This is a genomic window from Paenibacillus lentus (genome assembly GCF_003931855.1).
In the GTDB taxonomy this organism is placed as follows: Bacteria; Bacillota; Bacilli; order Paenibacillales; family Paenibacillaceae; genus Fontibacillus; species Fontibacillus lentus.
In genome coordinates, this window is record NZ_CP034248.1 from 2,537,550 (window position 1) to 2,595,220 (window position 57,671).

The following is a 57,671-nucleotide window of genomic DNA, read 5'->3' on the forward strand; positions in this document are numbered from 1 at the left end:
GAGGACCTTCGGCCTCTTTTTATCAAGCCAATAAAATTCATGAATTAGCCAATGGCGGCTATGTTATCGAAGGTGATATTGAAGGTACAGTTCGTGTATGGATGCTGAACTCACAGAGGGAGATAGTTTGGACAAATACTTATAGCGGACTCACCGGGGGAGAAGTAATTGCAAATGCTGATGGTGGATATATGATTGCAGCCACAAATGAAAATGATGAGGTTGTATTCATACAAAATGATGCCAACAACCAGGAAGAACAGCGTCAAACGCTAGCGGTGAAAGGAAAAGTGATCTCGCTAGATAGAGCTGCTGACGGCTACTTATTCGGCACCACGCAAGGACTCTATAAGACGAACATTAACGGGGAGATACTCTGGTTCCAAGCATTAAGCGGTTTGCAACGGATTTACAGTGAATCGGATGGAAGTGTGCTTGTCATCGCCAAGGGAAATCTTCTAAAGTTTGGAGCAGGTGGAAATCACGAATCTCCCTCGCTCGAATATCTGAAATTCGATTCTCCAAGTTATAGTTTGGGCCTTGAACAGACGTTAGACACAGTAGTTACAGCCGTATATGGAAATACGTCAAGAAATGTCACTTCCTTAGTTCACTTCTCTTCGGATGATGAGTCCATTGCTTCCATTGATGCATCCGGAAACATTACGGGTCATCGATTTGGCCAAACGCATATACGAGCGATATGGAGCGGTCAAGAGGCGGTAGCTAGAGTGTATGTGTGGCCACTATCTACGTCCCTGTATTTTGATTCTGATGAGTACAGTGTCAATATCGGCGAGCCGCTGGACATTGAGGTTACTTATCGGTTTGGTAGCAACTTTACTCAGGTTACGCAGTTCAGTAGTTATAGCAGCAGCGATCCTTCCATTGCCTATGTAGATTCCGAGGGTAACATTATCGGATTGCAGCGAGGAAGGGTTACATTAACGGCCACTTATAGTGGATTTGAAGCGACAGCCATTGTCGATGTTTATTAAGGAAAATGGACAGAACGATGAACCGACGGAGTTTATTTTGGAATCGGGTTAATCCATCGTTCTGCTCTTATACACATTTCGATATATCGTTGGCGTCAAGTTCTCGAACTTCTTGAACGTTTTGATGAAATAACTCGTATCGCTAAATCCGAAAGCATCGCTGATCTCATTGATGGATAAATCCGTTGTCTCCAGAAGCTGTTTGGCCCATTCGATTTTGAGCCGGGCGACGAAGACGGTGAAATTCTCCCCAGTTTCCTTTGCAAATATGCGGCTAAAATAGCTTGGGCTAATATGGCAAAGCTCAGCCATCGCCTGTAATTTGAAATTTTCGCTCTTGTGAGCGTAGATGTAGTCAAAGGCGGGCTGCAGTACTGGATTGGAAGACAAGAAGGCATCGCCTGCGGATTTCTTTACTTTCGTTTCAATAAGCACACTGGATAGCTCATTTTGAATTGCTTGAATATGTCGGTAAGTACGTTCCGAAGTACTTAGCTTGTCTAGCGAAGCAGGAGCAGTCCCGAGTGCCATGGCCTTCTTGTACATTTCAATCGCTGCATCTTTTCGGATGGCCTCTTCTATAATATAGGTGCATAAGTGAAACAGCATATCCGCGATTGTGGTCACTTCTTCATAGGATAAGACGGGCAGTGAATCGTAGTCGTTTTTATAGGCAGCGAATTTACTGTCCGTTTCCGCATTGGATGGGCGGGTGACTATTTGTTCAAGTGGCGGTACGTCGGTATCGCGCAGCTTCACTTGTCCTGCCATGATCGCCCCGATGTATTGGTCATCAATAATAATGGGAATCGCAATATCGATAATATTGAAATGGCATAAGTAAATGTAAGGCTTATTCAACCGGACAGCTTCCAATCCGGCACGCGCATCGCATTTTTGACAATATTGAGACAGGTAAGAATCCTGCCGAACCTTTTGGCAAAAGGACTGACAGTAACTATGCTTGGTGACGGGAACCCCTTTGTAATCGACCGTGATGATCGCCATTTTGGTCACGAGTGCAAGAGAGTCTTGCAGCTTATGCCATTTTTCCAAATCAATAATACGCCCAATATCAAACCGTGATTTTACCATACTTGTACAGCTCCATTAAATGATGTAATCGTTTGTGTGTGCATTTGCGCAACTATATTAAGATGAATTAGATTAAGATGAACTAGTAGTTCGGCTAATGTAAGTGGATTTATAGAATGCCATGCGAGCCCCCATGAGCTGCGGCCTGATATAAGGATAAATTTAAATTAGTATTTTAAATGGATTTATAGTAGTTAGTTTCTACGGTAACGCAGGAAGAAAGATTTAAATGGATTTCATGTCGTTAGAAAAGAGGAAATGAACGATCGAGGGTAGGATTCCTGATTTTGGTGCATGAAATCCATCTAGTTCCCTGAAACATTCGTTTTAAGCGTAATTAGATACATGAATTCCATCTAGCACACGACAGCTTCGTATACGGCACCGGCATTCAAGCACACGACAGCTTCGTATACGGCACCGGCATTCAAGCACACGACAGCTTCGTATACGGCACCGGCATTCAAGCACGCGACAACTTCGTATATGCAGCTAGGTAAAACAACTTGGCATGCCCCGCATCCATTTTAATAGTTCATCATCTTCTATATTATACTAAATTCACGAGTACTAGGACAAAATAATACAACTTCACATTCTTATGACAAAAAAATACGATAAGAAAGTGCTTTAAATGGCGTTTATTCTTCCGTGATTATACATGAGCGGCTGCCTATAATAAGAGTATGATTCATTGAAGGAGGAGATTGATCATGAGAAGAGCCTTTATTAGCCCGGCAAAATATGTCCAAGGTGAGGACGAACTACTTAACTTGGGTTACTATGTAAGAACTTTTGGGGAGTCCGCGCTACTGATTGCCCATCCCGAGGATGTGGCACGAGTGAAAGCGAAGCTGGATGCAACTGCAGGCAAGTTTAATATCACTTTTATTGAAAGCGGTTTCCAAGGTGAATGCTCCAGACAAGAAGTCGCACGGCTGCAAGCTATTGCCAAGGAGCAACGCTGTGCTTGTACGATTGGACTCGGCGGAGGGAAAGCGATTGATACCGCGAAATGTGTGGCTGAAGGGGAGGCCCTGATCATCGTCCCGACGATAGCTGCAACAGATGCGCCGACAAGCCATTCGGCTGTGCTGTATACGCCGGAGGGAGCCTTTGATGATTATGCTTATTTTAAACAAAGCCCTAGCGTGGTTATGATTGATACGACGGTGATCGCGAATGCGCCAACCCGTTTCCTTGTAGCTGGTATGGGGGACGCGATTTCTACTTATTTTGAGGCGAGAGCTACGGCGAGATCCTACTCTAACGTAAACGCCGGATTACCAAACGGTGTACGGGAGGGGATATGCGGGGATGCCAAAGGAACCAAGACAGCACTAGCCTTGGCGAAATTATGTTACGAAACGTTATTGGAAGACGGTCTCAAGGCCAAACTATCCTGTGATCGGAATGTCGTCACGCCTGCATTGGAGAACATTGTTGAAGCCAATATTCTGCTATCCGGCCTAGGATTCGAGAGCGGGGGCTTAGCGGCAGCGCATGCGATCCATAACGGATTAACCTCGCTTGAGGGGACACATAGCTATTATCATGGAGAAAAAGTAGCCTTCAGTACGATCGCACAGTTGGTTCTTGAAAATGCAGATCAGGACGAACTCGATGAAGTACTCTCGTTCTGCGCATCGGTCGGCCTGCCGATTTGCCTGGCTGACTTGGGGGTAGACAGCATTTCGAACGAAGAATTGCAGGAAGTAGCCCAGAAGGCCTGTATCCCGGAAGAATCGATTCATTCGATGCCATTCCCGATTACGGTGGAAGCGGTAGCAGCAGCGATTATGGTCGCAGATCAAATTGGGCGTGAATTCAAAAAGCGCAAGGAGGCATAAGGTGAAGAAGATCATCAATCAACCAGACACTCTCGTTCGAGAAATGTGCAGTGGCATAGTTTTGGCTCATCCGAATTTAACGTTTAATAGTAAGTACAAAATTATTTCCAAGAAAATCATCAATGAGGATAAAGTAACGCTAATCAGCGGTGGAGGAAGCGGCCACGAGCCTGCGCATGCGGGATTCGTAGGGAAGGGCATGCTGGATGTGGCGGTATGCGGCGATGTATTTGCCTCCCCTTCCCAAATTCAAGTTTATCAAGGAATCCGGAACTCTGTAAGTAACAAAGGAACACTGCTAATTATTAAAAATTACAGCGGCGACATTATGAATTTCAAGAACGCGGCTCATTTGGCGAGTGAGGATGGCATTGAGGTTGACTATGTTATCGTCGATGACGACATCGCCGTGGAGGATAGTCTTTATACGGTAGGTAAAAGAGGCGTGGCAGGAACGGTGCTCGTCCATAAAATTGCCGGAGCTGCGGCAGAAGCTGGTTTATCGCTTGGCGAAGTTAAAGAGCTGGCTGAGCATGCCATCGGCAATATTCGCAGTATCGGCTTTGCTCTTACTTCCTGCACCGTTCCAGCAAAGGGTTCACCTACATTCCATCTTGAAGAGCATGAAATGGAGTATGGTGTCGGCATTCATGGCGAGCCGGGCATTCGTAGAGAGGCAGTACGATCAGCGGATGAACTAGCCCAGCGGATGGTGGAGGCCTTACTCAACAACCTGCATATGGACGATGGCGATGAACAAGAAGTGGCCGTACTGATCAATGGATTTGGCGGCACACCACTACAGGAGCTATATTTGCTGAATCATTCCGTGACGCGTGAATTAGCGGCGAAGAACAAACGAATCTACAAAGCTTTCGTTGGCAACTACATGACCAGTATTGATATGGCTGGAGCATCGGTAACAATCATGAAGCTTGACCCTACGTTGAAAAAATGGTTGGCAGAGCCTTGCCATACACCTGCGTTGGTTGTTCAGGAGCCATTCGAGCCTGTAGTCTTCACGGAGGTTGTCCACAATTCACAGAATGAGAAGGCGGATCAAGCTGTATCCTACAAGAATGAGACAGATCCAGAGAGCGCCATTGTAGAGCATAACCAGCTCTCCTTACAAAATATCGTCTATCTGATCGATCAAATGAGCGAGGTTATCATTGACCACGAAGTGCCCTTCTGCGAATTGGATGCTCATGCAGGGGACGGAGATTTTGGCATGAGCATTGCCAAGGGATTTAAGCAATTGAAGGCAGAGTGGCAGGATATTCTATCGCAGCATACAGCGGATATTGGCAGCTTCCTGGACGCGTGTTCGTTAATTATTATGGAGCATTGCGGCGGGGCGTCGGGGCCGATTTGGGGCTCTGCCTTCCGGGCGGCCAGTAAATATGCAGGAACTAGACAAGCGCTCTCTGTGGATGAGATTGCGGACATGATGGCCGCCGTGGTTCAAGGGATTCAGGAAACCGGGGAAAGAACATTCGGCAGAGGGGCGGTCGTCGGCGACAAAACCTTAATCGATGCACTTGTGCCTTATGCAGAGTCCTGGAAACAAAGCGCAGGGAGCGGGGAAGATATCAAAGCAGCATCGAATAAGGCTGCACAGGCTGCTGTCGATGGGGCGAAACAAACCGAGACCATCGTTGCCCGTATGGGTCGAGCAGGAACGGTGGGCGAGCGTAGTATTGGCTATCCGGATGCCGGAGCCCATGCCTTGGGCGTCATATTTACCGAGCTGGCCAAAGCATTAAACTAGAAAGATTCAGAAATAAATGAGGTAACTAAGAAGGCGACGTATTGTCGCGGGTGTTGGCGCCGATTTGAGGCTCTGCCTTTCGGTTCCGGGCAGCCAGTAAAGATGCAGCAGCTTTAGATACACGCTTAAGCGCAGCTCCGGGGAACCGGAGCTGTTTGTTTATAGAGGCAGCTAAAGTTATTTCGGCAATATCTGCTTAGCGGCATCCAGCAATAGTTTCTCTACCCTATCCTAAATGCTATCTATCAGTAATTTCTGTCTAGGTGTAGGATTTCTTCTGCATCATCCATTTGAATGATAAGTAATTCAAACTCCATTCCGTGGCGGGCATAAATTTGCGGGAGCAAGATGCCAAGGCTGTTCTTCTCTTCTCCCTGGCTCACCAAATCCTCCAACAATACCGATACTCCCCGGTCATCACCGTAATCCTCTGCTTCGAGAGGCTCCAGGGGAGCAGGCAGAGATATGTATAATGTCTTTGACCAATCAAGCTCGCCGGGCTCCGTCTTAATTACAAGCTGCAGGGGTCTAAAGGCCTCGTCATAGAAATCGCAATACGCTCTAATTCGCAATTTGCTTCACTCCTTTTTCGATAGCTGCTCCTCCAACTGGGATAGTATTCGCTGGGTTTCCGTAGACCATCTTACTTCAGGCTCCGGCTGTTTTCTTTCGGCCTCCTGAGCAGCTGCGATCAGGCTGCCCTGCAGGACGCGGCGCTGAATTTGATCGAGCCGTTGTTCAGCGAGGTCGAGCGGAATATGGAATGCATCGGCAAGATAAGGGATCGCTTCGCTTCGATGATCTGGAATCGGCAATTTTTCAAACATATAGAAAGGGACGGCTGCATACAGCACAAAATGATCCGCCTCGGTCTCCTGGGCGTGTTTGAATAGGCTAGGCATATAGCGTTGATCTCCCGAGTGCCTGAGAACATGGCATAATTCATGAAAAAAAATAACCCTGGCCTTCGCGTCGTCCATATGCTTGTTTAGAAATATAACGCGTTCTTCGTTATCGGAAAAGGAAGGACAGGCGGCATATACGAGTTCTATGTCAAAAGCCTCAGCAATCCGCTCAATGTCATGCTGTTTGGCATCTAGCAGGCCGCTGCTTCGATATTTAGAGTTGATCCACTGCTCTAGATGGGTCTCTTGATAATAGGAAAACAACATGGATATCACCTCTTGCGGGAATGTATGTTCGGTTTCAGGGTGTAAATAAAGGTCCTAAAGGAAGGACCTGAATTTGATCATAAAAAATGGAATATGCTGCCTACATTATATTCATTTATCGGATTGATTGTCTAGTAGCTTCTTCTTTTGTTCCCGATAAGCCTTCAAAGCGGCTTCCATCATCGCGATTTCATCAGGGGTGTACGATTCTGGCCCGCCGTAAAATGACATGCTTGCTTGCATTTCCTCTGTTGGTGAAGGGTCGGAAGTACGTCCCAGCAAATAATCGCCGTTCGTATCCAGCGCGTCAACGATCCTACGTAGGGATTCGGGATCCGGCTTTCGGTCGTTCGTCTCATATCTCGACAACTGAACCGTCGTTAAGTCGGCTCTTGATGCGAGGTCTTTTTGGGTTAAGTTTTTCAGTTCTCGAAGATGCTTGATCCGATCGCCCAGTGTATGCATAGACACTCCCTCTTCTTGAATGTGATATTAAAAACTATTGTATGAAAAAATGCAACATTACCATACCGGTATAGATGTGAATAAGAAAATAAAGTGTAAGATGTTGACATTGCCGTTTTGGTAATATATAATGCAAGTACATTACCGTATTGGCAATGACAGCAGGAGTTACTTAGTTTACAAATTCTATTTTACACGGTTCAGGCTGGTAAATCAACAAATATCATCAGAAAACATTGCCGTACTGGTAATTTGAACGACATTAAATGATCTTCATGGAGGGATTGGCAATGGGAAAAAGACATATCAATTCATTTGCCGTTTTTCATAGTTTACCGGTGGATGAAGCGGCAACCCGAGCGGCGGTTATTCAGCTTCTCGAAGAAGTGAGGCAATATCGGCAAATCGGCTATATCCGCCAACTGGCGAATATAACGCATAACTATGCTCCAAGATACCATGGGGCAACCCATGGTGTTCATAAGCCGACCGAGCAGGCTGCGATTCGCAATATTGACAAAGAAGCAGAACTGCAGAGGAAATCGGAGTTGCTGGATCAGGCCATGAACGGACTGTCCAGTACGCAGCGGGAAGTCATTGAACGCAGTTATTTAGATGATGAACGCGAGTATGATTTCATCAGCTGTGGAGAAATGGGGATTAGCGACCGAACGTATCGGCGGATCAAGGCGAGCGCTCTCAAGCTGCTGGCGATCGCGATGAAACTTGAAGCGTTTGTGGAACCCGAGGATTGTAGAACAACCGGAGCTATGCATGGGGTCGGCTAAAAGCCGGCTTTTTTTGTGAAATTAAATAGAAAATTACCCCAAATTAAAGATTTTTATGTAAAAGAAAAGAAGCTAAATCCGATAAATATATAAAATGGTAATTAACATTTGCATATAAGAGAGGTGTAGCATGGCTAATTTTATGGATGAACAATTCCTGCGAGTTATACAAGAGCAGGAACGGAAAGAAAGGGAAGAGGCCAAGGAAGAGCAATTATCCATTCCCAAGGTAACAGCCGCTGTATTGTCGGGCTTGCTTAAGCTGGGTTCGGAAGAAATAACATTCTCCGAGACGGAGGTAATCCCTGGGCAAGTGAGCTTGCGCATGCCGGAGTCATTTGTCGAAATGCCGGAACAGTTTGCCGCGATGAAATATCCTTCAGATCGGCGCCCCAAGCTTATTTATACCGATGAGAGCCTGTCCATCAATATTAACGTAAACCCGACGGACAATCGGATGTATGACGATGAGATGGAGAAATTTCAATCGGAAATGCTGGCGATGCTCAAGCGCATGCAGCCGAATGCCCGCTGGTTATCGGACGGGGTATTTACGCTTGGACAGGCAGGGCGGGTTGAAGTTGAGCAAGCAGCATCGGAGCAGGAAGGACAATTACACCAGAAGGAGGCGGTTCAAGCCAGTGCTACCGACGGGAAGCGGGTTGGATACTATGAGTTTCTATCTCCCGCGATGGACGGCAACATTTACAACCTGACTTTTTTCATGGAATGGGAAGAGAAGGGGCTGTTCTTCAGTGTCAATTGTATGGAGAAGCAAATGAAGCTTTGGCGTCCGATTGCCCACGGCATTATGGCTTCACTGCGCATAATCGGATCAAGCCCAAATGAAGGGGAGGGATAATGGATGGAAACAACAGGGAGTTCATATGTGCGCATTGCGCCTTTTGAATTGGAGCGATTGCAGGAGTTGACGGTAACTAAGCAAATGAACGAGCATGTCCGGCTAAGGTTTACGGGCATTGTTCCCGAGAGCCGCAAAGATAGTTATGTGCAAATGGCCGACGCCCAGACTTCTATTGTAGTGACAGAGACAAATGAGCAGGGAGAGCAGGGTACCTTGTTTCACGGCATGGTGCTGGATGTGGAAGTACATATGACTCAAGGGGTGTATGCTATTGCGGTTGAGGCCGTATCGCATACGTATCGCTGGGATTTACAGCCGAAGGAGCGGTCTTTTCAGGATGTCGGAATGTCCTACAAAGCGTTAATGAATCAAATTGTATCGTCTTATTCGGGCGCGAATTTGCTTGATTACGCATCGAACGGCTCAACGCTGCCGAGTATGATCCTCCAGTATCAGGAGACCGACTGGCAATTGCTCAAGCGGCTTGCTTCGCATTTCTATACAGGTATCGTTCCAGCGGCATTGGATGAGCGGATGCTGTGCTATGTCGGCCTCCCTGAGCCCGGGAATAAAGGAAAGCTGGAGGTCCATAATTTCCGTGTTCATAAGCGCATGGATTTATATCAGCAGGCAGTCCGTAACCGGGTTCCGAATGTGTCCCAGCATGATTTCGTTTTCTATGAGGTGGAAGCGCCACAGGTGCTCGACATCGGTCATGAGGTGGAGTTTAACGGCCAGAATCTGGTCGTCAGCAAGGTGCGTCTGGAGCTGGATAAGGGGCTGCTCAAGCGTCGCTACACCCTGGCTCGTAAGGGCGGGCTGGTCAGGCCTAAGCAATACAACAAGGATATTGTGGGCGCTTCTGTTCAGGGGAAGGTCATTGCTGTAAAGAAGGACTTGATTAAGGCCCATTTGAACATGGATTCGGCCCAGGATGAAGGCAAAGCCTGCTGGTTCCCCTACTCTACGATTTATGCATCTGCCGATAATGCGGGCTGGTATTTCATGCCTGAGCAAGGAGATGATATTCGCATTTATTTTCCTACCCATGAGGAGAAGGACGCCTTTGCAACCAGCTCGGTAGCGAAGCCGGGGGATTCCACGGGAAATGGAGGAGGCGGAGGTGCTGGGAGCGCAAGCGGCGGGAGGGGCGCCGGAGGAGTAGCAGCAGGAGCAGGTGGGGGTGCAGGTCCTGGTGGAGACAGTGATCCGATGCAGGATCCCGAGATCAAAACACTCAAGACCAAGAACGGGAAGATGATCGTGCTGGCTCCGGATTACATCATGATTACGGGAGACGGGGTCTCCATCGTTCTGGAGGATGAGAACGGCATTACGCTGACGAGTAGTAAAGACATTAAGGTCAATGCGACCGAGAACATTATTCTGCAGTCCAAAAATATTACGATTGCGGCCAGCGAGAAGGTGGAAATGAGCTGTAAGGACAGCTCTCTGCTCATTGAGGACGATGTAGTGCTCAAAGGAAATCAGGTTCGCAACAACTAGAAAGGAGAATGCGTGTGACGATCGATTCATTGGAACAGCAAATCGCTCCGCTGCGCGAAGCGATGCTTCAAGCTGTCGATGCCTATTGGCCAAACAGGATGGACATGCACCGGGGGGAGCTGATTGAAGCGTTCCGTAAGCTTTGCATCCGTATCGGTCAGCAGCAGTCCAGCGGGCAAAAAGCGCCTATTGCCTATATTCATTTTTCCTTTTTGCGAACATGGCTGCTGCAGGATAGGGTGATATACAGCATTGAAGCCTATGATGACCGATGGTACGTCGACCGCAATGAATGCCTGGAGCTGCTGGAGCTGCCTTGGCTGTACCCGCTGCTGCAGAGCTTCAAGCAGGATTTGGGGCATGCATTGTTCAGGCAGGTTCCGGATACGGAAATCGATGCTATTGTGCTGCGGGAATTCACTGTGCTTCATCAATATATCAGGGAATGGATACGATCCCTCGTTCCGGAGCTCATTGCGCTGCCTGAGTTTCTCGCTATTGAGCGAGCGGATGTGCTGCGGATTCGAGCCGGGGAGTTCAAGGATTTCAGCGAACAGCTATGGATGGAGGATTGTACGGATCGACAGGCAGCGGAGCTCAAGAGCTGGTTGGAAGAGAAGCGTTCTTCCGACTGCATGAACAGCGATCTTCGGGGCTTGGATTTAAGCGGCGGCCAGTATGAAGGGATCGATTTGCGCTACAGTCACTGCTCGGGCGGGGACTTCAGCGGTTCGAACTTTCAGGGAAGTATTTGCGTTGGTACCGATTTTAGCGGCAGCAAGCTCACTGGAGCGGACTTTAGTCAAAGCCTGCTGTATGACGCGAATTTCAGCGGCTGTGATCTTAGCAGCGCGAAGCTGGCGGAGGCTGTGGGGGGAGCGCGATTTTTTCATGAGGGAATGGTGCTCGGTTTTTATGGAATAGATTTTTCCAATGCGAACTTGCAGGGTGCGAACCTGTTATTCGCCGATTTGGCGGGGGCTGAATTTCAAGGGGCGAATCTCAGCGGAGCACTGATTTTAAAGCAGGATGCCCTCCAGTGGAACCTGAGTGAGGAGCAGCGCCGCAGCATTACTTGGATGGAGGAGGACGAGAGTGGAGTCCCGGTGCCAGTGCAGGTGCAGTTGCGGGAATAGAAAAAGGGGGGGATGGCTCGTGCATTATTTTATTTTGCAGCAGGATGAGCGGACGAAGACTTCGCTGTTGCTCCAGGAGCCGCGTCATGACGGCAGCCGGGATCATTACATGATGTATGTGCGGGAGGAGCAGAAGGCGGAATATATCGATTTCATCGAGCATCCGAGAAGGCTGGTCTCCAACCGGATGAAGCAGCTCCTTGAGCTGTATGATGCTGATTTGCGCTGGACTTCGGTCGTTCTGACTGCGAAGGAAGCGAAGCGGCAGGAGCTGTATTGGTTATTCGAGCCGCCGGAGCTTGAAGTGCTCTCGGAACGAACCGAACGGGACCGGCTGGGCACAGTGAAGCGGGTTGTGCTGGATGGGAATAAGCTTAAGCATGAACGGTTGTTTTGCGCGGGTGATCGCTGCATCGTTCATTTGGACGTTGCGGAAAGCCTGCTGCGCAGGGCTTATACGGGACTGCGGCTTACCCCGGTGGAAGTGGATGACAGATTTCAGGAGTGAAGGTATGATCGTTGTTTTTTAATAGAAGGCATGGGATTAAAGGAGGTTAGATGATGTCAGAATTTCAAGGCGAGTCTCCAGAATTCAGTTATGTGGTGCGGGGGGCGATGCTGCGCTGCGCGTGCGGCAGCCATCCGAACATGCTAAATTTGCCGACGTCGCACGGGATGTATATCAAGGGTCAGCCGTTGATGAATATCGGAGACAGCAAAGTGGGCGACAATATTTCAACATTTGGCGTATGTGAGGCGCGAGATAAGCCGTGCGAGCCGGAGGTGCATATGGAGTGGATGCAGGGGAAGCCGGACTTGCTGGTGGAAGGAAAGCCCGCGTTAATTAACTGCTCCTATGTCAATTGCGTGCATCATGAGAGCGGCATTATTTATATCGAGGACGATGGACAGAAATAAGAAAGGGGGAAGGAAATGCAGAACTTTCGGGAACGAAAAGTGAGCGGCCTCACGCTGCAGGATGTCTATCTAAAATGGCCGTACGGAAAGCTTCGCCTTGAGCAGATCAAGATCGTCCGGCATCCAGGCGACCACGCTTGGATGCAGGTTCGTGGGCTGTTAACCGAGCAGCAGAGCCGAAGCATGATTCAGTCCGCAAGCTATGAGGATCGCATCGGACTATGGTGTCGAGGCCAGGGCGGGCAGGATTATCCCTTATTCCTTGGCCAGTTGCATCAGCTTGAGCTTCACGAAGTACAGAACAATCATAGGGTGGAATTAACGGTCATTTCTCATACATATCAAATGGATATCGAGCCGAAAAGTCGTTCCTTCCAGCACGCTGGTTTGCGGTACCGCGAAGTGATCGATGAGGTACTATCCGCTTATCCGCACAATATTCAGGAAAATGCGTTTCGTTCTTCCGATACGATCGGGCGGCTGGTGCTGCAATACGACGAGACGGATTGGGAATTTCTCAAGCGTATGGCTTCGCATGCGGGTGCGGTGCTTACGCCGGATGTTGCCGGGCATGAAGCCCGAATCTGGATTGGGGCTCCCGTTGGGTCGCGTCGAATCAAGCTCCCGGAAGGAACGTCGTACCGGATAGGGCGGAAGCTGGAAGCTTTTTTGAAGGCGATTGAGACACCTAGTGAAAGCTTGCAGGAACAATCCTTTACCCGCTGCGTCATTCAGGTTGATGAACTGCTTGAATTAGGCGATCAGGTTGAGATTAACGGCATTTGGTTTACGGTGATGGGGATGCAAGCCGAGCTGGTGAAGGGTATGCTGGAGTTTGAGTATCTTTGCGTCATTCCCGGGGGAATTCGGCAGAACAAGCTCTACAATCGGAGCATTGTCGGACTCGCCGTTGAAGGCAAGGTCATTGGCGTGGCAGCGACGAAGGCCAAGGTGCATCTGGACATTGACAAGGAGCAGAGTGCAGAGGAAGCGGTTTGGTTCCCTTACTCCTCCCCGGTCAGTCATTTATTTCATACGATGCCACAGGTAGGCTCGCGGATTAAGCTCTATTTTCCAGGCCAGGATGAAGACGATGCTATGTTGATCAACTCGGTGCGAACCCCGCTGTCTCCGGGGGGAGAAGCCGCCGCAAAGGCCGATCAGAAAATGGGGGATTCCACGGTAAAATCTTTTACGACGAGCTATGGCAAGGACTTTACGCTGGGGCTGCAGGACATTTCTTTTACCGCTAAGGAAAACTCGCTCTTTCTGTCGATTTCCGAGGAGAACGGCATAGAGCTGCATAGCGAGACCGATATTATCTGGATGGGCACGGAGCAGATTGATTTTGAAGGCTTCAAGCAGTTCCAGGCTCAGGCCGAGGAAGAGATCATTATTGTGGGCAAAGGCGGCAGCGTCATTCTGAACGAGAATGCGGATGCGGCTGCCGAGACGATTGTGGCTGACGGTCAGGACAGACAGGCGTTCGAGCAGTTGACGAATCCCGAGGCGGAGCAAGCGAAGATTGACAAAGAGAAGGAAGGATTTTGGGATAAAATCCAGACCGGTCTCGATGTGCTCGGGATGCTGCCGGGCATTGGCGCCGTATTCGACGTTATTAATGCGGGGATTAGTCTGGCGCGAGGCGATTTCGTCGGCGCGGGAATGTCGCTGATTTGCATGGTTCCCGGTTTCGGCGATGCCTTTGGCGCTGCCAAGCTGGCCGGGAAGGCCGCGAAGAAGATCGGCAAATCGATGATGAAATTCGGCGGCGAGAAGGCACTGCAGCTAGGGAAAAGCCAAATGGATAAGGTGCTTACCGCAGCCCGAAAAGTAAAGGGCCAGGCCGACAATATCCAGAAGCAGGTATCGGAAAAGCTGACGAAAATGCAGGATCAGCTCGCCGAGAAAACCGGGAAGCTGATGGATGCCGCTTTGAAGAAATCCGGGCTGCACAAGAAAATTACGGACTTTAACCATAAAAAATTGGCCAATCCGCAAAATAAATTTACGGAAGGGCTGAAGGACAAGCTCTGCCAGTGGGGCTTCGAACCGGTAGACCTGATCACCGGACGAATGATGAGCGAGCAGACCGACTTCCAGTTTCCTGGTCCGCTGCCGCTTGTGTGGAAGCGCAGATGGATTAGCGATAGCGGGTACCGGGGCTGGCTCGGACACGGCGTACACCATGCATTCGATATGCGGCTGATGGTGATGGATCAGGGGATCGGCGTACTGCTCGGCGATGGACGCGGAGCGGCGTTTGAGCTGCTGCACCGGGGCAAGGTCGAGACCTTCAACCGCGCGGAGCGGTTAACGCTGCGCCGGTTGGGGCGCAACTATGCGCTTTATGATCACGAGAGCCGGAGGATCTATCATTTTGAGCCTTCCCCGGAGACTTTGCGAGTCTTAGCTCGGAAAGCGCGGATCGGCGAGCTGGCTGCGATCGATGCTGAAGAGACGGCTCAAAGGGCTCAGTCGAATCGGGCATCAGCTTCATTAAGCGGTGGATTGCCGATAAGCGAGCGTCTGCCAATACCCCAAGGCGATAGAGCGCAGGGGAATGGGGCAAACGGAAGTGGGCCACAAGGCAATGGTTTGAACAGGCCAGCCGCCAGTGTGATGCAAACATCGAATGGGGAACCGGGGGAATCAGTCTCAGAAGAGATCCAGGCGTATCAGCTCGTTCGCATCGAAAATGAATTCGGTCAATCCATTGAGCTCGGTTACGATGAGAACGGTCATTTGGAGCGAGTGATCGACAGCGTTGGCCGGGTATTGGATATCGAGACGGATGATGCGGGAAGGGTCACCAAGGTGACGCATGTGTACCTTACGCACCCGGGTAATCCGTACAGCGAGGAGCGCGAGGTGCTGGTTCAATATCGCTACAATGAAGCCGGGGATCTCAGCGCCGTGACGGATGCGCTCGGTCAAACGACTTCTTTCGAATATGATCAGAACTTGATGGTGAAGATGACCGACCGCAACGGCTACAGCTTCCACTGGCGTTACGACGGGCCGACCACGGGCGCGCGGTGCGTTCATACCTGGGGCGATGACGGGTTATTGGAAGGGCGAATCGCTTATCTGGACGGTTACAATGAGGTGACGAACAGCCAGGGGCATATGACAAGGTATGAGTTTACGCCGGATTATCTTTGCACCCGGATCGTGGACCCGCTCAGCGGAGAATGGCAGTACAGCTATAGCGACGCGGCGGATTTGCTGAGTGAAACCGACGAGGAAGGCCGGATGACCCGCTACGAATATGACGGAGTTGGGCAGCTTGTGCAGGAAATCCAGCCGGACGGTGGGATATGGCAGTACACGTATGACGAGCATGAGCGATTGCTGCAGGCTACCAATCCAGAAGGCGCAAGTCAAACCTGGCAGTATGATGAACAGGGGCGGGTGAGCCGGATTGTCGGGGCGGATCAATCGATGACGATGCTGGTCTACGATGAATCGCATCGGATACGCGAAGTGCGCAATCCGCAGGGTGCGGTGACGACGCTTGCCTACGATGATCAGGACAATCTGGTGGAAATGACGCTGCCGGACGGCAGTTGTGGGAAATGGAGCTACAACCACCGCGGTGAATGTCTGGAAGCGGTCAACCCGCTCGGGGCGAAGCAGTATTTCGTCTATGATGCGCTGGGCCGCGTCATCCGGGTCGAACAGCCCGATGGCAATGTGATTAAACTGAAGTATAATGCGTATGAAGATGTTATTTTTGCGGAAGACAAGCAGCATCGCGTAGCCTTCGGATACACTCCGCTGGGAGAAATGACCTGGCGGGAGCAGAAGGGCAAGCGCGTTGAGCTGGTGTACAATCAGGAGACGGAACTGACGGCAGTCATCAATGAACATGGCGAACGCTATGTGCTGGAACGGGATGCAAACGGCAGCATCATCCGGGAGACCGGGTTCGATGGCATGGTCAAGCAGTATGAACGCAGCCCAAGCGGCTTGCTGCGCAAGGTCGAGCGCCCTGGCGGCAGATGGACCACCTTCGAATATGATGAGATGGGCCGCGTCATTCATTCCGCCTACAGCGATGGCTTGGTAGAATCGTATCACTATAACCGGGTCGGCGATTTACTGGAGAGCTCCAATCCGTTTACAAGGGTCAAGCTGGAGTACGACTCCGCTGGGCGCGTCACCAAAGAATGGCAGGATGGCTACTGGGTTGCCAGCCAGTACGATGAGAACAGCAATCGAATTCAGGTGAGCAGCAGCTTGGGTGCGCACTTGACCTTTGAGCGGGATCTGCTGGGGCAAGTTACCCAAATGCAGGCGGAGCAGAAGGGCAAGAGGCAAGGGCAGCAAACCCAGCAAACCCAGCAAACCCAGGGTGATTTTGGTGGATCATCTCCGAGCATGGAGAACGGCGCGGGCACATCCTGGTCTGCGCAAATGAAGTACAACGCATTGGGGCAAGAAATTGAGCGCTTACTGCCGGGAGGCGTCGTTAGCCAGTGGCAATATGACGTAGCAGGCCGCCCTGAACAGCACAGCGTGAAGACCGGCGGACGAGAACATCGCAAAATCAGATACGAGTGGGATGTCAACAACCGCTTGAAGTTGATCACGAATGGGTTGACAGGGAAGCGGACGTTGTTCAACCATGACGACTTTGGCACCCTGATCGGAGCAACTGATCAATACGGAAAAATCTTCCGCATGTCCGACGACGTCGGCAACCTGTACAGCACCGGTCACCGAACCGATCGGAAATACGGCCCCGGCGGGCGTCTGCTGGAGTTTGAGGGCACGAAATACAGCTATGACGAGGAAGGCAACCTAATCGAGAAGCTCGATCCCGACGGCACCCGCTGGCGTTACGCCTACTACGGCAACGGCATGATGAGCAAGGTCGTCCGTCCCGACGGCAAGGAAGTTATTTTCACGTACGACAGTCTCGGAAGGCGGATTGAGAAGCACTTTGACGGTATAGTACACTGTTATGTGTGGGATGGAAATACAATCCTGCATGAGTGGGAAGCCGAGAGCGGGTTTGCTGGGGAGAGTAAGGATCTGGGGGACGGCGACTCTGAGATTGGACAGTCTCGGGTCAATTCTGAAAAATCAGGGCAAGAACCCGATCCATCCAGTCTCATCACTTGGGTGTTTGAAGACGGCACCTTCCATCCGGCTGCAAAGATCACGTCCGAGGGTCATTACAGTATCGTGACTGACCACCTGGGTACCCCTGTGGAAATGTATGATGAGCATGGGGAACAAGTATGGTCTTGTGAGCTCGACATCTACGGGAACGTGAGAACGTTTATTCTTAAGGGTGATCACAACGCCTGTCCGTTCCGCTACCCGGGCCAATATGAGGACGTGGAGACCGGGTTATACTATAACCGTTTCCGTTATTACTCGCCACATGAAGGCATGTACACGCAACAGGATCCGATTGGTTTGGCTGGAGGCATACGCCTGTATGGGTATGTGGATGACCCGATTATTTGGGTGGATGTGTTCGGGCTTAGTAGTGGTTGCGGGGATAAGATAACTAAGGGGATGGATAAAGGACTAGCTACTAGAGGATATAAACCTGAACCTGGCGAAAGAACTTTTGAAGGATTTGTAAAAAATAATGTTCCCGTAGATAAAGAATTAACACTGCATACCAAATCACCTGGCTTTAATACAAGCCCTAAAAATGCTGATGGTCAGTTTAAGAGGTTTGGAACCGATTCACATGGTGGAGTGTCACCACATGTACACCAGCCAACTCGAAACGTTAATCCAAAAACAGGTGAAGTTTTTGGCGGACAAGGTAGAAAAACTGGTGACGGAGGTGTAACCTCGCCAGGAAAAAGAGATGTTTCACAATTGTATGAATATTTATATAATGGTAAATATCGTAATTGATAAAGGGAGGCTTATATGAGAAAGTTGAGTTCTAGCCAAGAATTATTTTTCAGTACACTACATGAAATTCAAGAAGAGATAGTTCAGACCGCTCTGAGTAAGTGTAGTTGTGAAAATGCTGAGAGGCTATTGTACGACGTAACTTATGACACTATTTATAGCATAATGGAGCTTATTGACGGTTATACAAAGGATGATCTACAGTTAGATATCATTGAAAAGGAAAGCAAAAAATCTTTGAAGGAAAATATTCAATTGCATGATGTTTGCGTAGATTTCATCAAATCATGAATTTGAAATAAAAGAACTAGGGGAAAAACCTCTAGTTCTTTTTAACTGATTAGCCCTAGGAGAACTCTCTTAAGTTGTTTTTTTGAAGGGGCTACCTAGTACCGAAAATGTCTTTTCTGATATAGGGAATTGTGTAATCCTCGAAATCCCTATAAGGTGTGTTATCAAATTATTTAATACGATTACGTCCGAGGGTCATTACAGTATCGTCACTGACCATCTAGGTACCCCTGTGGAAATGTATGATGAGCACGGGGAACGGGTTTGGTCTTGTGAGCTGGATATCTACGGGAACGTAAGAAAGTTTATTCTTAAGGGTGATCACAACGCCTGTCCGTTCCGCTACCCGGGCCAATATGAGGACGTGGAGACCGGGTTATACTATAACCGTTTCCGTTATTACTCGCCACATGAAGGCATGTACACGCAACAGGATCCGATTGGTTTGGCTGGAGGCATACGCCTGTATGGGTATGTGGACGACCCGATTTTTTGGGTGGATGTGTTCGGGCTTAGTAGTGGTTGCGGGGGTAAGATACCTAATGGTACGGGTAAAAAGATACATGGAAATTCATTAGATTCTCCAAAACCAACTGATTTATATGTTGTCAGGGAAAGAAGAACAGGTGAGATAATCAGATTTGGTGAAACTACACAAGGTTTTAAAAAGCGAGGACAACAACATGCAAGAAGATTTTCTAAACTAGGTATTGAAGTAGAAACAACATTGTTAAAGGGTGGATTAAGTAAGCGTCAAGCAAAGGCTTTAGAAACACGGTATATTAGAAGTTATGAAAAAGTATTTGGAAATAAACCACCTTATAATAAAAGTTACCATTAAAAGGAGTTATAAAATATGAAAATTTCATCAAGACCTCAAACATCAATTAGGATGGTTTCTAAGAAGTTTAGGTTATTATATCCTCTAGAAGATAAACTTAATAGCTTCATTGAAAGAAGTGAATGTGATACAGGAGGGATTGACACATTACAATTATTTTTTGATACTGACTTAACTGACGCTGATGAAGTGAATATTTTAGACCTTAAAGGTGGTATTCTTCAAGTAGAGACTTCTTTAAATTGGGATGAATTTTCTCAACTTAAATTTTCAGAACAACAAGTAGAGTTTATAAATAAAATATACGTTGCTGTAAAAAAGGTTGTTGAGGTTTATAGTTTAAGCCAAAACATGTATGATGAGGCATTTAAAGAGTTATTAAATGAAATAAAGTAAATCTATAAAGACAAAGCCCTAAGAGTTATTCTTAGGGTTTTTCTTAATAAATAATTAGATATGACAAAGCTCTAGTGATTAAGAAGGAAATTAACTAATACATTAGGCAAATGAACAAAAGAAGAAATACAGAATTTTTGAAAGGGACAACATTAACGATATTTTCTCTGAAATTCATAACTCATGATGGTTGTACCATCATGGAGTAGCGTTTTAATTATAGCAAGGAGCGCGAGGTACTGGTTCAATATCGCTACAACGAAGCAGGGGATCTCAGCGCCGTGACGGATGCACTCGGTCAAACGACTTTTTTCCATTATGATAAGCACTTGATGGTAAAGATGACCGACCGCAACGGCTACAGCTTCCACTGGCGTTACGCCTACTATGGCAACGGCATGATGAGCAAGGTCGTCCGTCCCGACGGCAAGGAAGTTATTTTCACGTATGACAGTCTGGGAAGGCGGATTGAGAAGCATTTTGACGGTATAGTACACTGTTATGTGTGGGATGGAAATACAATCCTGCATGAGTGGGAAGCTGAGAGCGGGTTTGCTGGGGAGAGTAAGGATCTGGGGGACGGCGACTCTGAGATTGGACAGTCTCGGGTCAATTCTGAAAAATCAGGGCAAGAACCCGATCCATCCAGTCTCATCACTTGGGTGTTTGAAGACGGCACCTTCCATCCGGCAGCGAAAATTACGTCCGAAGGTCATTACAGTATCGTGACTGACCACCTGGGTACTCCTGTGAAAATGTATGATGAGCACGGGGAGCAGGTATGGTCTTGTGAGCTGGACATCTACGGGAACGTAAGAAGGTTTATTCTTAAGGGTGATCACAACGCCTGTCCGTTCCGCTACCCGGGCCAATATGAGGACGTAGAGACCGGGCTGTATACAACCGTTTCCGCTATTACTCGCCACATGAAGGCATGTACACACAGCAGGATCCGATTGGATTGGCTGGAGGCATCCGTCTGTATGGGTATGTGGATGATCCGATTATTTGGGTGGACGTGTTTGGGCTTAAGAAGAATAAACGACAGAAGGAAGCGAAACAAACTCGTTGTAGTGATGGTGGCGGGTTAACCCCCTAATATTGGACACAGCACCTCTTATTCGAATGATTGCATAGAATCGCTCGATGTTTCATAGTTTTTCATCTGATGACGATCATGCCTTACACGTTGATTTCCTTGGGTCTTACATTGCCTTGCCGGACTGCTTCCATGTATTCGTACGGCGACATATCATATATGCTTCCATGGATGCGATTGCGATTGTAATTGTAGATAAAACCGCTAACGATCTTATATGCCTGTTGGTAGCTCTCAAAATCGTGGCGCTGGTAACATTCCGATTCAAGGATCGAGTGAAAAGACTCGATGTGGGCGTTCTTATTCGGCGTCTTAGGCGGTATTCGTTCGTGGATAATTCCAAACTGTTCACAAGCTTCCGCAAACCGATGGCTAATGAACTGTGGACCGTTATCCGATCGAATAATTGGTCGATTCGCCTTGTCAAAGAGCTGGCGCTTCATTAGTGCCTCCTGCGTGATTTGAACCAGATCCTTAGCCTCGCAGGACAAGCCATGATGATAAGCAACAATTGCTCGGTCGAACACATCGATGATGCTCATCAGGAAGAAAAAGCGCTGTTCACCTTCGAGCCAACCATACTTAATATCCGTTTCCCACAGTTGATTGGAAGCGGTAATGACTTTGTTATTTGCGAGTCGTTTCGGATGCTTGGCCTTGAGCTTCCGCTGAGGGCGAAGCACATTCATTTTCTTGCACAGCCGATAGACTTTCTTCTTGTTAATCACAAGGTGGTGCTGGCGCCTCAGCATCTTTGTCAGCTTGCGGTATCCGTAGACAGACGTGTACTCATCGGCCAACAGCTCCATGATCCACTCACAGATTTGCTCATCGCTAATTCGCTTGTTGTCTTGCGTATATGAGTAACCAGGCGCGGAGCGACCGTTCCTGAGGATTCGCTCAGTTTGCTGATTCGGGCGATTCACATGTGCATAATATGTGGAACGCTCCACTTCCAGAATGCGCAGCACAAGGCTGATTGAATAGCCCTGCATGATGTATTTCTGCGAAATTTCTATTTTATCCGCAAGTGTGGGTTCGTTTTTTTTAACAGGTCACGGAGGATTTCCCTCTCTAGCGCCTGCTCTGCATAGAGCTTCTTGAGCTTCTCGTGCTCCTTCTCCAAGGCTGCATAATCTGAGGCTGTAGGAACGAATGAAGCATGCTTCAAAGCATCGCCATCCAATTCGTCAAGATCCTTGCGTTTCAATTCTCTTGCCCAGCGCAGCACCATCTTCGGATCAAGATCATGCTGCCTGGCTACTGCCGTCATATTGCCGATTTCATGCCCCTTGGATACAACCTTTTTCTTGAAGTTCAGATCATACCGTTTTCTTTCCATTGCGTTCCCCTCCGACTGATTTCATTCTATCGGAATAAGGGGTGTACTGTCCAAGTTCATTTGGGGGCTAAATAGGTGGGGATACGGGTAAACAATCCTTATATCATTATACAAATGAGAAGGGAGCAAATGGGATATTTGATTCAAATCAATTAAATCCATCTTTAAAAGCAAATAACCCTAAAGATGTCAGGTATGGTGATGGTCAGTATTTATCTGACATAGCACCGGAAACAAAAACTCCCGCACAACTAGCAAAACAATTTATTAATGTACCCAATAAGTATAAATATACCCACTACGTAGAAATAGATGTGAGTGGTTTGGAAGTGATAAAAGGTCGAGATGGTGTTTTTGTAATACCGAATGAAACAGCATTGGATTTAATAGGAAGAATAGTTAGATCAGGGAAAGTTGGCGGGAAGTAGAAAGGTGATATAAGCATATGAAATATTTATTGATTGAATATGAAGAAGAAGAGTACTGGATAGAAGTAGGAATCGATGGTTATGCATTGAGACAAATCATTTTTGATAGCGATAAAACTGTACATGTTTCTTGTTTGGAAGATTGTTTGGCTGAAGGACCTATAGATGAAAATGAAATGGATGGAACAATAAAATTAATTACAAAACATGAATTTGAGGAGAATTGGAATAAAGCCACACTGAAAAAAAGGAAATTGTGGGGAAATCAAAAAATGAAATACCCTATTGGAAAAGTAGTATGCTTTGAAGTAGCCTATTATTATCCTCATGGATGGGTTTTAAAAGTAGAAGATTTGATTGGTATTTATAGTGGTGAATGTGATTTAAATTATGGCCAATGGGTAAAGGGAAGAGTCCTAGGTTACGATGAAATAAATATGTGGCTAAGGATATCTGATATAAATATTAATTAAAGCCACTACGACTTCAAAAATTAACATTGATGAGACCTTGATTGGCTTTTAGCCTTTCAAGGTTTTTTTTACTTCTATAGGTTTTATGGTTAAACAATTAATTAGTAAGACCGGCGGACGAGAACATCGCAAAATCAGATACGAGTGGGATGTCAACAACCGCTTGAAGTTGATCACGAATGGGTTGACAGGGAAGCGGACGTTGTTCAACCATGACGATTTTGGCACCCTGATCGGAGCAACTGATCAATACGGAAAAATCTTCCACATGTCCGACGACGTCGGCAACCTGTACAGCACCGGGCACCGAACCGACCGGAAGTATGGCCCCGGCGGGCGTCTGCTGGAGTTTGAGGGCACGAAATACAGCTATGACGAGGAAGGCAACCTGATCGAGAAGCTCGATCCCGACGGCACCCGCTGGCGTTACGCCTATTACGGCAACGGCATGATGAGTAAGGTCGTCCGCCCCGACGGTAAGGAAGTTATTTTCACGTATGACAGCTTGGGAAGACGAATTGAGAAGCACTTTGACGGTGTAGTACATTGTTATGTGTGGGATGGAAATACAATCCTGCATGAGTGGGAAGCCGTGAGTGGGTTGGCTGGGGAGAGTAAGGATCTGGGGGACGGCGACTCTGAGATTGGACAGTCTCAGGCCATTTTTGGAAAATCAGGGCAAGAACCCGATCCAGCAAGTCTTATCACTTGGGTCTTTGAAGACGGCACCTTCCATCCAGCAGCGAAAATTACGTCCGAAGGTCATTACAGTATCGTCACTGACCACCTGGGTACCCCTGTGGAAATGTATGATGAGCACGGGGAACGGGTTTGGTCTTGCGAGCTCGACATCTACGGAAACGTAAGAAAGTTTATTCTTAAGGGCGATCACAACGCCTGTCCGTTCCGCTACCCGGGCCAATATGAGGACGTGGAGACTGGGCTCTACTACAACCGTTTCCGCTACTACTCGCCACATGAAGGTATGTACACGCAACAGGATCCGATTGGTTTGGCTGGAGGCATACGCCTGTATGGGTATGTAGATGACCCGATTATTTGGGTGGACGTGTTCGGGCTTAAGAAGAATGGCGGCGGTAAGGGCAGCGATTCAACGGAGCAATGTCGTGGTGGGGGAACGGGGAATCTTGATCCGAAACTTTCTGAACTTCATGGGAAATTAGACGAACTTGCTGAAAAACATTTATTACCACAATATAAAGAGATCGACCCTAACCTCAAGGCAGGCTACACAGGTTCCTTCAAGACTGGCACTGTTGGAAATCCAAAGAAACCGACATTTGGTCAACCGATTAATTTACAAAAGTATGATATTGATTTTTATATTGAAAGTGATATTTTATTCGAGAAATTTGGTAATAGTCTAAAAGCAAATCCTGAATTTAGAAAAATACTTTCTAAGACACCTGGATTTGAAGGGCTCAAGCCGAATAAACAAGGGTTCTCAATTAAATTCAAGCCATTTAGAAAATAGGAGCTATTCCTGTAATGAATTAATATGAGATTTGAACAAAAAAAGCGCCTCCTGTATGCTGGGTCTTGGAATGCGAACCATTCACTGCCCTAATTAGAAGGAGGACGCTCAAATGAAGTATAAGCTAAAAGAGAAACAGAATCAACGCATTTTGGACATTACAGATCAAACCTTGGTTGTCGGTGCAGATATTGCAAAGGACACCCATGTTGCCAGAGCGATCGATTTTCGCGGAATCGAGCTTGGCAAAGACTGTGTATTTGAAAACAGCCGTAAGGGACTCTCGAAACTCGTATCGTGGATGAAGGCATTGCAGAGGCAGTACGCCAAAACAGATATTGTGTTTGGCATTGAGCCCACCGGACACTACTGGTTTCCCCTGGCTGAGTTCTTGCAAGACAAGGGCATTCGTATCGTGGTCGTGAATCCTCATCATGTGCATAAGAGCAAGGAACTGGAGGATAACTCCCAGACTAAAAATGACTACAAGGATGCCAAAGTGATTGCGGATCTTGTCCGTAACGGTCACTATACCGAACCCCAACTACCGACTAGCGTTTACGCAGATTTGAGAATTCTCATGAATATGCGTGAGAAAACGATGGTCAGTTTGGGGCAAGTCCAAAGACGGATTCAAAACTGGCTCGATCGGTTTTTCCCGGAGTTTAACAACGTTTTTAAGAGCTGGGAGGGCAAAGCCGCGCTCGTCACGTTGACTGAGTTTCCATTGCCGCAAGAGATCGTAGCCCTTGGCGCCACTGCGATCCTCGGGCGATGGAAGCAAGACGTACAGCGAGCCGTAGGGATAAAGCGAGCTGAAAAGCTTGTGGAAGCTGCCTCTGAATCCATTGGACTCACAGAAGGTACCACTGCTGCTAAGTTAGAGTTACACACTTGGATGCAACAGTACGCCTTATTTACACAACAACTGGAAGAGATCATGAATCAAGTGGAGTTATTACTCAAACAGATTCCTGGCACACAGGAAATGCTCACTATTCCGGGTGTAGGAATCACGACACTTGCTGGCTTCCTAGCAGAAACCGGTGACCTATCTCGGTATAGCCACGGTCAACAGATTATCCGTCTCGCGGGACTTAACCTGCGAGAAAACAGTTCTGGAAAGAAAAAGGGTCGAACGACGATCAGCAAACGAGGTCGATCACGTCTTCGAGCACTACTTTTCCGAGCCGTGTTGCCCATGGTGGCAAAGAACCCGGAGTTTAAAGCGATGCATCAGTATTATACGCAGCGCCAGGTCAATCCGTTGAAAAAGAAACAGTCTATTGTGGCGCTTTGTGGAAAACTGATTCGCATTTTACACACGTTAGGCACAAGGAAAATCGTATACAATGCCGCTGATGTCTTAGGACCGGTTCGCCGGGCTCAGCTTCAGTTGGCTGCTTAAATCAATCACGTTCAGGTCGATAGACTCACTATATGCTTAGGATCAATACAGAGACAATGGAAGCACGGATTAGCCGCAGGAACTATTCCATAAGGGCAACGACCCAGTAAAGGAGCGAGAAACGGCGTCCACCCCTTGAGAGGTAGAACGAAGGAATGTAAGGGCATAGACCCCGTGTGACATGGGAGGGTAAACCATCAAGGAAGTGTTGTGGATATCCAAGGTGCGATCATACGGAAACCACTTTTTTTTGGAAAATCCATTCCAATCTCTGTTCCCGCACACTGCCGAAAGGAAATAAATTCAATAAACTTCCCGTTATATCCACCTCTCGAGGTAGTCAATGTTAAAATTCTAAGGAAATGTGAGAAAGAGCGAGAAAATATTAATTTATAGTGGGAGGTCAAGATGGAGAATATAGATGAGGTATTTGGTGCTTACGCACAGGTGTTTATTCAATACGAAGGCATTCTACAGGATTTAGGCTTAAAAATAGAAGAAGGTTTAGATATACCTTCATTGAGGTATGAAAATTTGGAAGATGAACCTTATGAATTGGTGGGTTACACCGAGGTTTTTGGTTTTGAGATTGAACTATGCGCCATGCTGGATAATGAAAAGTGGCCCAATTATCAATTTTCTCTTAAAGCAACAACTACTGATTCATTTCAAGAAATCATGAATAACCGTATGTTCGATATTTCGCTATGGCTGGCAAGATATATTTCACTAATGTGTGAAGTAACAACCATGGCGGAAAATGTAGATAAACAGACAGGTCAATCGTTCTATTACAATAATACCACATTAAAAAGAGAATGTAGTTTTATTAAAGGGGAGAAATAGTTCTAAGCCATAAAGAGGTAAACAACCTCTTTATGGCTTTTTATGTAGTGCGGTCAGCCTAGAAAGCATCTTCTAGCTGATGGAAATTCGATTTAATGAGGTCAAGTGCAGGCGTGTAAGCGAAATTTATGTGCAATAGCGTATGTACGATATTATCTGTCGGAGACGAGGCGAGCGACATACCCAGGCATTTGACAAAACCAGATGAAAAATTGTACGCAGTATTTACAGTAAAGCATGTCTGACGACATCGGCAACCTGATCGAGAAGCTCGATCCCGACGGCACCCGCTGGCGTTACGCCTATTACGGCAACGGCATGATGAGCAAGGTCGTCCGTCCCGACGGCAAGGAAGTTATTTTCACGTATGACAGCCTGGGAAGGCGGATTGAGAAGCACTTTGACGGTGTAGTACACTGTTATGTGTGGGATGGAAATACAATCCTGCATGAGTGGGAAGCCGAGAGTCGGTTGGCTGGGGAGAGTAAGTATTTAGAGGATGGAGATTTTGAGTTTGGGCGGTCTCAGGCCATTTCTGATAAATCAGGGCAAGAACCCGATCCAGCAAGTCTCATCACTTGGGTTTTTGAAGACGGCACCTTCCATCCGGCAGCGAAAATTACGTCCGAGGGTCATTACAGTATCGTCACTGACCACCTGGGTACCCCTGTGGAAATGTATGATGAGCACGGGGAACGGGTATGGTCTTGTGAACTCGACATCTACGGGAATGTGAGAAAGTTTATTCTTAAGGGTGATCACAACGCCTGTCCGTTTCGCTACCCGGGCCAATATGAGGACGTGGAGACCGGGCTGTATTACAACCGTTTACGCTATTACTCGCCACATGAAGGCATGTACACGCAGCAGGATCCGATTGGTTTGGCTGGAGGCATACGCCTGTATGGGTATGTAGATGATCCGATTATTTGGGTGGATGTGTTCGGGCTTAAGAAGAATGGTGGCAGTAAGGGCAGCGATTCAACGGAGCAATGTCGTGGTGGGGGAACGGGTAAACTAGAAAGAAGCGAACATGCTGTACTAAGGAGCAAAGAGGGGAGACCAGTCGGTTCGGCAATTAATGATGTTCAGAAAGCTAGACAATCTGATGTTCTTGTCCAAGGAGATGGCAGGTGGGTTATCAAAGGAGACAATAGTAGAATTCATATTGTTGAAGCTGATGGAAGCCAAGTAATAACGTCATTTAAAAATCCAAGTAAGAACACCAATATGAGAATTCAAGATGGAAGATGGATAAGACCTTCAGAAGCTGAACTTCAACAATTTAAAGAGATATTCTCCGATTATGTGAGGTGGTAAAATGGAAATTTTAAAATATGAAGAAATTGCTAGTGTCACTTTGTTTGAACTGCGATTATCAGAAGGCGAATTGATGGTTTATGAAAATTGCATCGAGTTTGTGCTGGAAAATTGTTCTGAAGAACAACTATATGAATTAACAGGATGTGAAAATAGGGAGGAACTAGCATCTTATCAGGATGATTTAAAGAATTTGCTAAAAAACATTAATAAAGACTATTTGCCGAAAAAATATCAAGATTGAATCATTAAAACCTTGATTGGCTTCAGGGGGACTGACCCCCGTTTGTGAGACAGGGATCAAAACACCTAGCAAGTTTAAGCAGCCAGTCACCGGCGATTGGTTCATTTGAATTCAAATTGAGTAATAGTAAGCAGTGTAGTCTCGAACGGTCTGTACCACGTTAACCTCTTTGAGATAGAATGTTTCTAGACTTTAGCGTGGAATGAAACGGTTCAATGGGGGCATTATCAGCGGGCGTTCCGTTACGGGACATACTCATGGTAATGCCTTTTCTTTTATCGCAATTATCAGGGAATTTCTGGAAAATCAGGGCAAGAACCCGACCCAGCAAGTCTCATCACTTGGGTCTTTGAAGACGGCACCTTCCATCCGGCAGCGAAAATTACGTCCGAGGGTCATTACAGTATCGTCACTGACCACCTGGGTACCCCTGTGGAAATGTATGATGAGCACGGGGAACGGGTTTGGTCTTGCGAGCTCGACATCTACGGAAACGTAAGAAAGTTTATTCTTAAGGGCGATCACAACGCCTGTCCGTTCCGCTACCCGGGCCAATATGAGGACGTGGAGACCGGGCTGTATTACAACCGTTTCCGCTACTACTCGCCAAATGAAGGTATGTACACACAGCAGGATCCGATTGGGTTGAATGGAGGCATACGCCTGTATGGGTATGTAGACGATCCGATTATTTGGGTGGACGTATTTGGGCTTAAGAAGAATGGTGGCAGTAATGGCGGTAATTCAACGCATTGTGGTACGACTGGAAACGATTCTGATACAAATAGCAAGCTTTCAAAGAATGCGGAGCTATTGCGTACAGGTGGAAACGATACTACTGTGTTTGTAAAAAGTAAGGCTGATGCAGACGCTTTATTAAAGAAAGCTTTTCCAGATTATCAAAAAGTAAGAGGGGTTGGCCCACAGGATGCTTCTGGCATTAGAAAAAAGACAAAAATGGATCGCTTTAAACAAGGTGGGGCTTATCATAAGGATTACGCAATAGATCCAAAAACAGGGCGGGTTCGTGGACATGCTGATAATAATGATCACGGAACCTTCCCACATATAAATATTAAAAGGAAAGATGGAAAAAAAGTATTAATAAACATTATTAGAAAGTAGGCAATTTTAACAATGGCTAGTACTGAAAAATTTGTTCAATGGATTGAGAATGGAAAGCAATTGGGTAAGGTTTTTTCATTTGAATTAAATGGGAAAACATGCTGGTCGTCAGTCGGTATACAAAAATGGCAAGGGATATACAAAGTATACGTAGATGAAATCGAGGAAGAAAATATGGTTGCGGAAATATATTTAAGGGAGGAAATTAATCAATTTAATAATTTGAATGAAGCTCTAAATTTTATAGAGAAAAAAACTCGGACTAGTATAACGGATATGCAAATTTGTAAAGGACAGAAAGTATTTAATCCTAATTTTGAATAGTAAACAAACAAGCTTCCTGAAACTAGAAGACTAGTTTTACTCGTCAAGTAGACAATAAAAAAGTTCTTTTTAGGCGGTGATCGATTCCCGGAATTCTACTGGGGAAAGGTCGCCGCATTTTTCTGAAAGTGTTTATTGCTGTAGTTGATTTAATTAGCAATGGATCGGAACTTGTAAACTGAATATCTACTTCAGTAGGTGATCACACCGCTTGCCCATTTCGCTATTAGCCCCGTGAATGCATGTACACGTAGCAGAATCCGATTGGATTGGCTGGGAATAACCCTACATTTTATGGGTATGTACGAGATCCTAATGCGTGGGTGGATGAGTTTGGGCTAATGCCCTTCTGGAAATTGCTTAAATCTACAGGTATGGGTCATCATCCGATGCCACGGGTTTATGCAAAAAAATATGGCTTTCCTTTATTGGGTACAAACTTCAATTCGCCATCTTGGTATCCATACGAATTAGAGGGTTCTGATTTATTGCATAAGGAATTCCATGATGCGATTCGAAAAGAAGGAATCTCATTTAATGGTTCATTTAAAGGAACATCCGAAGAAGTTGTTGAAAAATTAAATAAGGCGTATAAGCCGTTTAAACAAAGGGGTTATATGAAAATTCCAAAAACAGGTGAAATTTTAGCTAAGAATGTAACAATTCAGGGAGCATTAAATAAGTCTTTAGAATGGGATAAGAAACAAAAAATTAAGATAGGAGCTATTCCTGTAATGAATTAATATGAGATTTGAACAAAAAAAGCGCCTCCTGTATGCTGGGTCTTGGAATGCGAACCATTCACTGCCCTAATTAGAAGGAGGACGCTCAAATGAAGTATAAGCTAAAAGAGAAACAGAATCAACGCATTTTGGACATTACAGATCAAACTTTGGTTGTCGGTGCAGATATTGCAAAGGACACCCATGTTGCCAGAGCGATCGATTTTCGCGGAATCGAGCTTGGCAAAGACTGTGTATTTGAAAACAGCCGTAAGGGACTCTCGAAACTCGTATCGTGGATGAAGGCATTGCAGAGGCAGTACGCCAAAACAGATATTGTGTTTGGCATTGAGCCCACCGGACACTACTGGTTTCCCCTGGCTGAGTTCTTGCAAGACAAGGGCATTCGTATCGTGGTCGTGAATCCTCATCATGTGCATAAGAGCAAGGAACTGGAGGATAACTCCCAGACTAAAAATGACTACAAGGATGCCAAAGTGATTGCGGATCTTGTCCGTAACGGTCACTATACCGAACCCCAACTACCGACTAGCGTTTACGCAGATTTGAGAATTCTCATGAATATGCGTGAGAAAACGATGGTCAGTTTGGGGCAAGTCCAAAGACGGATTCAAAACTGGCTCGATCGGTTTTTCCCGGAGTTTAACAACGTCTTTAAGAGCTGGGAGGGCAAAGCCGCGCTCGTCACGTTGACTGAGTTTCCATTGCCGCAAGAGATCGTAGCCCTTGGCGCCACTGCGATCCTCGGGCGATGGAAGCAAGACGTACAGCGAGCCGTAGGGATAAAGCGAGCTGAAAAGCTTGTGGAAGCTGCCTCTGAATCCATTGGACTCACAGAAGGTACCACTGCTGCTAAGTTAGAGTTACACACTTGGATGCAACAGTACGCCTTATTTACACAACAACTGGAAGAGATCATGAATCAAGTGGAGTTATTACTCAAACAGATTCCTGGCACACAGGAAATGCTCACTATTCCGGGTGTAGGAATCACGACACTTGCTGGCTTCCTAGCAGAAACCGGTGACCTATCTCGGTATAGCCACGGTCAACAGATTATCCGTCTCGCGGGACTTAACCTGCGAGAAAACAGTTCTGGAAAGAAAAAGGGTCGAACGACGATCAGCAAACGAGGTCGATCACGTCTTCGAGCACTACTTTTCCGAGCCGTGTTGCCCATGGTGGCAAAGAACCCGGAGTTTAAAGCGATGCATCAGTATTATACGCAGCGCCAGGTCAATCCGTTGAAAAAGAAACAGTCTATTGTGGCGCTTTGTGGAAAACTGATTCGCATTTTACACACGTTAGGCACAAGGAAAATCGTATACAATGCCGCTGATGTCTTAGGACCGGTTCGCCGGACTCAGCTTCAGTTGGCTGCTTAAATCAATCACGTTCAGGTCGATAGACTCACTATATGCTTAGGATCAATACAGAGACAATGGAAGCACGGATCAGCCGCAGGAACTATTCCATAAGGGCAACGACCCAGTAAAGGAGCGAGAAACAGCGTCCACCCCTTGAGAGGTAGAACGAAGGAATGTAAGGGCATAGACCCCGTGTGACATGGGAGGGTAAACCATCAAGGAAGTGTTGTGGATATCCAAGGTGCGATCATACGGAAACCACTTTTTTTTGGAAAATCCATTCCAATCTCTGTTCCCGCACACTGCCGAAAGGAAATAAATTCAATAAACTTCCCGTTATATCCACCTCTCGAGGTAGTCAATGTTAAAATTCTAAGGAAATGTGAGAAAGAGCGAGAAAATATTAATTTATAGTGGGAGGAAATTAATCAATTTGAGCATTTTGCATTAACCTGAGCCCTTGCTAGACAAAGGTTTTCAAACATAAAAAAAGGACTTCACCCCAACTTGGAGAAGTTTTCAAGTGACAAAACAAGAAAACCCAAGGGGGAGAAGTCACTATGTATATTCTACAAGAAAGTCTATTTTCCTTTGAAGAACTTCAAAAACTTGAATTTAAAGAACGTTTGCCTATCTTCTTCAGCGCCCTGGACTTACGGCCATATGCTAAAGAATTGAGAAGTCATTCACCCCGAGGTGCCGATGGGCACTGCCGACAAGGGATTCTTCGCGCATTGCTTGCAGCGCCACTGGAGAACATGGATACATTTAGCGGCTTGCATCGTCGTCTGGATATGGATCTTCGTTTCCGTTACCAATGCGGACTCAGGCTTGATCGAAAAGCTCCATCAATCGCCACATTAAGCCGCGTTTTCACTGAGCTAACGAATAAGGGATTGGCAAAACGTCTGTTTGAGGATCTCGTCACACGCTGTAAGCAGGAAGGAATCATCGATGGAAGTCACGTGGCGATGGACAGCGCAGCGATCCATGCCTACGAGAAGAAACAGCCGAAGCGCAAAAGTGAGCTGACGGGGAATGCCAACTGGGGCGCGAAGTTTGACTCCTTTGGTAACAAGGTCAAGTGGTTCGGCTATAAGCTTCATCTTGCTGTCGACACCGCTAGCGAACTGCCCCTGGCCCTCTCGGTTACACCGGCTCATGTCAATGACGGTGATCTGGCACCCGCTCTCATGGAACAAGTGGCTGCCGATGCGAAAGTGAAGTTCTTTGTGTTTGATGCTGGGTATGACCAACTTAAAAACTATGAAGCGGCACGGAAGCTCAAAGCGCAAGCGATTATCCCGATGAATCTTCGCAATGAGAAGGAACCGCCTGCAGGTATAACATCTAACGGTACACCTTGCTGCTCCATGGGTTTTGCCATGACATACTGGGGAGTAGATGGCGATCACCTGAAATTCCGGTGTCCCCATGCGACCGGCAAGGTGGATTGTCCGCTGGGGATGGCAGCCTGTTCATCTTCCAACTATGGAATGGTGCTCAAGGTTGATACAAAAAGCGATTTGCGCCGTTATTCAAGTCCGCACCGGAACACGAAACGTTGGCAAGAACTTTACAAAGAAAGAACGAGTGTAGAACGCTGCAACTCCCGAATGAAAACCTATTTGACCGCAGACGCCATGCATGTTTGGGGCATAGAGAAAGTCATAACTCACCAATATTTAAATGCAATTGTATTGCTGGCTTCTGCCCTGGCAATGGCTCAGAAATACAGAAAAGTCGCTGCTTAAAATTTTGAATGCGCAGAAAATTCTGCAGGTCTGCCCATTTTTGAAAACCGAGTGGATTTAGCTGAAAATGCACCACCAACTAGGTCTAGGTTCTGCTATTCAATTCTCAAATAGGGAATTATGCAAAATGCTCAATTTAATAATTTGAATGAAGCTCTAAATTTTATAGAGAAAAAAACTCGGACTAGTATAACGGATATGCAAATTTGTAAAGGACAGAAAGTATTTAATCCTAATTTTGAATAGTAAACAAACAAGCTTCCTAAAACTAGAAGTCTAGTTTTACTTGTTAAGTAGACAATAAAAAAGTTCTTTTTAGGCGGTGATCGATTCCCGGAATTCTACTGGGGAAAGGAAAGGTCGCCGCATTTTTCTGAAAGGTGTTTATTGCTGTAGTCGATTTAATTAGCAATGGATCGGAACTTGTAAACTGGATATCTACTTCAGTAGGCGATCACACCGCTTGCCCATTTCGCTATTAGCCCCGTGAATGCATGTACACACAGCAGGATCCGATTGGGTTGGCTGGAGGCATACGCTTGTATGGGTATGTGGACGATCCGATTATTTGGGTGGACGTGTTTGGGCTTAAGAAGAATGGTGGCGGTAAGGGCGGTAAACAAACGCGTTGTAGTGCTGGTGATACAGATGATTACGGTGAGTGGTTGTTCAACAAACGGGCCAGATTATTGAAATTTTCAGGGGGTTGGAATAATGAATGACTTTTATACGGCATTAAATTATGTAGATAAAATGATCTACGAGCCAAATGACTTAACTGTAAAGTCGGTTCAAGAAGAAAAGCAAAATTCTAAGTATGGTGCTGGTACATTTCAATTATCCTCGAGAACAGTTCGTTTCAGAGTTGCAAATATAACCCCCACCAAAGTAGGGCAGTTTGTTGCATTTTGGGAAAAGGACATGAATAATAAAAAGTCAACCTTACTTATACGAGGAAGCCCCTGATTTATTAGTTATAACTCAGACTGTTGAAAAAGCCCCTATCTAGATCACATTACCGCGTTAATTTGGTATAATATAGGTAATATATTGAAAGTGTGGTGTGCGAATTGCCTAACATTCAACAAGATAGAAATCAAATTGAATTGGTTAGTATAGATATGCTTGTACCAAAAGATCATTTACTACGAATCATTGATGAAAACGTAGATTTTTCATTTATTACGGAGATGACTCGCCCCTACTATCACGGCACATTAGGGAGGCCTCCAATTCACCCGATTCGCCTTTTCAAAATGATGCTGATTGGTTATTTGTATGGCATTCACTCCGAAAGGCAATTAGAGCAAGAAATTAAAACGGACGTAGCCTACCGCTGGTTCCTCGGTCTAGGCTTAACGGATCCTGTGCCGGATCACTCGACGATTAGTTACAACCGTAATGTGCGATTCAAAGGATCTACCATTTTTCAAGACATTTTTGACGAAGTAGTCCGTTTGGCCATCCGTCATAACATGGTAGGGGGACGTGTTCTCATTACTGATTCAACGCACATCCAAGCTAACGCGAATAAAAATCGTTCATCGATGCAAGTTGTGACGGAAACGCCCCTTGAATATTTAAAAGAATTGGAGACAGCTGTTAATCAAGAACGAGAGCGTCATGGAAAAAAGCCGCTGCCGCCCGTGAAAAACGAAACGATTGAAAAAAAACTGCGAGTGAGTAACACCGATCCAGAAAGTGGCTTTATGAAGCGTAAAGGCAAACCCGAAGGGTTTTATTATTTGGATCATCGTACAGTCGATCACAAATTCAATCTCATTACGGATGTCCATGTTACCCCTGGAAATGTGAATGACTCAACCGTTTATATAGAAAGACTTCAAAGACAGATCGATACATTTGACTTTCACAATACGTTAGAAGCTGTTGCTTTGGATTCAGGATATATGACGCCCTACATATGCAAAAAAACAAGCGAGATGGGTATTTTCAGTGTCATCGCTACTCGTAATGCCCCTACAGCAGAGGGGACTATACCCAAAGAAGAGTTTTCCTATGACCCGCAACAAGACGCTTATATATGTCCCAATGGATCTAAGCTGACTTACCACACAACTAATCGCAATGGATACAAAGAATATATGTCCAACCCTGACTTATGTGGCCAATGCCCATTATTGGATAGCTGTACATCAAGCAAAAATCGTAAACGTAAAATTCAGCGGCATGTTTGGGAAGGGTTTAAAGAGCGAGTAGAAGCGAATTACCGTAGCTCTTCAGGACAGATCTTGTATAAGCTCCGTTGTAAAACAGTTGAGCGAAGCTTCGCGGATGCCAAAGTGCTCCATGGGCTTCGCATTTCCCGTTTGCGTGGCCGGGAAAAAGTGCAGGAACAAGCACTGATGACTGCCATAGTGCAGAACATTAAGAAAATAGCAAGGCACCTAGCCAAGCTTTTTTCTCGTACAAACGGGAACTCACCTTATATTTTAATCCTTTCGATTCTGGATTTCCGTGGAAAGTATGTTTTCTTGCATAGAAAATCAATTACTTCAACAGTCTGATTTCCTACATTTAGTTCAGGGCTATAAAGGTAATTTTTAAGGACTAAATGTATTTCCTCCATCTAGATCACAGCATTTTACCTAATCTGCCTGCATAGCTCATTTCTAACTGTACGAAATACAGCTAGTTTGTGCTTTCACCGGTAAACAACGGATTCTAAATGTAACAAATACAGTTAGTATGAGCTAACTGGCTAACAATGGATAGTCCGGTGGATACCCAATAAAGAAAACGAATGGCGGACAACGCAACAACAGCAGCAGTAGTGAAACAGTAGGCAGTGTAAAAGTGAGCCGACCGCGTCATGCAGCGAGACACCGCGTGCTGGAAGCTGCGCTTAGCGAATAGAAATTAACAGAAAGTAACAATATCGAACAATAAAGTAATGCACCAACGAGGCAATGCGGGTAGCGAGGCAACATGGGTAACGGGGTAACGTGGGTAATGAAACGCGAAGTACAAGTAACAAATCTCAAGCCCATTGAAGCTGCTGCGATGCCTCCCCCATCGTCGATCAGTACACCTACGCCAGCGGCAGCTCCAAACCATTGAACAGAACAAATCGCAAACAGTACAACTATAAAGCACGCTACGTAGACGAGCAACATTCGGCAAGCAGCAACTACGCAGACAAGCATCAATCTTGCGGGCAAGCAGCTACTACGCAGACAAGCATCAATCTTGCGGGCAAGCAGCTACTACGCAGACAAGCATCAATCTTGCGGGCAAGCAGCAACTACGCAGACAAGCATCAGTCTTGCGGGCAAGCAGCAACTACCCAGACCAGCAATAATCATACAGACAAGCAGCAATGCAGCAATTACGCAGAGTAAACATCCTGGTGCCCAAGGAGTTTACTTCTGCATTCTACTGAGAATGGTGCCAAGTGTTCCGATATCGATCGGATCGGTTGCCTTCCATTCTGGACTGATTCCGGCGTTTGCAATGAGCCATTCGCGGCCGTTTTCTTTCCAGTTCTTTGTTTTTCCTGGATCGGCCGGGTCTGGCTGTATGTCTCCCTTAGGCTTCAAGCTCAAAAATTGAGCAATACCGTTCACATGTCCTTTGACGATGGCTTCAATGACCTCCTGCTGCTTTAGCTTGCTTGCATCGTTAGCTACATCAATGAACAAATTCTCTGTCAGTACCGCAGGCATTTTGCTTTCTCTAAGCATATGAAGATTTTTGGTCTTCTGGCCCCTGTCCGTAACATTATAAGGCTTGAGTTCCGTCATAATTGCGTTATGCAGTACATCTTGTAAAGATTTCGATGCCGCAGATGCCGAAGTATAGCGGAAAGACTCGAATCCTCCAGCACCGCCCCCGGCGTTACAGTGAACGGAAATGAGGATATTTGCACCCGCCTGGTTGGCTTTGTTGGTACGTTCTTTTAAGGTGACGTCTGCATCTGTCGTGCGTGTGAGCAGCACCTTTACATCCGCGTACTGAGCTTCAAGTTGTTGCTTCATAGCGAGAGATATGCGGAGCGTGATATCCTTTTCCTTCAATCCATTACCAACCGCCCCCGGATCTTTGCCTCCATGCCCCGCGTCAATCCATACCGTTGTCATTGATCATTCGCTCCTTTCAACGCTTGCTTCACAAATTGATTTCCATATACCGCAAAAGCACCGGTAAGAATGCCTTGAATGAGCGATTCCGGCCCCCATCCAAGCAGCCAAACCGACAGCAGTACAGCGATCAGGGTAACAATATAGATGATGCTCCAGTCAGGCACTTTTGGCGTTTTTTTGAGAATATAGCCGATTACCCAACATGCCGCCACGACACCAAATAATATCGGATGAATAAGCTCAAAGATAACATTCCAATCCATCGTAATCTTCCTTTCCTGGTTTTAATACAGTTTATTCTTCCAAGCGGTCTATCCGTTTGTGTGCTTGCTTAGTAGATTCCTCTACTCGTGTTACTCGCTCTGATATTCCATCCACGCGCTGGCTTTGAATCCGCATGTCCACCCTGATATCATCGACACCGCGTTTGATGTATTCCACGTCCGTCTGCAGGGTCGCTCCAGCTTCTGCATCCTTGGCTGCATCCTGGCGTATAGACCGCGTGCGTCCCAACCAACCGAGTAAAATTCCACTAACGGCCGTCGCAATGGAGATAAGTATCGTAATTTCCATCCTGCTCCCTCCGTTTCAAAAAGAATAGCCCCCGAATTGGGGGCACAATTCACCGGAAATGACAAAAGCCGCTGATGCACTCAGCGGCTTCCGAACCTCTGTCGATTCATTTCCACAATACAAATTTAACACGTCTAAAGTCCAGTGCACGGACATGCCCTGGTCATTAGCCGGACACAAGGCGGACAACGTTCTGCAAAGGATCGACTCCTCCCCTAATTCTCAGCTGTACTTCTGGGCTGCCATGCGTGCGGTAGCCGACGTTACATGGCGGTGGTCATCTTAAAAAGGCTAACCTATCTTCACTCCTATAAAAAGAACACATATGACAAGTACAGAAATTAATAAAATAACAATAATAGACTTGGTTTTTAATTGATAATCTTTTCTCAAGGCTGCTGAAACCTCCCTTTACTCTAATTTAATTTTATGTGTGAATATCGCTCCTTCTAAATGCAATCATTGCAACAACAAGACAAACAGCAATAACAATCACAGCAATTAGCGTTGTTCGAATATACTCATTTATGCCCGATAGAGTAACAAGCTGAGAATTGATAACGTACTGTCCGCAAAATTTAAAAATTTGCGTCGTTAATGTGTGTTCGGAGACCGTACGCAATAGCGCAGACGTAGAGTCTTTGAAATAGCCGCTGAGCAGAAAATCACCGAATATGATGACAAAAGTGACGACGATGGCTGAAGCTGTTTTTTTAATAAGGATCCCGACCATCATCACGATGGCCGCATAAGCTGATAAATAGAGAAGGTTAAAAAAGAGAGCGGCTACCACAAAGGTTATATGTTCCTGAAAATTAACACTACCAATGGGTGAGCCCGTTACTAACACAAGTGCCATATATAAAGCATAGTACAATCCGAAAAACTGGATCATCCACCAGCCAATCACCTTGAGCTCCGATATATACTTCCCCATAAAGTATGATAATCGGCTTCGCCCAGAGGCGATAATATTTTTAACTGACCCGTATTCAAACCCCTCGGTTGCAAAATAACAGGCATGCAGTGGAATAATAAAATACAGCAAAAATGATAAGGAAATCGCCAGACGCAGTGGCTCGATCGGGTTACTTAATGCAAATCCTGACTTTGTACCAATCCAGATCGGCAATAGAATGCTAGCAAGCAAAAAAATAATACTGACCGCTCGATAGCTGGTATCTTTTTCCAAATAATAGGCTTCACCTTTCAGAAAATTTCTCATGAAACACGGCCTCCTATAAGATCCATATAGTAGCTTTCGAGATTCGGAGCGGATAAATGAAGACCCTCAATCGGAATTCCCTGCTGCAGGAAAAACGTCATCAATTTCTCCAGCTCCATGCTATCCTTAGGGATTTGAATCTCGCCGTTATTCATGAGTGCTACCGTGGCGATATTAAGCTTTTCTTTCAAGATGTGCATAACCTCAACCGGCTTTGGCGTTCGAACACATATTTGGCTTGCCGCGGATTTTAACAATTCCTCGGATGAGATTTCTTTAACTAATCTACCTTTATGAATAAAGCCAAATTTTGTAGCCAGTAGCTGCAATTCGCTTAAAATATGGCTTGATATTAAAATCGTTACTCCTTTCTCCTTCGCTAAGTATTCGAGAATTTTACGCATCTCAACAATGCCTGAAGGATCAAGGCCATTAATTGGCTCATCCAACACTAGAAATTTAGGGTTATTGAGCAGGGCGATCGCAATGCCAAGACGCTGCCGCATGCCGAAAGAATACTCAGAAACCCTTTTATCTCCTACTTCCCTCAAAGATACTATTTCCAAAACCTCAACAATCCTACTGGCATCGTCAACCCCAAATACGCGGCTATAAAAAGTCAGGTTTTGCTGCGCTGTCATATGTGGATAAAGAGCAGGAACTTCGATGAGAAACCCGACACTCCGCCTGGCTGATCGAAGTTCCTTGCCACTTTTTCCAAACAGCGAGATTTCGCCTCTTGTCGGAAAAACTAACCCTGCAATGATTCGCATAAGTGTCGTTTTACCAGCGCCATTTTCCCCTATGAAACCGTAAATATCTCCTGCCTGTATCGACATCTGAATATCTTGGAGTACCAAAGATGAACCGTATCGTTGGGTTAACCCTTTTGCTTCAAAAATAGTTTGCACAAAAAACACTCCTCTGACTTCTCCGTTAGAGGTACTATAGCAGCTGTCTATCAACAAATTAGAGCTATGGTTAAAATTAAGGTTGTTCATGTCATTTTTAAGAATTTATCTCAGATGCACTTGGAGTTATTTCCAAAACTGATTATATTAGTTGTTGAATTGATCATATGTAAAGGAATGGTATTATGATTCGTATCGCAGTTTGCGACGATGACTTTCAAACCACAGAGCAAATCGAACTGCTTTTGCTGATGCTGCAAAAAAATATTCTCGAAAAAATAGAAGTGGCCATCTATTACTCCGGTGAAAGCTTTGCCAAGGCTATTCAGGATGGTTGCCCCTTTGATATTGTGCTTATGGACATTGAAATGAAGGGAATGGATGGGATTCAAGCAGGGCATCTGCTTAGATCAAACGTGGATAATGACTCCGTACAAATGATTTATATATCCAGTCATGAACAGTACCATGTGCAGCTATTTGATGTTCAGCCCTCGGGGTTTATCAGAAAACCCTTCGATCAAGAAAGCTTTCAATGCAAGTTAATACCGGCTCTGCAAAGGGTACTGGCTAAACGCCAGCAAGCAAAATTAAATTTTTTACCTATTCAAAAACAAGGGCGTGAGCTGCTGATCCCTGTACGTGATATTGTCTATTTGGAAAGCAGGGCGAGGAAGGTTCTGCTGGTTACTAGAAGTGAGCAGATCGAGTACTACAGTACTTTAAATGAGGAGGAACAGAAGCTTCATACTGGCCGTTTTGTGAGAATTCATCAGTCGTATATCGTCAATTTTTATTTTGTAAAAGAGATCAGCTATAAAAAAGTCGTGCTCGTTACCAATAAAGAATTGCCAATCAGCGAGAAAAAAAGCGCCTCCGTGAAAAAAAGCTATATAAAGTTCAGGGGGGATTTACTTGCATAGTGTGTTTTGGGAAGAATTTTTTTATCTGACAACTCTCCCGGCGTTAGCTTGGATTATTCACTTTTTTTTCAGCAACTGCTTTACGTGTCGCATAGAAAGAACTGTCTACCTCAGTTTATTGTACGTGTTGCATTTGCTGTGCACTTCGGCGCTGCATTTTACTTCCCTCCCTGGGGTCGTATTGCTTACGTTAAACACACTGTTAATTGTAGGGCTATCTTTGCTTTACCGGGGCAATCTCAGGTGGCGAATATACGCAGCACTCTTTGTCACCGCCCTGATCTTTCTAAGCGATACCGCATTGGCACCTATGTCTCTGACGAACGGTTATATCCTGAATCTCTTTCTATCCAAAATCCTCATGTTTTTACTGGTGCTCATATCCGTTCGCCTATTTCGATCCTTTGGCGATGGATTTTTATCTAGCTGGCACTGGCTATTTTTATTTCTGTGCCCGTTATTCAGTATGCTGGTTACCGCCAAGTTGGCCAATCATCTCACCTTTCGGTCAAATACGTTCCTTTTTCCGATGTTGTCCAGCGGGCTGTTACTTATTAATTTTTTGATTTTCCTGCTATACGATCGCATTTTGTACATACAGATAACGCTATCTAAAAACAGTTTGCTAGAGCAGAATAACGCATACTATGTGAATCAATATTTGTTGACAAAAGAGAGGCAGCAGGAAATCTATAAATTCCAACACGACTTCAAAAACATTTTGCTAGGCTTACGCGGCAAATTGCAGTCTGGAGAGGGACAGACCCATTTTCCAGCGGAACTGGACAAGCTTCTCGGCACCATTGAAAAAGCGCACGGCAGCTGCAGCAGCGGAAATGTAATTATCGATTCCATCATTAATTACAAGGAGCAGGCAGCAAAAAAGGAGCATATTCCTTTCTACCTGGATTTAAACATTCCAGCCCAGCTTGAGCTTGACACGATTGAGATCAGTGTCATTCTAGGAAACGCCTTGGACAATGCCATTGAGGCCTGTAAAGTAGAAGGGAACACAGAGCGGCATGTTAGAATTCAGATGCATTATCTTAACCAAAGCCTGTTTATAAAAATTCAAAACCCCTATGTGCATGAAATTCGCACGAATTTTAGGGGAGATATCCGCTCCACCAAATCCGGGAAACATATTCGTGGCCTCGGTTTAAAAAACATTCAACAAAGGATAAACGACTGTAACGGCCTGCTTGAAATCTCTTACGATGACAATCTTTTTACTATTGAAATCGTGCTGTTTCATATTCGGCGCAAGGATCAAGAGGAACTAAAGCCTGAAGCCTCAGGAATGATCTAGCCGATTCCAAGCTCGCTTAGCCGCTCCGTAATTCTGACCGGAATCAACTCGAAAAGCCGGTTCCAAGGCATCATCAGCTCAGACTTCAATCGGTAATCCTTGAATTCCAGCGATGGCGTGAAGGCGTAGGATTGCAAATGCTGCTTCACCCTGGTGTCGATCACCTCATTGCTGCTGAAGTGATCTTTGAACATCTCGTTAACGATGAGTCCATCGATTCCGGCCTGCTCATTGGCCGCTCGGTATAAATCGGGAAGAAGCTCGAACACTATCGGAATCGGAGAAAATGCATGCTTCCCAGGCTGAGAGTACAGTACGACATGAGTCCCGTCCGCCAAGTTCGACCGATCCTTCAGCAGTCCTTTTAAAATTTTTCCATGGAAGCTCGCTTCGCTGTCCAGTACCACGCCATCATGCCCCATATATACCCAAACATGCTTGAGTTCCATACAAATGCCCGATTTCGTAATCCCACCAAATGGCATATTCGATGACAAAGCTAACGCGCTCCTGACCAAACTCCAACTGGCGGCGAAAGGAAGGGAACCCTCCCGGTTTCTGAAAAATCGTAACGCCCACCGCATCTGGATAAAATGGATCGCGAAGGTCAAACATCAGATAGGGAGCATATTTCATCCATAGCTCTACGGCAGATTGGCAATTATCCATTTTCACCTCAAGTCAACTCCTCTTGCAGAAATTTTCCTAACAGTAGAATCCTGCAGCTTCTGGATTAACAAGCCATGACCTCGCCTGCATTTGGTTAACTTGCCCCAGCTGATCCCACTCAAAGGTCAAATGTGCTCCCAAGCTGCTGCTGACCTGAGTTCGGTTGCTGTTCTCGTCGTACTGGCTGGCAACCTAGTAGCCATCCTGCCATTCTTTGGTGACGCGTTTAGCTGAGTCGTACACTTACTATTTCCCCATTATCGATTAATTGTTTTATGGCCCTGGATTAGTAAAAATATCAAGATCACTCTCAAGTGTTATCGGATGTTCAAAATCGAACATTTAGAATAAATATTGTTTTCCAGATAATCTTCAAAATCAATCGGGATAAAGGTGGCACTCGAAAACCATTTGGAAATCATCAAGGTATGGGTATTACTTTTCAAAACGCTGCGCTGAAAAATCTCCACCCTTTCCCCCTTTACGATTCCCATTTTTTCCGTTGCCGAATATTGGCCGATTAGCCACTCAGCAAGACACAAAAACTTATCGCTATCGCCTTAAATTTTTAACGGAAAAAACACTCAATGAAAACAGACACGAGAATAATCTCTCGTATCTTTTGTATCTTATTTCTTATTTTCCTTATTCCACAATCGCGCCCGGTTGGTGAAGATTAAAAAGAATACAGTTCTATTATTTTTTCTAAAGATAATTTATTCGGATTACACATATCAACAAAATAGGGTAACTGCCATTTTTGAGTTTTCATCGCTTGTTTGCTGTTCGGACTATCCCAGATTGGATATACTCTTATTGCCATTTTTCCCTTTGTTGAAGTAGACCTAAGAATATCCTTTTTTAGAAGAACTTCTTTTGGAAAAATAAATTGACCAAACTCATTTTCATTTTTAAAGGTAGTTATACAGACTGTTGAAGTAATTGATTTTCTATGCAAGAAAACATACTTTCCACGGAAATCCAGAATCGAAAGGATTAAAATATAAGGTGAGTTCCCGTTTGTACGAGAAAAAAGCTTGGCTAGGTGCCTTGCTATTTTCTTAATGTTCTGCACTATGGCAGTCATCAGTGCTTGTTCCTGCACTTTTTCCCGGCCACGCAAACGGGAAATGCGAAGCCCATGGAGCACTTTGGCATCCGCGAAGCTTCGCTCAACTGTTTTACAACGGAGCTTATACAAGATCTGTCCTGAAGAGCTACGGTAATTCGCTTCTACTCGCTCTTTAAACCCTTCCCAAACATGCCGCTGAATTTTACGTTTACGATTTTTGCTTGATGTACAGCTATCCAATAATGGGCATTGGCCACATAAGTCAGGGTTGGACATATATTCTTTGTATCCATTGCGATTAGTTGTGTGGTAAGTCAGCTTAGATCCATTGGGACATATATAAGCGTCTTGTTGCGGGTCATAGGAAAACTCTTCTTTGGGTATAGTCCCCTCTGCTGTAGGGGCATTACGAGTAGCGATGACACTGAAAACACCCATCTCGCTTGTTTTTTTGCATATGTAGGGCGTCATATATCCTGAATCCAAAGCAACAGCTTCTAACGTATTGTGAAAGTCAAATGTATCGATCTGTCTTTGAAGTCTTTCTATATAAACGGTTGAGTCATTCACATTTCCAGGGGTAACATGGACATCCGTAATGAGATTGAATTTGTGATCGACTGTACGATGATCCAAATAATAAAACCCTTCGGGTTTGCCTTTACGCTTCATAAAGCCACTTTCTGGATCGGTGTTACTCACTCGCAGTTTTTTTTCAATCGTTTCGTTTTTCACGGGCGGCAGCGGCTTTTTTCCATGACGCTCTCGTTCTTGATTAACAGCTGTCTCCAATTCTTTTAAATATTCAAGGGGCGTTTCCGTCACAACTTGCATCGATGAACGATTTTTATTCGCGTTAGCTTGGATGTGCGTTGAATCAGTAATGAGAACACGTCCCCCTACCATGTTATGACGGATGGCCAAACGGACTACTTCGTCAAAAATGTCTTGAAAAATGGTAGATCCTTTGAATCGCACATTACGGTTGTAACTAATCGTCGAGTGATCCGGCACAGGATCCGTTAAGCCTAGACCGAGGAACCAGCGGTAGGCTACGTCCGTTTTAATTTCTTGCTCTAATTGCCTTTCGGAGTGAATGCCATACAAATAACCAATCAGCATCATTTTGAAAAGGCGAATCGGGTGAATTGGAGGCCTCCCTAATGTGCCGTGATAGTAGGGGCGAGTCATCTCCGTAATAAATGAAAAATCTACGTTTTCATCAATGATTCGTAGTAAATGATCTTTTGGTACAAGCATATCTATACTAACCAATTCAATTTGATTTCTATCTTGTTGAATGTTAGGCAATTCGCACACCACACTTTCAATATATTACCTATATTATACCAAATTAACGCGGTAATGTGATCTAGATAGGGGCTTTTTCAACAGTCTGAGAAAATACATCTAGCGGATATTCTCCCGTAACGAAGTGGATATCCTCCAGTAACGAAGTGGATATCCTCCCGTAACGAAGCGGACATCCTCACGTAAACGAAACCGACACTCGCCCGTAAACGAACTACCCATTTTCAGACGAGCCGTAACGAACAGTCCCATCCCAGTGATCTCCAGCCTGGATCCAAAGAAGTAAGGGGAAGGCAGGCAAATTTGCCCTTGACGAAGCCTCCTGCTCCCTTTTTTATGACCAATATACGCTAAAAAGAATATACAGCACATATATGCATGCGAACATAATGCAGAACGCTATAATCCACAGTATTCCTTTTCCCTTGCCTCTATACCTTTCACCTAGCTTCCACACGATGTTATTCCTCCTCCATTCATTACTGTTTAACTTTTAACGCTTAATTATGAGACTTTACTAGATGCCACATGGCACTTTTCATTACCTTTTACAACTCCATACAATTTTCGCTATCACTATCATTACCCCATTATCATCGCAGTGACAGTCAAACTACAGTCACAACAACCATCACGAAGAGATCATTACCATTACCATTATCGTAAGCGTCACCATTACCGTAACCAAGAACGTAACTGCGAACGTAACGGACCACCACCACAACCGCAACCAAGAACATAACCAAGAACGTAACCACAATCGTAGCGACAACCGTAGCCACTAACGTAATTACGCCAACATTTAACATTACTCGCTATTACTAATACTTAACATTCCCGCGAGCGGTCGAAACCAAACCGATCCGGATGAAAAGAGAGTTTCCGGTGCCTTTTTCCACTTGTTAAAGGAACGTAAGTTCGTATATAATACAAACAAACGTTCCTGTTAAAGGGTGATTCTGGTGAAAAAATACATGAACCAAGTGGTCGAGATCATTTACATGGATCGCAGAGGGAAAATTACGCAACGTTCGATTTATATTCATGCCATACGCCATGGGCTAGTGCGGGCAACATGCCAGCTGACGGGATCTCCCAGAGCTTTTAAAATGGAGCAAATTCTAGCTCTTCGGCCTGTAAGGCAAATATCAAACCAGATTTCAAAGAAATTTCCCAAGCAGCCTACAAAGCAGTCTCCAAAGCAACCTACAAACCAGTCTTTAAACGAACCTCTAAACCAGCCATTGAAGCAGTCCTTACCTTTGAGAGGAGGAAAATACCATGTTTCCTGATCTGGAACGCAAACTGCTGCGGATTATTCATAACTATTGGTCACAGCGGCACCGAATGCCGACGATGACAGAGCTTGAACGCACGACTGGTAGATACGAACCAGACATTGTAGCAGGACTACAACAATTGGAGATAGAAGAATATCTTCACTGGCCGGATAAATCCACGTTGTTCAGCTTGAAGCTGCTTCATGCTCCCCAGTTTGAAGAGAGAGCAGTAAGCAAGGCGCGGCGAGGGATGCGCAGTGATATTGAGTATTGGACGAATTATTGAAGCCGCTACATATATTTCTAATTTTATAATCTTTAGAACAAGGGTTGTCTGGCATGATGCTAAGGCAATCCTTGTTTTGTTGTATTGAGCCTTATATTAGGTGAATTAGAGAATTCACGGTAAAAAGGAAGTAGAGCTGATTTTTTGAAATTTTATATTTTATATTTTATATTTTCCGTGCGAATGCGACAAAGGATATATTGACCAATGGAAAAATAAGGGTTAAAGTTAAGTTACACAATATACCAATACTCTCGTTTTGTGGTTTGTTGTTTCTTCTTAGTATCTTAGTTTTGAAAATGGTATAGGGGGTGATTGCTGCTTTGAATCTTACAACGACGATATGCGAAGAACTGGAAGATTTCATGAAGAGGGAGGCGATGACGCTTCATCTTTTTGCAGAGAAATCCGGAGTTAACGCAGGTACGTTAAGTGGTATATTAAATGGCAATCGGCCAATCGCAATTATGCAGTTAGACCGCATTACGCATGTGATGGGCCTCCCTGAAGGAAGTTTATATGAACTGTTTATCAATGAGTGCTTTATCTCGGCTGCTCCTCATTGGCGACGATTGCGTCCGTTTTTGCTTCGTTGTGCTGAACTGAAGAAGCTTGACTGCATACGTGCGGTTGTATCTCGTTTGCTTGAAGATCTGAAGCAGATTACTGGAATTTTTGAAACGGCTGAATTAATGTTCGAGCAGGGATGGTATGAAGCGGCTACTATAATGTATGAATGTGTAATCGAAAGTGAAAGATCGAACCATTCTGAGAGACTCGCGATAAGTTATTATAGAATTTTTCAAATTGATAGCATAGGTGGATATAATAGTATAGAATCTGCTATAAAATTTATTCCCTATAGGCATAGACTCCCAGTGAATTATTCACTTGATGGCCTTATTATGTTAACGGAGTTGTACTATGTCTATAAGAAATGGGAAGAAGTTGAGAACTATGCAGATGAGATGATTGATTTAACTAACGCTTTATATAAGAATCAACAATGGCATGACTCTGACTTTACACTTGCACGGCCTTTGGTTTATTACTACGGTAGAGGCTACTTGTACAAAGCAGCTTCTTATGATTATCGCAGAATGTTTGAAGAATCCAGAAGATGGATTGCAGAATATGCGGATCTCAGCTGGTTTGAAGGATTGGATAAAGCAGGATGGCTGGAAGTTGAAAGATATAAAATGTTTGCAGAAGCAAATCTACTCTCTGTAGATATTAAAGATGGGAAACGATCAAGAATAGCTGAATATGTACAATTCTTGGAAGAGAATCCAAGTGAAATTTTAGAGGGATTAATCACTTTACTCGAATCAGCAAATCGTTATAAATTTTTTGTAGATGAGCACCTGGAGAAATTTGCGGGTGAAATTCAATTCTATAGCCGTATTAATCGAGAAAACCGTGGGAAATTAGGCGAGCTAAAGGTTCAGTACAAAGAACCATTTCACACCTTTCGTTGCTCATTGTTTTTTCAAAAGTACGCTATTTATTGTTTTAGAAAAAGGCTAATAAAAGACGGGGTGAGAAATACCCTACGCAGCTTTAAACATTCCATCAAAATCAATAGTAAACACAACATAGTTAACAGCATGGCACTATTTGAGTTTTATCGCAATTATACGACGAAGCAGCAACGTAATGCATACGTTAAATATTGTAGAGAGGTATGGGACTATGAAGAAGAATTTAATGAGGGTGACTACAATAATTCTTTGCTTTAGTATACCAGTCCAACATTTTATTGCGATGTTTTCACATGGTGCAGGTAACTAGGAAAAGCTAACTTGCTTTTCTGAGTAACATTCACCCGACCAGCTTCCAAAGCTGGTCTTTATTTTATTTATTTTTACCTAAAATTACAAAAAACGATTTTGCAAAATCGGTTTATAGGTCATATTATGCAACTTATCCTAAAATATCCATAAGGTGGTGTTTTAGGTGAGTGGAACAAAATCCAAATATATTAAACATAGAATAGAGGAAGAGCGGCAGCGGCTGGGGCTGCTGGCTAAGCAATATGGTTTGCAGGATATACGCGTGCTGAAGCAGTCTATGGAGCTGGATCAGCTGATTAATCAATATAACGAAGTAAAGTATGATTATATGCGCAGGAAAGAGCCGATTGCTTAGAGCAACCGACTCTGTGCAAATTGATTATAGACATCCCTCATTCCCTAACGAAAAGAGGTTGCCAAGCTTTGGAGCAAGGTTCGCACGTCGTATTGATACTGGTTGATCGGTACAATCGGCTTATCGATTCCCAGCAGTTGATAGACGGCGATTCGGGCGGTTCTGACGGAATACTCCTCTGTAAAAACAACGTCATCGGGAATTTCGCAGAATTGGCCGATAAAGGCCAGGTTCGTTGACCCTTCGGGGACGACCTCCGGCCGATCGCCGAGCGTTCTTGGCATGAATTGCGCCGTAATATACGGCATCATGCAGGGAATACAGTTCGCGGAGCGGATAATTTCATCCTTATCGTCCTCGAATTTCAAATGATGCAATAGCTCTGTCAAAATTTCCTCTCCGGTACAATCACACATTCGCTTTTTCACATAGTCTCCGACTTGATCCGGGTATAAGCCATAGCCCCAGAACACTTTTATATCCTCGGGCTGGTTGCGGAAATGGGGCTGATGCGCCAGTACAATCGACATGAACCAACTGGAGTCCTTGAAGGTAACTAGAGCGCCAGTTCCGGCCTTGTTGCGTGTGAAGCTCTCCATAAGGTCAAAGAAGCGGGATTCCTTGCAGGTGACGGTGAAGGATTCCCATTTGGATTCGTCGATATGGTCATCGAAGGACGAAGGATTGCCGAGTCTCCCCGGTTTCTTCGCGGCAATTCGATCCCATAGCTGCCAGGAGCTGCCTTTGCCGTTTAGTCGTGGAGGTGTTGTCATCGAACCCAAATCGGAGCTCTCCGTCATCGAGCCGTTCGTTATAATCACGAGATCCTCTTCAGCCAGATCCAATATTTTCTGCTTACCGTCCTTTACATAATGCATACGAGTTACGGTAATGTCATCGCCTTCTTTAAAATCCAAATCCGTTACTGTACATTTCAGTTCAAAGTCCACGCTATGCTTCTGCAAATATTGCTGCAGCGGAACGATAAGCGAATCGTATTGGTTGTAGGGCGTACGGGTGACGCCTTCCAGCGTATGAATTCTCGGAAACTCATGCATGAAGCGAAGCATGTACCTCTTAAGCTCGACAGCGCTGTGCCAGGGCTGAAAGGCGAAGGTCGTTGCCCACATATACCAGAAATTTGTCTGGAAAAAATGAGGCCCGAACCACTCGTTAATCCGCATTCGGCCGATTTGTGTTTCCGGTGCAAGGATCAGCTTGGCCATGGCCATACGATCACCCATGTCAAATCCCATGGAGCTCACATCTTCAATTTCGCCATTTTTATTCACAAGCCTCGCCCTGGAATGCGTGGGATGCGCCGTGTCAAAGGCGACGATCTCCTCCCTTACCGACTGGCTCGGGTCATCCACAGAGGGGATGGAGCTTAGCAAGTCCCATAAATTTTCATACGTTTCATCGTTCAGCATCCTGCCGCCGCGGATCACATAGCCATGCTTGCGATCGCCCGCGCCGTCGTTGCTCCCTCCCAGTACTTTCAATTCTTCGATAATATGAATTTGTTGTCCTGGGAAGCCGCAATCCCTGATCAGAAAAGCTGCTCCTGCCAATGAGGCAATGCCTCCTCCAATAAAGTACACCTGATTGCTGTATGTGCCCATATCCATCATCCTCGCCTTCGTAGATTTTGATGAAACCTTGGAACATGAGAGACATCTTAAATGTACGAAATTCCCTTTTTGTAGAAAACCGACAGAAGGCGGGCGGTGTATTATTTTTGGACATATTCGTGCCATTGTCTAGATTTTGGACACTTCTCATAGCGCTGCAATGCGCGTTCAAAATTACCTTCCATAAGCTCGCTTAATCGCTTCACGATCCGTGACGGAGGTTCCTTCATGCCGTCTTGCATCCACTGGATCACGAGTCCCGTAAAGGCAAGTGTATAAAAATTAGCGAGGAAGCTTTTATCTTCGTCGGCAACGCGCATGCTGCTGCTTACTTCATGGACGACCCCGAGCATAAGATCATAGGTGGCAGCATAGAGATACGAGTCCAAATGACTCCGCGCGAGGGAATGGAGCGTGTTCAGACAAAAGGCTTTATTGTTCTCGATATAAGTAAAAATCGTATAAAGCCCCTGCGTCCAGGTCTGGTAGCTGCGGAATGGGGATAGGCTATCGATGGCTTCCGTTTGATAAATCCAACCTAGCAAGTCATAAATATCTTGAAAATGGTAGTAAAACGTCTGCCGATTTACTCCGCAGTGATTCACGATTTGTTTGACGGTGATTTTGCTTAAGGGAAGCTCTTGCATGGTTTGCTTCAAAGAGCGGGCCAAAGCCTTTTTAGTGATAGAGGAAGTGGACAAAAGGATCACCTGCTTCATTGTTTTGTTAACCATATATATCCAATGGTAACACAAAAAACAAGCTTCACTTCTTAACAAAGAGTGAAGCTTGCTGTATTTTGCATGCATATATCCTCTAAATGAAATTAATTCGTTTTGGATTTGTTGTAAATATCGAAGGCCACGGCGAGAAGGAGGACAAGTCCTTTGATACCTTGCTGCCAATCAACCCCGAGGCCAATGAGGGACATCCCGTTGTTCATGACGCCCATGACCAGGCCGCCGATGATCGCCCCGATGACGGTGCCGATGCCGCCGGAAGCGGAAGCTCCGCCAATGAAGCAAGCTGCGATTGCATCTAGCTCGAAGTTTGTCCCTGCTTTAGGTGTTGCCGCGTTCAGGCGCGCCGCAAAGATAAGGCCGGATAGCGCCGCCATGGCTCCCATGTTGACGAACACCCAGAAGGTGACCTTTTTCGTCTTGACCCCGGATAACTTCGCGGCTTTCTCATTGCCGCCCAACGCGTAAATATGTCGCCCGGCAATCATTCGGTTCATCACGAAGGAATAGATGACGATGAGCACAAATAGGATGACGAGAATATTCGGAATCCCATTATACGTAGCCAGCACATAGGTGAAAACGTTGACGACGGCGACTAGGGAGGCCACCTTGGTGATGAAAATCCATATCGGCGCTGTCTCGAAATTGTATTTGATCTGCGTCTTGCGATCCTTCCATTCCTGCCAAACGACGAGTAGGGAAAGAATGACGCCGAGCACGATCGTCATGATGTGAATATTCGCGCCCCCGAACCAGTCGGGAAGGAAGCCGGAGCTGATTTTCTGAAAGGACTTTGGAAACGGCGAGATTGATTGACCGTTCAAAATGATCATAGTCAGACCACGGAACAGCAGCATGCCGGCTAGGGTAACGATAAAGGCGGGAATTCGTACGTAAGCGATCCAGAAGCCTTGCCATGCACCGATCAACGCTCCGACTCCCAGCGAAATGATGACCGCGAGGAAAGGGGGGAGCTGCAGGTCGACCATCATGATCGCTGCTAGCGCCCCGATAAAGGCCGCGATGGAGCCGACCGACAGATCGATGTGTCCTGTAATGATAACGAGTACCATCCCGATTGCTAACACAAGGATATAGCTATTTTGCAAGATTAAGTTTGTGACATTAAGCGGCTTTAACAGAATGCCGTCGGTGAGGATTTGAAATAAGACCGTAATGAAGACTAATGCGATAATCATGCCGTACTGGCGAATATTTTTTTTGAAAAGCTCGCTAATCATTTGCATGTCCTTACCCCCTGCCTCGAGTCATAGATTTCATCAGTACTTCCTGGGTGGCGTCCTCGCGGTTGACCTCGCCGGTAATGCGCCCTTCGCTCATAACATAGATGCGGTCGCACATGCCGAGCAGCTCCGGGAGCTCCGAGGAAATGAACAGGATGCCTTTCCCTTCGTCTGCCAGTTGATTGACGATCGAGTAAATTTCGTATTTGGCGCCGACATCAATGCCGCGGGTAGGTTCGTCCAGGATAAGAATTTCAGGCTGAGCGTAAATCCACTTGCTGAGTACCACCTTCTGCTGATTTCCCCCGCTTAAATTGACTGTTTTTTGCAAAATGCTCGGCGTCTTGATCTTTAGTTTCTCGCGGTAATCCTCAGCTACGAGCACTTCTTCGTTCTCATTGATTACGCCGTGGCGGGACAGCTTGCTCAGGTTGGCAAGTGAAATATTCCGCTTGATATCGTCGATTAACACGAGTCCGTAGTCTTTGCGGTCCTCGGTCACATACGCGATGCCATGCTGGATGGCGGTGCTGATATCGTTCAACTGGATCTCCTTGCCGTGCAGCAGCAGCTTACCCTGGATGTTCCTGCCGTAGGATTTGCCGAAGATACTCATCGCGAGCTCTGTTCTTCCCGCGCCCATGAGACCGGCTACACCGACAATTTCACCGCGTTGGATATGGATATTGATGTTGTCCAGCATTTTGCGGCCTTCATGCTCTGGATGATCGACCTGCCAGTTCTGTACCTCAAAAATTTTCTCCCCGATATTTGGGACACGCTCCGGGTAACGGTGGGTCAGATCCCGGCCGACCATGCCTTTGATGATGACATCCTCCGTCACCTGATCCTCATGCATATCCAGCGTCTGAATTGTCTTCCCATCCCGCAAAATCGTGATCGAATCCGCGACCTTCTCGATTTCATTCAGCTTATGGGAAATAATAATTGAAGAGATGCCTTGCTGCTTCAGCTCCAGGATCAAATTAAGCAGATTCTCGCTATCATCCTCGTTAAGCGCGGCCGTCGGCTCATCGAGGATGAGCAGCTTCACCTTTTTGGACAGCGCTTTGGCGATTTCCACCAGCTGCTGTTTGCCGACCCCGATGTTAATGACATGGGTGTTAGGGGATTCTTTTAGCCCGACAGTTGCAAGCAGTTCTCTCGTTTTGATCGTTGTCTCGTTCCAGTTGATGATACCGCGCTTTGTTTGCTCATTGCCGAGAAAAATATTCTCCGCAATCGATAGATAGGGGATCAAAGCTAGCTCCTGGTGAATGATGACGATGCCCAGGCTTTCGCTCTGCTTAATATCCTTGAATTCGCAAACCTCTCCTTTGAATAAAATATCTCCTTCATACGAGCCATGCGGATAGACACCACTCAGCACCTTCATCAGCGTGGATTTACCGGCGCCGTTCTCTCCGCAGAGGGCGTGTATTTCACCTTCTTTGACTTTCAAATTCACATTCTCCAGCGCCTTGACGCCTGGAAAAGTCTTCGTAATTCCTCTCATCTCCAAAATGAAGTCACTCACTGTCTTCACCAAGCCTTTCGTCTCCATTCGACGTCTCCATTCGAGTACAAAGGATAGCGGAGGCCGGTAGGCCACCGCTGTATTTATGGGCATGAGCTGTTTGCGGGAACATCTCAAGCTTGAAGCGCTCATGCTGAATGCATGACAGCCGCGGCGGCATCCCAGCACATGGTATCTCCGCTGCATGACCTCGGTTGGTCATGACAGCCGCCGTGGCACTCCTAGCGCATGTATCTCCGCTGCATGACCTCGGTTGGTCAAGATAGCCGTGCGGCACTCCTAGCACATGATATCTCCGCTGCATGACCTCGGTTGGTCAAGATAGCCGCCGTGGCACTCCTAGCGCATGGTATCTCCACTGCATGACCGCGGATGACCGCATGCATTCGTTCAAGTCACGCCATTTACAGTCCCAGCTCTTCCTTCGTGTAGTAGCCGGTCTCTACCAATTGTTGTTCCACGTTGTCCTTGTCTACGGATTTTGGTTCCAGTAGATAGGAAGGTACGACTTTGACTCCGTTATCATAGGTTTCTGTGTCGTTGACCTCCGCTTCTGTGCCTTCGAGGATGCTGAGAGCCATACCGACCGCTTTTTTCGCCAGCTCGCGCGTATCCTTAAACACCGTTTGCGTCTGCTCGCCAGCTAGAATCGACTTGATGGAAGCGAGCTCCGCATCCTGCCCGGTAACGATCGGCATAGGCTTGTTGCCGGATCCGTAGCCGACGCCTTTCAGGGAGGAGAGAATACCGATACTGATTCCGTCGTAAGGAGATAGAATTGCGTCCACGTTCTCGGTTGCATAGTGAGCACTTAACAGGTTATCCATACGCGCTTGCGCTGTAGCACCGTCCCAGCGAAGGGTGGCGATTTGCTCCATTTTCGTCTGGTTGCTGCGGACGACCAGCTTGCCGGAATCGATATAAGGCTGAAGAATGGACATCGCGCCATTGTAGAAGAAATAAGCATTGTTGTCATCTGGCGATCCGCCGAACAGCTCGATGTTGAATGGGCCTTGACCATCTTTTAGCCCAAGCTTTTCTTCAATATAAGAGGCCTGTTGTACACCAACCTGGAAGTTGTCGAACGTTGCATAATAGTCCACATGTTCACTGTTCATGATGAGGCGGTCATAAGCGACGACCTTGATGCCTTGATCATGGGCTTTTTGCAGCACTTCGGTAATCGCGGAGCCGTCGATGGAAGCGATGACGAGAACGTCCACGCCTTTGGTAATCATGTTCTCGATTTGGGACACCTGGTTCTCTACAACGTCTTCGCCGTACTGCAGGTCGGTGCCGTATCCATGACTCTGGAATTCCTTCACCATATTGTTGCCGTCATTGACCCAGCGTTCCGACGATTTCGTCGGCATCGCGATCCCGACCGTGCCTTTTTCGCCTTTTGTCGTGCCGCCGCTGCTGTTATCCTTGCTCCCGCAAGCGGATAAAGATAATGCCAAGACGAATGTCAGCAGCAATAATGTCGCTTTTTTCATAATCGCTTACCCCCCGTGTATAAGTTATTTTTACATTTTGGATACGCTTTCACGAGACAGTATATCAAGGGGGAGCTGTGTTCGTATTTACAATAAAGCTACTCTTTTTATAAAAATCAAACTTATTTGTGGGGAAGCAACTTTATGGTGGGGGAGTAAGTAAGGTAAGTAAGTGAGTTAGTAGGCCTGCCAGCCTGCAAGTAAGCAAGGAAGCAAGCATGTTAGTAGGTTAGTAGGCCTGCTGCCTGTAAGAAAGCAAGTAAGCAAGTAAGCAAGGAAGTAAGCATGTTAGTAGGTTAGTAGGCCTGCCAGCCTTTAAGTAAGCCTGTAAGTAAGTCTGCAAGTAAGCGAGCTAGCTGGCTCGTGGGTCTGTCAGCCCCTCAGCCCGTCAGACCCTTCAATTCTAACGATTGCCATTGCCGTTAATCCGCTTGTTTTTCACATTCTGAGATTCTAACGGTTGTATATGTTGCTATTTTAGAGTTTTTAATATGTTGCAACGAATTCGGTACAAATAACGTGGATTACAATCGTTAGGATACCGAAGTGCTCATTTTCAACGGATTAACGGTCGTGGCAATCGTTAGAAATTTGAAAAGGATAGTAGGCTTTTTTGAACCGTCTTAGATTTATATAATATACTCAGTGAGGAGATATTTGCGTTGTCGACTTTCGAACCGGAGTAAGTCTGTTACCGTAGCAGAGGGTGTTGATCGGAAATCAGAATATTAAGAGGTGGGAAATATGAATAAATACAGTATTGCAAATACGACAAAAGAGCAGCGAGAAAAGTTTGTTGCTGAAGCCGAAGCTATTAATTTATTGGGAGCTGAACCTTTAACAAAAGAAAATCGGGATTTACTGCAGACTTACATTGATGGCGAAAATGAACTCAATGATTTAAGAAAAATGATAATTGATAAATATAAAAAATGAGATTTACGAGACCCAAGAATTCATAACTAATACGAGGACTTCTAACTAAAGCGCCTAACCCCACCGTCAAATGTGGAGTTAGGCTTTATTTGGTAGCTCAGTAAGAAACCATATTTAGAATAAGAGCTTCATTTTTGATATATCTCTACCCCACGTACCCTACGAGAAATTGTGGTTCATCACAACGCAACCCCCAGCAACCTGCTGATTAGCCCAAGATCCATGTTGGATTCGAGCAGCTCGGCCATAAGATCGAAGCCCTGCTCGTCCGGCACCACAATGTCCTGCTGATAGGGCAAAACTCCGGCACACGGGACGCCGTGCTTTT

Annotated in this window: 57 protein-coding genes and 4 pseudogenes (2 of these 61 cut by a window edge); 36 read left to right on the forward strand and 25 right to left on the reverse strand. The window is 45.8% G+C overall.

The genetic code is table 11. The features are described from left to right. On the forward strand, positions 1–998 hold the 3' portion of the coding sequence (locus EIM92_RS11320) for an Ig-like domain-containing protein (RefSeq protein WP_164515078.1). Its footprint begins 604 nt before the window's first position; only the last 998 of its 1,602 coding nucleotides appear in the window; the start codon falls outside the window, past its left edge; it ends in the stop codon at positions 996–998. Between the two features lie 48 nt (positions 999–1,046). Here EIM92_RS11320 and EIM92_RS11325 read toward each other — a convergent pair whose 3' ends face one another. Beyond that, positions 1,047–2,093 carry a PocR ligand-binding domain-containing protein gene (locus EIM92_RS11325; RefSeq protein ID WP_125082724.1) on the reverse strand — a complete coding sequence of 349 codons (1,047 nt, stop codon included), beginning with the start codon at positions 2,091–2,093 and terminating at the stop codon, positions 1,047–1,049. A gap of 713 nt (positions 2,094–2,806) precedes the next feature. Here EIM92_RS11325 and EIM92_RS11330 point away from each other — a divergent pair. After that, positions 2,807–3,943, forward strand: coding sequence for a glycerol dehydrogenase (locus EIM92_RS11330; RefSeq protein WP_125082725.1), 1,137 nt, complete (start codon positions 2,807–2,809; stop codon positions 3,941–3,943). Between the two features lies 1 nt (position 3,944). Further along, positions 3,945–5,714: a dihydroxyacetone kinase subunit DhaK gene (gene dhaK / locus EIM92_RS11335; protein WP_125082726.1), complete on the forward strand. Its 1,770-nt coding sequence runs from the start codon at positions 3,945–3,947 to the stop codon at positions 5,712–5,714. Positions 5,715–5,959: 245 nt separating this feature from the next. Here dhaK and EIM92_RS11340 read toward each other — a convergent pair whose 3' ends face one another. From EIM92_RS11340 to EIM92_RS11350, 3 genes are all read right to left on the reverse strand, one after another. After that, entirely contained in the window at positions 5,960–6,286 is a 327-nt protein-coding gene (locus tag EIM92_RS11340; RefSeq protein ID WP_125082727.1) for a hypothetical protein, read from the reverse strand. Between the two features lie 6 nt (positions 6,287–6,292). Further along, complete coding sequence (locus EIM92_RS11345) at positions 6,293–6,886, reverse strand: ImmA/IrrE family metallo-endopeptidase (protein ID WP_125082728.1); 594 nt, start codon at positions 6,884–6,886, stop codon at positions 6,293–6,295. A 111-nt stretch (positions 6,887–6,997) separates the two neighbouring features. Then, a complete protein-coding gene (locus tag EIM92_RS11350) occupies positions 6,998–7,351 on the reverse strand; it encodes a helix-turn-helix domain-containing protein (RefSeq protein ID WP_125082729.1) in 354 nt (117 codons plus the stop codon). 290 nt (positions 7,352–7,641) lie between these two features. On the opposite strand from EIM92_RS11350, the gene EIM92_RS11355 reads away from it, so the two are divergent. The 11 genes from EIM92_RS11355 to EIM92_RS24180 all read left to right on the forward strand — a co-directional run bounded on the left by EIM92_RS11355 (position 7,642) and on the right by EIM92_RS24180 (position 21,077). After that, on the forward strand, positions 7,642–8,139 hold the full coding sequence (locus tag EIM92_RS11355) for an ArpU family phage packaging/lysis transcriptional regulator (protein WP_125082730.1): 498 nt from the start codon (positions 7,642–7,644) through the stop codon (positions 8,137–8,139). Positions 8,140–8,269: 130 nt separating this feature from the next. Then, positions 8,270–9,001: a hypothetical protein gene (locus EIM92_RS11360; protein WP_246021323.1), complete on the forward strand. Its 732-nt coding sequence runs from the start codon at positions 8,270–8,272 to the stop codon at positions 8,999–9,001. 3 nt (positions 9,002–9,004) lie between these two features. After that, a complete protein-coding gene (locus EIM92_RS11365) occupies positions 9,005–10,510 on the forward strand; it encodes a hypothetical protein (RefSeq protein ID WP_125082731.1) in 1,506 nt (501 codons plus the stop codon). 14 nt (positions 10,511–10,524) lie between these two features. After that, positions 10,525–11,646, forward strand: a complete 1,122-nt coding sequence (locus EIM92_RS11370; RefSeq protein ID WP_164515079.1) for a pentapeptide repeat-containing protein — start codon at positions 10,525–10,527, stop codon at positions 11,644–11,646. A gap of 19 nt (positions 11,647–11,665) precedes the next feature. Then, on the forward strand, positions 11,666–12,154 hold the full coding sequence (locus EIM92_RS11375; RefSeq protein ID WP_125082733.1) for a hypothetical protein: 489 nt from the start codon (positions 11,666–11,668) through the stop codon (positions 12,152–12,154). 50 nt (positions 12,155–12,204) lie between these two features. Then, positions 12,205–12,564 (forward strand): DUF4280 domain-containing protein, encoded by a 360-nt coding sequence (locus tag EIM92_RS11380; RefSeq protein ID WP_246021325.1) that lies wholly within the window; start codon positions 12,205–12,207, stop codon positions 12,562–12,564. A 15-nt stretch (positions 12,565–12,579) separates the two neighbouring features. Continuing rightward, complete coding sequence (locus EIM92_RS11385) at positions 12,580–18,450, forward strand: DUF6531 domain-containing protein (protein WP_125082734.1); 5,871 nt, start codon at positions 12,580–12,582, stop codon at positions 18,448–18,450. Between the two features lie 15 nt (positions 18,451–18,465). Then, positions 18,466–18,741 carry a hypothetical protein gene (locus EIM92_RS11390; protein WP_125082735.1) on the forward strand — a complete coding sequence of 92 codons (276 nt, stop codon included), beginning with the start codon at positions 18,466–18,468 and terminating at the stop codon, positions 18,739–18,741. Between the two features lie 82 nt (positions 18,742–18,823). After that, positions 18,824–19,582, forward strand: coding sequence for an RHS repeat domain-containing protein (locus EIM92_RS23680; RefSeq protein WP_425464182.1), 759 nt, complete (start codon positions 18,824–18,826; stop codon positions 19,580–19,582). 15 nt (positions 19,583–19,597) lie between these two features. Next, positions 19,598–19,978 (forward strand): hypothetical protein, encoded by a 381-nt coding sequence (locus EIM92_RS11400; protein WP_125082736.1) that lies wholly within the window; start codon positions 19,598–19,600, stop codon positions 19,976–19,978. Positions 19,979–20,912: 934 nt separating this feature from the next. Further along, positions 20,913–21,077, forward strand: a complete 165-nt coding sequence (locus EIM92_RS24180; RefSeq protein WP_246021327.1) for an RHS repeat-associated core domain-containing protein — start codon at positions 20,913–20,915, stop codon at positions 21,075–21,077. An 83-nt stretch (positions 21,078–21,160) separates the two neighbouring features. On the opposite strand, the gene EIM92_RS11410 is transcribed toward EIM92_RS24180, so the two are convergent. Both EIM92_RS11410 and EIM92_RS11415 read right to left on the reverse strand, forming a co-directional pair. Continuing rightward, on the reverse strand, positions 21,161–22,072 hold the full coding sequence (locus EIM92_RS11410; protein WP_125080998.1) for an IS3 family transposase: 912 nt from the start codon (positions 22,070–22,072) through the stop codon (positions 21,161–21,163). A gap of 20 nt (positions 22,073–22,092) precedes the next feature. Then, positions 22,093–22,419 (reverse strand): transposase, encoded by a 327-nt coding sequence (locus EIM92_RS11415; protein ID WP_125080997.1) that lies wholly within the window; start codon positions 22,417–22,419, stop codon positions 22,093–22,095. Between the two features lie 71 nt (positions 22,420–22,490). Here EIM92_RS11415 and EIM92_RS24730 point away from each other — a divergent pair, with 71 nt between their 5' ends. The 7 genes from EIM92_RS24730 (at position 22,491) to EIM92_RS11455 (ending at position 28,633) form a co-directional block, all read left to right on the forward strand. After that, positions 22,491–22,847 carry an HYD1 signature containing ADP-ribosyltransferase family protein gene (locus EIM92_RS24730; protein ID WP_125085136.1) on the forward strand — a complete coding sequence of 119 codons (357 nt, stop codon included), beginning with the start codon at positions 22,491–22,493 and terminating at the stop codon, positions 22,845–22,847. 17 nt (positions 22,848–22,864) lie between these two features. After that, a complete protein-coding gene (locus EIM92_RS11425) occupies positions 22,865–23,320 on the forward strand; it encodes a hypothetical protein (RefSeq protein WP_125082738.1) in 456 nt (151 codons plus the stop codon). 85 nt (positions 23,321–23,405) lie between these two features. Next, the gene (locus EIM92_RS11430) at positions 23,406–24,815 is read left to right on the forward strand and encodes an RHS repeat domain-containing protein (RefSeq protein ID WP_281279672.1); all 1,410 of its coding nucleotides are present in this window, start codon (positions 23,406–23,408) and stop codon (positions 24,813–24,815) included. A gap of 112 nt (positions 24,816–24,927) precedes the next feature. Next, entirely contained in the window at positions 24,928–26,223 is a 1,296-nt protein-coding gene (locus EIM92_RS11440) for an IS110 family RNA-guided transposase (RefSeq protein WP_125082134.1), read from the forward strand. Positions 26,224–26,631: 408 nt separating this feature from the next. Next, a complete protein-coding gene (locus EIM92_RS11445) occupies positions 26,632–27,069 on the forward strand; it encodes a hypothetical protein (RefSeq protein WP_125082739.1) in 438 nt (145 codons plus the stop codon). Positions 27,070–27,306: 237 nt separating this feature from the next. Continuing rightward, positions 27,307–28,389, forward strand: a complete 1,083-nt coding sequence (locus EIM92_RS11450) for an RHS repeat domain-containing protein (protein WP_125082740.1) — start codon at positions 27,307–27,309, stop codon at positions 28,387–28,389. 1 nt (position 28,390) lies between these two features. Beyond that, the gene (locus EIM92_RS11455; RefSeq protein ID WP_125082741.1) at positions 28,391–28,633 is read left to right on the forward strand and encodes a hypothetical protein; all 243 of its coding nucleotides are present in this window, start codon (positions 28,391–28,393) and stop codon (positions 28,631–28,633) included. A gap of 111 nt (positions 28,634–28,744) precedes the next feature. On the opposite strand, the pseudogene EIM92_RS24735 reads toward EIM92_RS11455, so the two are convergent. After that, a pseudogene (locus EIM92_RS24735) lies at positions 28,745–28,910 on the reverse strand (IS3 family transposase); the annotation flags it as partial. A gap of 104 nt (positions 28,911–29,014) precedes the next feature. Here EIM92_RS24735 and EIM92_RS24500 point away from each other — a divergent pair. The 9 genes and pseudogenes from EIM92_RS24500 (at position 29,015) to EIM92_RS11500 (ending at position 37,308) form a co-directional block, all read left to right on the forward strand. Next, positions 29,015–29,758: an RHS repeat-associated core domain-containing protein gene (locus tag EIM92_RS24500; protein ID WP_484217429.1), complete on the forward strand. Its 744-nt coding sequence runs from the start codon at positions 29,015–29,017 to the stop codon at positions 29,756–29,758. 12 nt (positions 29,759–29,770) lie between these two features. Beyond that, positions 29,771–30,082, forward strand: a complete 312-nt coding sequence (locus EIM92_RS11465) for a hypothetical protein (protein WP_246021329.1) — start codon at positions 29,771–29,773, stop codon at positions 30,080–30,082. A gap of 269 nt (positions 30,083–30,351) precedes the next feature. Beyond that, positions 30,352–30,825: a hypothetical protein gene (locus EIM92_RS11470; protein ID WP_164515082.1), complete on the forward strand. Its 474-nt coding sequence runs from the start codon at positions 30,352–30,354 to the stop codon at positions 30,823–30,825. Positions 30,826–30,914: 89 nt separating this feature from the next. After that, entirely contained in the window at positions 30,915–32,210 is a 1,296-nt protein-coding gene (locus tag EIM92_RS11475) for an IS110 family RNA-guided transposase (RefSeq protein WP_125082745.1), read from the forward strand. A gap of 542 nt (positions 32,211–32,752) precedes the next feature. Continuing rightward, positions 32,753–33,946: a transposase gene (locus EIM92_RS11480; protein ID WP_125081264.1), complete on the forward strand. Its 1,194-nt coding sequence runs from the start codon at positions 32,753–32,755 to the stop codon at positions 33,944–33,946. 521 nt (positions 33,947–34,467) lie between these two features. Then, the gene (locus EIM92_RS11485; protein ID WP_164515083.1) at positions 34,468–34,668 is read left to right on the forward strand and encodes a hypothetical protein; all 201 of its coding nucleotides are present in this window, start codon (positions 34,468–34,470) and stop codon (positions 34,666–34,668) included. Beyond that, a pseudogene (locus tag EIM92_RS11490) lies at positions 34,661–34,925 on the forward strand (MepB family protein); the annotation flags it as partial. The gene EIM92_RS11485 and the pseudogene EIM92_RS11490, both read left to right, overlap by 8 nt. Positions 34,926–35,007: 82 nt before the next feature. Further along, positions 35,008–36,363, forward strand: a pseudogene (locus tag EIM92_RS11495) (IS1182 family transposase); the annotation flags it as partial. A 660-nt stretch (positions 36,364–37,023) separates the two neighbouring features. After that, positions 37,024–37,308: a hypothetical protein gene (locus EIM92_RS11500; RefSeq protein ID WP_125082747.1), complete on the forward strand. Its 285-nt coding sequence runs from the start codon at positions 37,024–37,026 to the stop codon at positions 37,306–37,308. Positions 37,309–37,329: 21 nt separating this feature from the next. On the opposite strand, the gene EIM92_RS11505 is transcribed toward EIM92_RS11500, so the two are convergent. The 5 genes from EIM92_RS11505 to EIM92_RS11525 form a co-directional block, all read right to left on the reverse strand. Beyond that, positions 37,330–38,046, reverse strand: coding sequence for an N-acetylmuramoyl-L-alanine amidase (locus tag EIM92_RS11505; protein WP_125082748.1), 717 nt, complete (start codon positions 38,044–38,046; stop codon positions 37,330–37,332). Beyond that, on the reverse strand, positions 38,043–38,312 hold the full coding sequence (locus EIM92_RS11510; protein WP_125082749.1) for a phage holin family protein: 270 nt from the start codon (positions 38,310–38,312) through the stop codon (positions 38,043–38,045). Before EIM92_RS11510 ends, EIM92_RS11505 begins: the two co-directional genes overlap by 4 nt. A 31-nt stretch (positions 38,313–38,343) precedes the next feature. Beyond that, on the reverse strand, positions 38,344–38,622 hold the full coding sequence (locus EIM92_RS11515) for a hypothetical protein (protein ID WP_125082750.1): 279 nt from the start codon (positions 38,620–38,622) through the stop codon (positions 38,344–38,346). 427 nt (positions 38,623–39,049) lie between these two features. Further along, positions 39,050–39,847: an ABC transporter permease gene (locus EIM92_RS11520; RefSeq protein WP_125082751.1), complete on the reverse strand. Its 798-nt coding sequence runs from the start codon at positions 39,845–39,847 to the stop codon at positions 39,050–39,052. Next, positions 39,844–40,758 carry an ABC transporter ATP-binding protein gene (locus tag EIM92_RS11525; RefSeq protein WP_164515084.1) on the reverse strand — a complete coding sequence of 305 codons (915 nt, stop codon included), beginning with the start codon at positions 40,756–40,758 and terminating at the stop codon, positions 39,844–39,846. Before EIM92_RS11525 ends, EIM92_RS11520 begins: the two co-directional genes overlap by 4 nt. Before the next feature lie 185 nt (positions 40,759–40,943). Between EIM92_RS11525 and EIM92_RS11530 the strand changes: the two genes are divergently transcribed. After that, positions 40,944–41,681, forward strand: coding sequence for a LytR/AlgR family response regulator transcription factor (locus EIM92_RS11530; RefSeq protein ID WP_125082753.1), 738 nt, complete (start codon positions 40,944–40,946; stop codon positions 41,679–41,681). Position 41,682: 1 nt separating this feature from the next. Then, positions 41,683–42,990: a sensor histidine kinase gene (locus tag EIM92_RS11535; protein WP_246021412.1), complete on the forward strand. Its 1,308-nt coding sequence runs from the start codon at positions 41,683–41,685 to the stop codon at positions 42,988–42,990. Here the strand turns inward: EIM92_RS11535 and EIM92_RS11540 are convergent. From EIM92_RS11540 to EIM92_RS23690, 6 genes and pseudogenes are all read right to left on the reverse strand, one after another. Beyond that, positions 42,987–43,439, reverse strand: a complete 453-nt coding sequence (locus EIM92_RS11540) for a hypothetical protein (protein WP_246021332.1) — start codon at positions 43,437–43,439, stop codon at positions 42,987–42,989. The genes EIM92_RS11535 and EIM92_RS11540 overlap by 4 nt on opposite strands. Further along, the gene (locus EIM92_RS24190) at positions 43,402–43,665 is read right to left on the reverse strand and encodes a hypothetical protein (RefSeq protein WP_246021335.1); all 264 of its coding nucleotides are present in this window, start codon (positions 43,663–43,665) and stop codon (positions 43,402–43,404) included. Before EIM92_RS24190 ends, EIM92_RS11540 begins: the two co-directional genes overlap by 38 nt. A 670-nt stretch (positions 43,666–44,335) precedes the next feature. Beyond that, complete coding sequence (locus EIM92_RS24195; protein WP_246021413.1) at positions 44,336–44,617, reverse strand: MepB family protein; 282 nt, start codon at positions 44,615–44,617, stop codon at positions 44,336–44,338. Between the two features lie 78 nt (positions 44,618–44,695). Beyond that, positions 44,696–46,051 (reverse strand): annotated as a pseudogene (locus EIM92_RS11545) (IS1182 family transposase); the annotation flags it as partial. 90 nt (positions 46,052–46,141) lie between these two features. Further along, entirely contained in the window at positions 46,142–46,294 is a 153-nt protein-coding gene (locus EIM92_RS23685; protein WP_164515087.1) for a hypothetical protein, read from the reverse strand. Between the two features lie 356 nt (positions 46,295–46,650). Continuing rightward, on the reverse strand, positions 46,651–46,824 hold the full coding sequence (locus tag EIM92_RS23690; protein WP_164515088.1) for a hypothetical protein: 174 nt from the start codon (positions 46,822–46,824) through the stop codon (positions 46,651–46,653). 499 nt (positions 46,825–47,323) lie between these two features. Here EIM92_RS23690 and EIM92_RS11555 point away from each other — a divergent pair, with 499 nt between their 5' ends. From EIM92_RS11555 to EIM92_RS11565, 3 genes are all read left to right on the forward strand, one after another. Then, positions 47,324–47,608, forward strand: coding sequence for a hypothetical protein (locus tag EIM92_RS11555; protein WP_125082756.1), 285 nt, complete (start codon positions 47,324–47,326; stop codon positions 47,606–47,608). 323 nt (positions 47,609–47,931) lie between these two features. After that, positions 47,932–49,347: an XRE family transcriptional regulator gene (locus EIM92_RS11560; RefSeq protein WP_125082757.1), complete on the forward strand. Its 1,416-nt coding sequence runs from the start codon at positions 47,932–47,934 to the stop codon at positions 49,345–49,347. A gap of 217 nt (positions 49,348–49,564) precedes the next feature. After that, positions 49,565–49,756 carry an aspartyl-phosphate phosphatase Spo0E family protein gene (locus EIM92_RS11565; protein ID WP_125082758.1) on the forward strand — a complete coding sequence of 64 codons (192 nt, stop codon included), beginning with the start codon at positions 49,565–49,567 and terminating at the stop codon, positions 49,754–49,756. 44 nt (positions 49,757–49,800) lie between these two features. Here EIM92_RS11565 and EIM92_RS11570 read toward each other — a convergent pair whose 3' ends face one another. From EIM92_RS11570 to chvE, 6 genes are all read right to left on the reverse strand, one after another. Continuing rightward, complete coding sequence (locus tag EIM92_RS11570; protein ID WP_425464183.1) at positions 49,801–51,513, reverse strand: oleate hydratase; 1,713 nt, start codon at positions 51,511–51,513, stop codon at positions 49,801–49,803. Further along, on the reverse strand, positions 51,489–52,097 hold the full coding sequence (locus tag EIM92_RS11575; protein ID WP_246021414.1) for a TetR/AcrR family transcriptional regulator: 609 nt from the start codon (positions 52,095–52,097) through the stop codon (positions 51,489–51,491). The genes EIM92_RS11570 and EIM92_RS11575 overlap by 25 nt, the downstream gene beginning before the upstream one ends. 116 nt (positions 52,098–52,213) lie before the next feature. Next, positions 52,214–53,377, reverse strand: a complete 1,164-nt coding sequence (mmsB, locus tag EIM92_RS11580) for a multiple monosaccharide ABC transporter permease (RefSeq protein WP_125082759.1) — start codon at positions 53,375–53,377, stop codon at positions 52,214–52,216. Between the two features lie 4 nt (positions 53,378–53,381). After that, positions 53,382–54,911, reverse strand: a complete 1,530-nt coding sequence (gene mmsA / locus EIM92_RS11585) for a multiple monosaccharide ABC transporter ATP-binding protein (protein ID WP_125085139.1) — start codon at positions 54,909–54,911, stop codon at positions 53,382–53,384. After that, positions 54,904–55,197 (reverse strand): hypothetical protein, encoded by a 294-nt coding sequence (locus EIM92_RS11590; RefSeq protein WP_164515089.1) that lies wholly within the window; start codon positions 55,195–55,197, stop codon positions 54,904–54,906. Before EIM92_RS11590 ends, mmsA begins: the two co-directional genes overlap by 8 nt. 118 nt (positions 55,198–55,315) lie before the next feature. Continuing rightward, positions 55,316–56,407 (reverse strand): multiple monosaccharide ABC transporter substrate-binding protein, encoded by a 1,092-nt coding sequence (chvE, locus tag EIM92_RS11595; protein ID WP_125082761.1) that lies wholly within the window; start codon positions 56,405–56,407, stop codon positions 55,316–55,318. Positions 56,408–57,151: 744 nt separating this feature from the next. Here chvE and EIM92_RS11600 point away from each other — a divergent pair. Further along, the gene (locus EIM92_RS11600) at positions 57,152–57,343 is read left to right on the forward strand and encodes a hypothetical protein (protein WP_125082762.1); all 192 of its coding nucleotides are present in this window, start codon (positions 57,152–57,154) and stop codon (positions 57,341–57,343) included. Positions 57,344–57,522: 179 nt separating this feature from the next. On the opposite strand, the gene EIM92_RS11605 is transcribed toward EIM92_RS11600, so the two are convergent. Next, positions 57,523–57,671, reverse strand: partial view of a cobyric acid synthase gene (locus EIM92_RS11605; RefSeq protein WP_125082763.1) — the final stretch only. The gene runs 634 nt beyond the window's last position; 149 of the gene's 783 nt are visible here — the last part of the coding sequence; its start codon lies beyond the right edge, outside the window; the stop codon is at positions 57,523–57,525.

Bases quoted from the DNA above. Each gene is read 5' to 3' on its own strand.
- mmsB (WP_125082759.1), bottom strand. From the start codon at position 53,377: ATGCAAATGATTAGCGAGCTTTTCAAAAAAAATATTCGCCAGTACGGC.
- EIM92_RS11425 (WP_125082738.1), top strand. From the start codon at position 22,865: ATGAAATATTTATTGATTGAATATGAAGAAGAAGAGTACTGGATAGAA.
- EIM92_RS23685 (WP_164515087.1), bottom strand. From the start codon at position 46,294: ATGGGACTGTTCGTTACGGCTCGTCTGAAAATGGGTAGTTCGTTTACG.
- EIM92_RS11415 (WP_125080997.1), bottom strand. From the start codon at position 22,419: ATGGAAAGAAAACGGTATGATCTGAACTTCAAGAAAAAGGTTGTATCC.
- EIM92_RS11345 (WP_125082728.1), bottom strand. From the start codon at position 6,886: ATGTTGTTTTCCTATTATCAAGAGACCCATCTAGAGCAGTGGATCAAC.
- EIM92_RS11570 (WP_425464183.1), bottom strand. From the start codon at position 51,513: ATGGCACGAATATGTCCAAAAATAATACACCGCCCGCCTTCTGTCGGT.
- EIM92_RS11510 (WP_125082749.1), bottom strand. From the start codon at position 38,312: ATGGATTGGAATGTTATCTTTGAGCTTATTCATCCGATATTATTTGGT.
- EIM92_RS11380 (WP_246021325.1), top strand. From the start codon at position 12,205: ATGATGTCAGAATTTCAAGGCGAGTCTCCAGAATTCAGTTATGTGGTG.
- EIM92_RS11480 (WP_125081264.1), top strand. From the start codon at position 32,753: ATGTATATTCTACAAGAAAGTCTATTTTCCTTTGAAGAACTTCAAAAA.
- EIM92_RS11475 (WP_125082745.1), top strand. From the start codon at position 30,915: ATGAAGTATAAGCTAAAAGAGAAACAGAATCAACGCATTTTGGACATT.
- EIM92_RS11365 (WP_125082731.1), top strand. From the start codon at position 9,005: ATGGAAACAACAGGGAGTTCATATGTGCGCATTGCGCCTTTTGAATTG.
- EIM92_RS11555 (WP_125082756.1), top strand. From the start codon at position 47,324: ATGTTTCCTGATCTGGAACGCAAACTGCTGCGGATTATTCATAACTAT.
- EIM92_RS11400 (WP_125082736.1), top strand. From the start codon at position 19,598: ATGAAAATTTCATCAAGACCTCAAACATCAATTAGGATGGTTTCTAAG.
- EIM92_RS11600 (WP_125082762.1), top strand. From the start codon at position 57,152: ATGAATAAATACAGTATTGCAAATACGACAAAAGAGCAGCGAGAAAAG.
- EIM92_RS11325 (WP_125082724.1), bottom strand. From the start codon at position 2,093: ATGGTAAAATCACGGTTTGATATTGGGCGTATTATTGATTTGGAAAAA.
- EIM92_RS11465 (WP_246021329.1), top strand. From the start codon at position 29,771: ATGGCTAGTACTGAAAAATTTGTTCAATGGATTGAGAATGGAAAGCAA.
- EIM92_RS11520 (WP_125082751.1), bottom strand. From the start codon at position 39,847: ATGAGAAATTTTCTGAAAGGTGAAGCCTATTATTTGGAAAAAGATACC.
- EIM92_RS11455 (WP_125082741.1), top strand. From the start codon at position 28,391: ATGGAAATTTTAAAATATGAAGAAATTGCTAGTGTCACTTTGTTTGAA.
- EIM92_RS11350 (WP_125082729.1), bottom strand. From the start codon at position 7,351: ATGCATACACTGGGCGATCGGATCAAGCATCTTCGAGAACTGAAAAAC.
- EIM92_RS11540 (WP_246021332.1), bottom strand. From the start codon at position 43,439: ATGGAACTCAAGCATGTTTGGGTATATATGGGGCATGATGGCGTGGTA.
- EIM92_RS24180 (WP_246021327.1), top strand. From the start codon at position 20,913: ATGTACACACAGCAGGATCCGATTGGATTGGCTGGAGGCATCCGTCTG.
- EIM92_RS11430 (WP_281279672.1), top strand. From the start codon at position 23,406: ATGGTTAAACAATTAATTAGTAAGACCGGCGGACGAGAACATCGCAAA.
- EIM92_RS11390 (WP_125082735.1), top strand. From the start codon at position 18,466: ATGAGAAAGTTGAGTTCTAGCCAAGAATTATTTTTCAGTACACTACAT.
- EIM92_RS11515 (WP_125082750.1), bottom strand. From the start codon at position 38,622: ATGGAAATTACGATACTTATCTCCATTGCGACGGCCGTTAGTGGAATT.
- EIM92_RS11355 (WP_125082730.1), top strand. From the start codon at position 7,642: ATGGGAAAAAGACATATCAATTCATTTGCCGTTTTTCATAGTTTACCG.
- EIM92_RS11410 (WP_125080998.1), bottom strand. From the start codon at position 22,072: ATGCAGGGCTATTCAATCAGCCTTGTGCTGCGCATTCTGGAAGTGGAG.
- EIM92_RS11505 (WP_125082748.1), bottom strand. From the start codon at position 38,046: ATGACAACGGTATGGATTGACGCGGGGCATGGAGGCAAAGATCCGGGG.
- EIM92_RS11360 (WP_246021323.1), top strand. From the start codon at position 8,270: ATGGCTAATTTTATGGATGAACAATTCCTGCGAGTTATACAAGAGCAG.
- EIM92_RS11440 (WP_125082134.1), top strand. From the start codon at position 24,928: ATGAAGTATAAGCTAAAAGAGAAACAGAATCAACGCATTTTGGACATT.
- EIM92_RS11445 (WP_125082739.1), top strand. From the start codon at position 26,632: ATGGAGAATATAGATGAGGTATTTGGTGCTTACGCACAGGTGTTTATT.
- EIM92_RS11530 (WP_125082753.1), top strand. From the start codon at position 40,944: ATGATTCGTATCGCAGTTTGCGACGATGACTTTCAAACCACAGAGCAA.
- EIM92_RS11385 (WP_125082734.1), top strand. From the start codon at position 12,580: ATGCAGAACTTTCGGGAACGAAAAGTGAGCGGCCTCACGCTGCAGGAT.
- EIM92_RS11330 (WP_125082725.1), top strand. From the start codon at position 2,807: ATGAGAAGAGCCTTTATTAGCCCGGCAAAATATGTCCAAGGTGAGGAC.
- chvE (WP_125082761.1), bottom strand. From the start codon at position 56,407: ATGAAAAAAGCGACATTATTGCTGCTGACATTCGTCTTGGCATTATCT.
- EIM92_RS11450 (WP_125082740.1), top strand. From the start codon at position 27,307: ATGTCTGACGACATCGGCAACCTGATCGAGAAGCTCGATCCCGACGGC.